Source organism: Anaerostipes amylophilus, from assembly GCF_025567365.1.
GTDB classification, from domain to species: Bacteria; Bacillota; Clostridia; order Lachnospirales; family Lachnospiraceae; genus Anaerostipes; species Anaerostipes amylophilus.
Map to the genome: position 1 here is coordinate 115,343 of NZ_JAOQJG010000002.1, position 57,671 is coordinate 173,013.

Annotated in this window: 60 protein-coding genes and 2 pseudogenes (1 of these 62 cut by a window edge); 50 read left to right on the forward strand and 12 right to left on the reverse strand. The window is 34.4% G+C overall.

All coding sequences use genetic code 11. The features are described 5' to 3' along the window. The 19 genes from OCV53_RS12240 to OCV53_RS03135 form a co-directional block, all read left to right on the forward strand. Positions 1–1,608, forward strand: the 3' portion of a protein-coding gene (locus tag OCV53_RS12240) for a sugar transferase (protein WP_055196535.1). Its footprint begins 636 nt before the window's first position; the window shows 1,608 of its 2,244 coding nt (coding positions 637–2,244); the start codon falls outside the window, past its left edge; its stop codon occupies positions 1,606–1,608. Continuing rightward, positions 1,601–2,269, forward strand: a complete 669-nt coding sequence (locus OCV53_RS03050) for an acetyltransferase (protein WP_226816200.1) — start codon at positions 1,601–1,603, stop codon at positions 2,267–2,269. Before OCV53_RS12240 ends, OCV53_RS03050 begins: the two co-directional genes overlap by 8 nt. Beyond that, on the forward strand, positions 2,259–3,368 hold the full coding sequence (locus OCV53_RS03055) for a glycosyltransferase family 4 protein (protein WP_055196536.1): 1,110 nt from the start codon (positions 2,259–2,261) through the stop codon (positions 3,366–3,368). The genes OCV53_RS03050 and OCV53_RS03055 overlap by 11 nt, the downstream gene beginning before the upstream one ends. 94 nt (positions 3,369–3,462) lie before the next feature. After that, complete coding sequence (locus tag OCV53_RS03060; protein ID WP_055196537.1) at positions 3,463–4,452, forward strand: glycosyltransferase family 2 protein; 990 nt, start codon at positions 3,463–3,465, stop codon at positions 4,450–4,452. Further along, a complete protein-coding gene (locus tag OCV53_RS03065) occupies positions 4,453–5,556 on the forward strand; it encodes a glycosyltransferase (RefSeq protein WP_055196538.1) in 1,104 nt (367 codons plus the stop codon). It abuts the gene before it with no gap. Next, a complete protein-coding gene (locus OCV53_RS03070; RefSeq protein ID WP_055196539.1) occupies positions 5,549–6,592 on the forward strand; it encodes a glycosyltransferase family 2 protein in 1,044 nt (347 codons plus the stop codon). Before OCV53_RS03065 ends, OCV53_RS03070 begins: the two co-directional genes overlap by 8 nt. A gap of 5 nt (positions 6,593–6,597) precedes the next feature. Continuing rightward, positions 6,598–7,707 carry a glycosyltransferase family 1 protein gene (locus tag OCV53_RS03075; protein ID WP_055196540.1) on the forward strand — a complete coding sequence of 370 codons (1,110 nt, stop codon included), beginning with the start codon at positions 6,598–6,600 and terminating at the stop codon, positions 7,705–7,707. Next, positions 7,691–8,581 carry a glycosyltransferase family 2 protein gene (locus OCV53_RS03080; protein ID WP_055196541.1) on the forward strand — a complete coding sequence of 297 codons (891 nt, stop codon included), beginning with the start codon at positions 7,691–7,693 and terminating at the stop codon, positions 8,579–8,581. Before OCV53_RS03075 ends, OCV53_RS03080 begins: the two co-directional genes overlap by 17 nt. 72 nt (positions 8,582–8,653) lie before the next feature. Next, positions 8,654–9,715: an EpsG family protein gene (locus OCV53_RS03085; protein ID WP_172674541.1), complete on the forward strand. Its 1,062-nt coding sequence runs from the start codon at positions 8,654–8,656 to the stop codon at positions 9,713–9,715. Positions 9,716–9,718: 3 nt separating this feature from the next. Continuing rightward, positions 9,719–10,918: a glycosyltransferase gene (locus tag OCV53_RS03090; protein ID WP_055196543.1), complete on the forward strand. Its 1,200-nt coding sequence runs from the start codon at positions 9,719–9,721 to the stop codon at positions 10,916–10,918. 4 nt (positions 10,919–10,922) lie between these two features. Continuing rightward, positions 10,923–11,648, forward strand: coding sequence for a glycosyltransferase family 32 protein (locus OCV53_RS03095; protein ID WP_055196544.1), 726 nt, complete (start codon positions 10,923–10,925; stop codon positions 11,646–11,648). Next, entirely contained in the window at positions 11,645–12,784 is a 1,140-nt protein-coding gene (locus tag OCV53_RS03100; RefSeq protein WP_055196545.1) for a glycosyltransferase, read from the forward strand. The genes OCV53_RS03095 and OCV53_RS03100 overlap by 4 nt, the downstream gene beginning before the upstream one ends. Further along, positions 12,777–13,919 (forward strand): glycosyltransferase, encoded by a 1,143-nt coding sequence (locus OCV53_RS03105; protein ID WP_055196546.1) that lies wholly within the window; start codon positions 12,777–12,779, stop codon positions 13,917–13,919. The genes OCV53_RS03100 and OCV53_RS03105 overlap by 8 nt, the downstream gene beginning before the upstream one ends. Positions 13,920–13,938: 19 nt before the next feature. Further along, a complete protein-coding gene (locus OCV53_RS03110) occupies positions 13,939–15,489 on the forward strand; it encodes a lipopolysaccharide biosynthesis protein (RefSeq protein WP_055196547.1) in 1,551 nt (516 codons plus the stop codon). Between the two features lie 24 nt (positions 15,490–15,513). Beyond that, complete coding sequence (locus OCV53_RS03115) at positions 15,514–16,515, forward strand: glycosyltransferase family 2 protein (protein WP_055196548.1); 1,002 nt, start codon at positions 15,514–15,516, stop codon at positions 16,513–16,515. Next, a complete protein-coding gene (locus OCV53_RS03120) occupies positions 16,515–17,597 on the forward strand; it encodes a polysaccharide pyruvyl transferase family protein (RefSeq protein ID WP_055196549.1) in 1,083 nt (360 codons plus the stop codon). Before OCV53_RS03115 ends, OCV53_RS03120 begins: the two co-directional genes overlap by 1 nt. Before the next feature lie 54 nt (positions 17,598–17,651). After that, positions 17,652–18,206: an acyltransferase gene (locus OCV53_RS03125; RefSeq protein ID WP_070097212.1), complete on the forward strand. Its 555-nt coding sequence runs from the start codon at positions 17,652–17,654 to the stop codon at positions 18,204–18,206. A 182-nt stretch (positions 18,207–18,388) separates the two neighbouring features. Beyond that, complete coding sequence (locus OCV53_RS03130; protein WP_055196550.1) at positions 18,389–19,417, forward strand: acyltransferase family protein; 1,029 nt, start codon at positions 18,389–18,391, stop codon at positions 19,415–19,417. An 88-nt stretch (positions 19,418–19,505) separates the two neighbouring features. Next, positions 19,506–19,835 carry a hypothetical protein gene (locus OCV53_RS03135; RefSeq protein ID WP_055196551.1) on the forward strand — a complete coding sequence of 110 codons (330 nt, stop codon included), beginning with the start codon at positions 19,506–19,508 and terminating at the stop codon, positions 19,833–19,835. A gap of 145 nt (positions 19,836–19,980) precedes the next feature. On the opposite strand, the gene OCV53_RS12505 is transcribed toward OCV53_RS03135, so the two are convergent. The 3 genes from OCV53_RS12505 to OCV53_RS03145 all read right to left on the reverse strand — a co-directional run bounded on the left by OCV53_RS12505 (position 19,981) and on the right by OCV53_RS03145 (position 21,674). Then, positions 19,981–20,274: an IS3 family transposase gene (locus OCV53_RS12505; RefSeq protein WP_148368912.1), complete on the reverse strand. Its 294-nt coding sequence runs from the start codon at positions 20,272–20,274 to the stop codon at positions 19,981–19,983. A 54-nt stretch (positions 20,275–20,328) separates the two neighbouring features. Next, a complete protein-coding gene (locus OCV53_RS03140) occupies positions 20,329–20,781 on the reverse strand; it encodes a helix-turn-helix domain-containing protein (protein WP_055196552.1) in 453 nt (150 codons plus the stop codon). 101 nt (positions 20,782–20,882) lie between these two features. Beyond that, on the reverse strand, positions 20,883–21,674 hold the full coding sequence (locus tag OCV53_RS03145) for a hypothetical protein (protein WP_022374192.1): 792 nt from the start codon (positions 21,672–21,674) through the stop codon (positions 20,883–20,885). Positions 21,675–21,887: 213 nt separating this feature from the next. Between OCV53_RS03145 and OCV53_RS03150 the strand changes: the two genes are divergently transcribed. From OCV53_RS03150 to OCV53_RS03220, 15 genes are all read left to right on the forward strand, one after another. Continuing rightward, positions 21,888–22,757 carry a metallophosphoesterase gene (locus OCV53_RS03150; RefSeq protein ID WP_022374191.1) on the forward strand — a complete coding sequence of 290 codons (870 nt, stop codon included), beginning with the start codon at positions 21,888–21,890 and terminating at the stop codon, positions 22,755–22,757. A gap of 26 nt (positions 22,758–22,783) precedes the next feature. After that, positions 22,784–24,022: a nucleotidyltransferase domain-containing protein gene (locus tag OCV53_RS03155; RefSeq protein ID WP_055196553.1), complete on the forward strand. Its 1,239-nt coding sequence runs from the start codon at positions 22,784–22,786 to the stop codon at positions 24,020–24,022. 29 nt (positions 24,023–24,051) lie between these two features. After that, on the forward strand, positions 24,052–24,927 hold the full coding sequence (locus OCV53_RS03160) for a RelA/SpoT domain-containing protein (protein ID WP_055196554.1): 876 nt from the start codon (positions 24,052–24,054) through the stop codon (positions 24,925–24,927). Between the two features lie 6 nt (positions 24,928–24,933). Next, complete coding sequence (locus OCV53_RS03165; protein WP_022374188.1) at positions 24,934–25,185, forward strand: hypothetical protein; 252 nt, start codon at positions 24,934–24,936, stop codon at positions 25,183–25,185. Continuing rightward, positions 25,182–25,712 (forward strand): hypothetical protein, encoded by a 531-nt coding sequence (locus OCV53_RS03170; RefSeq protein WP_022374187.1) that lies wholly within the window; start codon positions 25,182–25,184, stop codon positions 25,710–25,712. Before OCV53_RS03165 ends, OCV53_RS03170 begins: the two co-directional genes overlap by 4 nt. A 41-nt stretch (positions 25,713–25,753) precedes the next feature. Then, the gene (locus tag OCV53_RS03175; RefSeq protein WP_055196555.1) at positions 25,754–27,226 is read left to right on the forward strand and encodes an FGGY-family carbohydrate kinase; all 1,473 of its coding nucleotides are present in this window, start codon (positions 25,754–25,756) and stop codon (positions 27,224–27,226) included. Positions 27,227–27,521: 295 nt separating this feature from the next. Next, the gene (locus OCV53_RS03180) at positions 27,522–27,971 is read left to right on the forward strand and encodes a PTS sugar transporter subunit IIA (RefSeq protein ID WP_055196556.1); all 450 of its coding nucleotides are present in this window, start codon (positions 27,522–27,524) and stop codon (positions 27,969–27,971) included. A 16-nt stretch (positions 27,972–27,987) separates the two neighbouring features. Continuing rightward, positions 27,988–29,427, forward strand: coding sequence for a PTS ascorbate transporter subunit IIC (locus OCV53_RS03185; RefSeq protein ID WP_055196557.1), 1,440 nt, complete (start codon positions 27,988–27,990; stop codon positions 29,425–29,427). Between the two features lie 68 nt (positions 29,428–29,495). Next, a complete protein-coding gene (locus OCV53_RS03190; protein ID WP_055196558.1) occupies positions 29,496–29,789 on the forward strand; it encodes a PTS sugar transporter subunit IIB in 294 nt (97 codons plus the stop codon). Between the two features lie 15 nt (positions 29,790–29,804). Continuing rightward, positions 29,805–30,677: an L-ribulose-5-phosphate 3-epimerase gene (locus tag OCV53_RS03195; RefSeq protein ID WP_055196559.1), complete on the forward strand. Its 873-nt coding sequence runs from the start codon at positions 29,805–29,807 to the stop codon at positions 30,675–30,677. 10 nt (positions 30,678–30,687) lie between these two features. Then, entirely contained in the window at positions 30,688–31,515 is an 828-nt protein-coding gene (locus tag OCV53_RS03200) for a Cof-type HAD-IIB family hydrolase (protein WP_055196560.1), read from the forward strand. A 16-nt stretch (positions 31,516–31,531) separates the two neighbouring features. Next, positions 31,532–32,224, forward strand: a complete 693-nt coding sequence (locus OCV53_RS03205) for an L-ribulose-5-phosphate 4-epimerase (RefSeq protein ID WP_055196722.1) — start codon at positions 31,532–31,534, stop codon at positions 32,222–32,224. 44 nt (positions 32,225–32,268) lie between these two features. Continuing rightward, positions 32,269–33,372, forward strand: a complete 1,104-nt coding sequence (gene ulaG, locus OCV53_RS03210) for an L-ascorbate 6-phosphate lactonase (protein WP_055196561.1) — start codon at positions 32,269–32,271, stop codon at positions 33,370–33,372. A gap of 15 nt (positions 33,373–33,387) precedes the next feature. Continuing rightward, positions 33,388–34,437, forward strand: coding sequence for a hypothetical protein (locus OCV53_RS03215; RefSeq protein WP_055196562.1), 1,050 nt, complete (start codon positions 33,388–33,390; stop codon positions 34,435–34,437). A gap of 79 nt (positions 34,438–34,516) precedes the next feature. Beyond that, on the forward strand, positions 34,517–35,476 hold the full coding sequence (locus tag OCV53_RS03220) for a sugar-binding transcriptional regulator (RefSeq protein WP_070097213.1): 960 nt from the start codon (positions 34,517–34,519) through the stop codon (positions 35,474–35,476). Between the two features lie 135 nt (positions 35,477–35,611). On the opposite strand, the gene OCV53_RS03225 is transcribed toward OCV53_RS03220, so the two are convergent. Next, complete coding sequence (locus tag OCV53_RS03225; protein ID WP_055196564.1) at positions 35,612–36,982, reverse strand: N-acetylglucosaminidase; 1,371 nt, start codon at positions 36,980–36,982, stop codon at positions 35,612–35,614. 189 nt (positions 36,983–37,171) lie between these two features. On the opposite strand from OCV53_RS03225, the gene OCV53_RS03230 reads away from it, so the two are divergent. The 4 genes from OCV53_RS03230 to OCV53_RS03245 all read left to right on the forward strand — a co-directional run bounded on the left by OCV53_RS03230 (position 37,172) and on the right by OCV53_RS03245 (position 40,943). Then, complete coding sequence (locus OCV53_RS03230; RefSeq protein WP_055196565.1) at positions 37,172–37,978, forward strand: amino acid ABC transporter substrate-binding protein; 807 nt, start codon at positions 37,172–37,174, stop codon at positions 37,976–37,978. Between the two features lie 133 nt (positions 37,979–38,111). Beyond that, complete coding sequence (locus OCV53_RS03235) at positions 38,112–38,768, forward strand: amino acid ABC transporter permease (protein ID WP_022375369.1); 657 nt, start codon at positions 38,112–38,114, stop codon at positions 38,766–38,768. A gap of 11 nt (positions 38,769–38,779) precedes the next feature. Next, positions 38,780–39,541 (forward strand): amino acid ABC transporter ATP-binding protein, encoded by a 762-nt coding sequence (locus tag OCV53_RS03240; RefSeq protein WP_055196566.1) that lies wholly within the window; start codon positions 38,780–38,782, stop codon positions 39,539–39,541. Between the two features lie 34 nt (positions 39,542–39,575). Next, positions 39,576–40,943, forward strand: coding sequence for a citrate/2-methylcitrate synthase (locus OCV53_RS03245; RefSeq protein WP_055196567.1), 1,368 nt, complete (start codon positions 39,576–39,578; stop codon positions 40,941–40,943). Between the two features lie 349 nt (positions 40,944–41,292). On the opposite strand, the gene OCV53_RS03250 is transcribed toward OCV53_RS03245, so the two are convergent. Together OCV53_RS03250 and OCV53_RS03255 are read right to left on the reverse strand one after the other, a co-directional pair. Then, positions 41,293–41,493 (reverse strand): cold-shock protein, encoded by a 201-nt coding sequence (locus OCV53_RS03250; RefSeq protein ID WP_022374197.1) that lies wholly within the window; start codon positions 41,491–41,493, stop codon positions 41,293–41,295. A 206-nt stretch (positions 41,494–41,699) separates the two neighbouring features. After that, entirely contained in the window at positions 41,700–42,125 is a 426-nt protein-coding gene (locus OCV53_RS03255) for a hypothetical protein (RefSeq protein WP_022374198.1), read from the reverse strand. Positions 42,126–42,272: 147 nt separating this feature from the next. Between OCV53_RS03255 and OCV53_RS03260 the strand changes: the two genes are divergently transcribed. Next, on the forward strand, positions 42,273–42,728 hold the full coding sequence (locus tag OCV53_RS03260; protein ID WP_022374199.1) for a PaaI family thioesterase: 456 nt from the start codon (positions 42,273–42,275) through the stop codon (positions 42,726–42,728). Between the two features lie 65 nt (positions 42,729–42,793). Here OCV53_RS03260 and OCV53_RS03265 read toward each other — a convergent pair whose 3' ends face one another. After that, positions 42,794–43,867, reverse strand: coding sequence for an iron-containing alcohol dehydrogenase family protein (locus tag OCV53_RS03265; protein ID WP_022374200.1), 1,074 nt, complete (start codon positions 43,865–43,867; stop codon positions 42,794–42,796). A 226-nt stretch (positions 43,868–44,093) separates the two neighbouring features. Here OCV53_RS03265 and OCV53_RS03270 point away from each other — a divergent pair, with 226 nt between their 5' ends. From OCV53_RS03270 to spoIIID, 4 genes and pseudogenes are all read left to right on the forward strand, one after another. Continuing rightward, positions 44,094–45,194, forward strand: a complete 1,101-nt coding sequence (locus OCV53_RS03270) for a GTP-binding protein (protein ID WP_022374201.1) — start codon at positions 44,094–44,096, stop codon at positions 45,192–45,194. Between the two features lie 18 nt (positions 45,195–45,212). After that, entirely contained in the window at positions 45,213–46,166 is a 954-nt protein-coding gene (locus tag OCV53_RS03275) for a TIGR03943 family putative permease subunit (RefSeq protein ID WP_022374202.1), read from the forward strand. A 102-nt stretch (positions 46,167–46,268) separates the two neighbouring features. Further along, a pseudogene (locus OCV53_RS12510) lies at positions 46,269–46,451 on the forward strand (MATE family efflux transporter); the annotation flags it as partial. Positions 46,452–46,646: 195 nt separating this feature from the next. After that, the gene (gene spoIIID / locus OCV53_RS03285; protein WP_022374204.1) at positions 46,647–46,895 is read left to right on the forward strand and encodes a sporulation transcriptional regulator SpoIIID; all 249 of its coding nucleotides are present in this window, start codon (positions 46,647–46,649) and stop codon (positions 46,893–46,895) included. Between the two features lie 60 nt (positions 46,896–46,955). On the opposite strand, the pseudogene OCV53_RS03290 reads toward spoIIID, so the two are convergent. Then, a pseudogene (locus OCV53_RS03290) lies at positions 46,956–47,141 on the reverse strand (helix-turn-helix domain-containing protein); the annotation flags it as partial. A gap of 213 nt (positions 47,142–47,354) precedes the next feature. Between OCV53_RS03290 and OCV53_RS03295 the strand changes: the two are divergent. Further along, positions 47,355–47,489: a hypothetical protein gene (locus OCV53_RS03295; RefSeq protein ID WP_022374205.1), complete on the forward strand. Its 135-nt coding sequence runs from the start codon at positions 47,355–47,357 to the stop codon at positions 47,487–47,489. 994 nt (positions 47,490–48,483) lie between these two features. Here OCV53_RS03295 and OCV53_RS03300 read toward each other — a convergent pair. The 3 genes from OCV53_RS03300 to OCV53_RS03310 form a co-directional block, all read right to left on the reverse strand. Next, positions 48,484–49,590, reverse strand: coding sequence for a radical SAM/SPASM domain-containing protein (locus tag OCV53_RS03300; RefSeq protein ID WP_022374206.1), 1,107 nt, complete (start codon positions 49,588–49,590; stop codon positions 48,484–48,486). Positions 49,591–49,645: 55 nt separating this feature from the next. After that, the gene (locus OCV53_RS03305; RefSeq protein ID WP_055196568.1) at positions 49,646–50,062 is read right to left on the reverse strand and encodes a hypothetical protein; all 417 of its coding nucleotides are present in this window, start codon (positions 50,060–50,062) and stop codon (positions 49,646–49,648) included. Positions 50,063–50,162: 100 nt separating this feature from the next. Beyond that, a complete protein-coding gene (locus OCV53_RS03310; RefSeq protein ID WP_155492454.1) occupies positions 50,163–50,318 on the reverse strand; it encodes a hypothetical protein in 156 nt (51 codons plus the stop codon). Positions 50,319–50,577: 259 nt separating this feature from the next. Here OCV53_RS03310 and OCV53_RS03315 point away from each other — a divergent pair, with 259 nt between their 5' ends. The 5 genes from OCV53_RS03315 (at position 50,578) to OCV53_RS03335 (ending at position 55,529) form a co-directional block, all read left to right on the forward strand. Continuing rightward, a complete protein-coding gene (locus OCV53_RS03315) occupies positions 50,578–50,985 on the forward strand; it encodes a hypothetical protein (protein ID WP_055196569.1) in 408 nt (135 codons plus the stop codon). Positions 50,986–51,350: 365 nt separating this feature from the next. Next, on the forward strand, positions 51,351–51,638 hold the full coding sequence (locus OCV53_RS12400) for an Rpn family recombination-promoting nuclease/putative transposase (RefSeq protein ID WP_242852099.1): 288 nt from the start codon (positions 51,351–51,353) through the stop codon (positions 51,636–51,638). Positions 51,639–52,104: 466 nt separating this feature from the next. Then, positions 52,105–53,349 carry a helix-turn-helix transcriptional regulator gene (locus OCV53_RS03325; protein ID WP_022374652.1) on the forward strand — a complete coding sequence of 415 codons (1,245 nt, stop codon included), beginning with the start codon at positions 52,105–52,107 and terminating at the stop codon, positions 53,347–53,349. Beyond that, positions 53,346–54,293 (forward strand): WYL domain-containing protein, encoded by a 948-nt coding sequence (locus OCV53_RS03330; RefSeq protein WP_055196570.1) that lies wholly within the window; start codon positions 53,346–53,348, stop codon positions 54,291–54,293. The genes OCV53_RS03325 and OCV53_RS03330 overlap by 4 nt, the downstream gene beginning before the upstream one ends. A gap of 30 nt (positions 54,294–54,323) precedes the next feature. Then, a complete protein-coding gene (locus OCV53_RS03335) occupies positions 54,324–55,529 on the forward strand; it encodes an RtcB family protein (protein ID WP_055196571.1) in 1,206 nt (401 codons plus the stop codon). Positions 55,530–55,589: 60 nt separating this feature from the next. Here OCV53_RS03335 and OCV53_RS03340 read toward each other — a convergent pair whose 3' ends face one another. Then, positions 55,590–56,207 carry a hypothetical protein gene (locus tag OCV53_RS03340; RefSeq protein ID WP_022374649.1) on the reverse strand — a complete coding sequence of 206 codons (618 nt, stop codon included), beginning with the start codon at positions 56,205–56,207 and terminating at the stop codon, positions 55,590–55,592. Positions 56,208–56,353: 146 nt separating this feature from the next. Here OCV53_RS03340 and OCV53_RS03345 point away from each other — a divergent pair, with 146 nt between their 5' ends. After that, entirely contained in the window at positions 56,354–57,670 is a 1,317-nt protein-coding gene (locus tag OCV53_RS03345; RefSeq protein ID WP_055196572.1) for a replication-associated recombination protein A, read from the forward strand. Position 57,671 lies beyond the last annotated feature (1 nt).

Below are 57,671 nucleotides of genomic sequence, written 5' to 3' on the forward strand. Positions count from 1 at the left end.
CACTTAAAGATTTTATTTTCAAGCGTGGCAGATCAGGTCGAATTTATCGATACCTTCCGCTATGCTGCCGGCAGATTAGGGGTGAAAGTAACATTTGTCGGCTGTGATCATTCACTGGAAGCACCAGCATTATATCGCTGCCATAAGCACTATCAGATTCCACAGCCAGGGGAAGAAGGTTATGTCACAGAACTCTTACATATTTGTAAACAGGAGAAGATCGGTCTGCTCATTCCAAGAACAGAAGAAGATGTCTTTATCCTGTCACAAAGAACCAGTGAATTTGAAGCTGTTGGAACAGAAGTTCTCATTGCAAATGAAGAATTAGCTCTGCTGTGCAGCAACAAACGTTGGACAGCTCGTTTCTTTGAAGAATGTGGTCTTAACGCACCACAGGTCGTAAGCAGTGCCAATGACTATACACAAGGATTCCCAGCAATGTTTGCAGTATTGGATGAGATGGATAATCTGGAGAAAAGCATCATGATCCATGATGAACAAGAATTAAGTTTTCACGCATCAAAATACGAGAATTATATGATACGTCCATTTTTAAATGGGAAGATGTATGAGATCGATGTATTCTGCAATCTAGACGGAAGCCCGGTTTACATCACGCCAAGAGCAAAGGAAGAAGTCGAGGGAAAAGAAAGTGCAAGATACAGAGTTGTAAGAGATCACAAGATCGTAGAAGAAGCAAAGAAAGTGATAAAGAAATTAAGGCCATCCGGATGGATGACGATCTTTATGCTTCGTGAAGAACATACAGACAAAGATTATTTTATCCGAATGGAACCATGGTATCATCAGGCAAGCACCGTATCGATCAAGGCAGGAGCCGATGCACCATATGCAGCACTCTCCATGATGTTAGGTGAGCCAATGGAATACAAAGAGGATGCAGCCGATGACAATGTCATTTTCACAAGATTTGAAAAAAGCGTATGTTTAAATACAAGAGAAGAACCGATCGTAGAGATTCATGATTTTAAAGATCTGTATCATTTAGACGAAGGAATTGGTTCGGTGATTTTTGATCTGGATGACACATTATACTCAGAGAAAGATTATGTACGAAGTAGTTTCCGAGTGGTAGAACGAATGCTTCCAGAAGTGAACAATATCTTTAATAAGTTATGTGCAGTACTGGAAAAAGGGCAGCCGCCACTGGAAACGGTATTAAAAGATGCAGGAATGTATTCGGATGAATTATTATTAAAATGCAGAGAAGCCATCAGGGACCATAAACCAGAGATTTCATTGTATGAAGGAGTCAAAGAATTATTCTTTGAACTACACACGCAAAAGCGAAGTATCGGGATCTTGATCGATGGAACACCAAAAGTACAGCGAGCCAAGATAGAAGCCCTGGGGTTAGATAAAATGGCAGACGAGATACTGATCACAGACGAACTTGCAGGACATGGAAATGTCATGGAATTCAGGAAACCAAATGATCTTCCATTTCTGATCATGAGAAAACGATTAGAAATACCATGCAGGAACATGGCATTTGTCGGAGATGATATCGAGAAAGATTTTATTGCACCGAAAGCATTAGGAATGGAATGCTATTGGAAGAAGAATGAGGATGGGTTATATGAGTAAAGAACCAAAGATAAAACCAATCGTGATCGTTGGAGCCGGTGGTATGGGAAGAGATACTCAGTGGCTGATCGAACGGATCAACGAAGAAGAACCAACATATGAGATTCTTGGATACATAGACGATGGAATCCAGCAAGGCAGCATCATAGATGGCTATCCGATTCTTGGAGGAATGAAATACCTCGAAGAATACGACAAAGAACAAAAACTTGCCGTCGCCTTCGCTATAGGCAATGCAAAAGTCCGTGAAAAACTCGTTTTAAAATGTCTGCCAAATCCAAACTTATGGTATCCTAATCTGATCGATCCATCCGTGATCACATCACAAAGAGTGCATCTAGGACAAGGAAATATCATTTGTACATCCGTTATTATGACAACGAATATAGAGATTGGTAATTTTAACCTGATCTGCAACCGAAGTATTGTCGGGCATGATGATGAGATTGGAGATTATAATACCCTGTATCCGGGAGTTTTACTGTCAGGAGATGTCCATTTAAAGACTGAGACAGAGATCGGCACAGGAAGCCAGATCATACAAGGACTGCATATCACAGACGAAGTGATCATGGGAGCAGGAAGTACAGTGATCGAAGACATCAACGAAGCAGGAACTTATGTTGGAGTACCAGTGAGAAGAGTAAACGATGAAGAATAAGAAGATATTAATTTTAGCAAACCTAGACGTAGGATTATACAAATTCAGAAAAGCACTGATCAAAAAGCTCATAGATCAAGGAAATGAAGTCTATATATCCCTGCCAAAAGGAATGTTAGTACAGAATTTAAAAGAAATGGGATGTCATTTTATCGAAACACCGGTAGATCGAAGAGGGATCAATCCAGCAACAGATTTTAAACTGATGATGAGATACTTTAACATCTTAGGCAAGATAAAGCCAGACCTTGTGATCACTTACACGATCAAACCAAACATCTACGGAGGGATCGCAGCAAGATTCAAAAGAATTCCATATGCAGTCAATATCACAGGATTAGGAACTGCATTTCAGAATGAAAATATGATCAAGAAACTCGTCGTATTTTTATATAAACTATCCTGCAAAAAGGCAAAAACAATCTTCTTTGAAAATGAAGGAAATAAGCAGGTGTTTATAGAAAATAATATTATCAAAGAATCCAGATCATGCACCCTCCCAGGAGCAGGGATCGACCTTGATGAATACAAGATGACACCATACCCAGAAGAATCAAGAAATATCCGATTCTTGTTTATCGGACGTGTGATGAAAGAAAAAGGAGTCGAAGAACTGTTCAAAGCAGCAAAGAACATTAAGAAGATCTACCCAGAAGTATCGTTTGATATCGTAGGACCAATGGAAGATGATTACAAGGAACGAATCCAGTCATTGGTCAGAAATGGGATCATTTATTATTATGGCTATCAGGAAGACGTCAAACCATTCATTAAGAAATGTGACTGCTTTGTATTACCGTCGTATCATGAAGGCATGGCAAATACACTGCTAGAATGTGGAGCGATGGGAAGACCACTGATCACTAGCAGGATTCATGGGTGTATGGAAGCTGTAAGAGATGGCGAGAATGGGTATCTGGTGGATGTGAAGGATGTTAAGGGATTGGAAGAGAAGATGATGGAATTTATTGAACTTTCCTATGAAGAGAAGAAACAGATGGGAGAGAAGTCACGGAAGGTGATGGAGGAGAGGTTTGATAAAAGAGATGTTGTTGATAGGACGATTTTGACATTAGATCAAGCAAAAAACTTTAACTAGATAAAGTACTGAATTAGTTTAAGATGAGTTTAAAATAAGTCCAAGATTAGTTATAAATAAGTCTGAAATTAGCGTAATAAGGGAAATAAAGAGTATGGTAGAAGAAAAAAGGAAGCAAATTACATTGTCAGTTATTATGCCAGTGTATAATGGAGAACAATATTTAAATTATAGTATTCAAAGTGTATTAAATCAGACGTATAAGGATTATGAACTTATTTTAGTGGATGATGGAAGTACAGATCATAGTTTAGAAATCTGCGAAAAATATCAATCAAAAGATAAGAGGATTCGTGTGATCAGTCAAGAAAATAAAGGAATCAGTGGTGCTAGGAATGCAGGAATTGATATAGCAACTGGAGAATATATAACCTTTATGGACAGCGATGATGTTATTCAGTCTAAAATGTACGAAATCATGTTAAATCATATGGTATCAGATGGATTAGATTTAATTATGTGTGGGGCTGTTAGAACAGAAAATTATCATCTTGAAGAATTAGAAAAAGATTGTGAAGTATGTTGTTTGACAAAAAAAGATTTATATGAAGGAATGTTTTCAAACTCTGAAACAGACTGGAAGTATATGGTTGTATGGAATAAAATTTATAAAACAGATATTGTGAAAAGGATAAAGTTTGAATCATCAGGAACAGAAGATACGGTTTTTAATTGTCAATATTTTAAAGATGCGAAATATGCTAAATTAGTAAAACAGGATTTATACCATTGGATTCAAAGAAGTGATTCTGTAAGTCATTCAGAATATGGAACTCGTGATTATAATGTGTTAAAAGATTATTACTGGATGGAACAATATATTCAACAATATGAGGGACAATATGTTCAATATCCGTTGATAAAAATATATAAATTCATCTTTAATTCAAGGTATAGAGCAAGAAATACAGAATTTAAAAATCAAGTTACTTATCTCATCAAGGAAAATAATAAAAAACTAGAAGAAAGTTTTTATAAAAATGAGAAAATAGACAAAAAAATTAAAATTTTATTTACAATATTTTATCATATTCCAGCAACTTATAATATGTTTCGATGGATCAATGAAAAGAGGGTAAGATAGATGAAAAAGAAGATTGTGTATGTATTACATGGATTGGCAGCAGGAGGAACAGAAGCTTTTGTACTCAATGTTGTATCACATTTAGATCGAAAAAAATATGATATAACATTTATCTTAGCATTAGACAATAATGGGAAGACTCACCAGTTCCATGAAGATAAAGTGTTAGAGCAGGGAATCAAAATTTATAGAACCTGTGATCTGGATGGAATCAAAAAATGGAAATTACATTATGAAAAATTAAAAAAACTTTTAATAGAGAAAGGACCATTTGATGTGATTCATTGTAATATGGATTTGTTTAATGGGATAAATTTAATGGCAGCAAAGAAAGCAGGAATTCCTGTTAGAATCTGTCATTCACATAATTCAGAGAGTCAATATAGTACGTCATTTTTGAAGAAAATCATGTCTAGGACATATAGAATATTTATGAGAAAAATGATTTATAAATATTCAACAAACATGCTTGGATGTTCAGAATTAGCGAATGATTATTTATATGGGGAAAATTGGAAAAATGATGCTCGATGCAAAGTGTTATATAATGGAATAGATTTAAAAAAATTTAGATTTCATGATAAAATAAAAGAAACAGAACGAAAAAACATAATGACAATTGGACGTTTTGGTGAACAGAAGAACCCATTTTTTCTTTTAGAAATTTTAATAGAGTTGTTAAATATAAGAAAGGATATTAATTTTTCATGGGTTGGGGATGGAGAACTGAGAAAACCTATAGAAGAGAGGGTGAAGGAAGAACATTTAGAAAAACATATTCATTTTCTTGGCAGAAGAGAAGATATCCCAGAATTATTGCAACAAAATGACTTCTTTCTTTTTCCATCATTATTTGAAGGATTGCCAATAACATTGATAGAAGCTCAGGCAAGTGGATTAGAATGTTTTATTTCAGATACGATCACAAAAGAAGTAAATGTGGGATTATGCCAATATTTATCATTAGAAAAAACTGCAAAAGAATGGGCTGTGTATATATCAGAGCAGTTAGACAATAGAGATAAAAAAGGCTATGATGCTAAATTACTAGATCAGTTTGATATTAAAAATACAGTGAGAAGGTTAGAAGAAATATATGGTTAAAATATCAATTATCGTACCATGCTACAATACAAAATTATATATAGAACAATGTATGAGAAGCCTCATGCAACAAACATTAAAAGATATCGAAATTATTTGTATTGATGGATCTTCAAACGATGGGTCTTATGAAATATTAAAACAATTTGAAAGAGAAGATTCTAGGATCAAAATCTTTTCAAAAACAAATGAAGGGGTATCACTTAGTAGAAATTATGGAATAAGTAAAGCAAAAGGAAAATATCTGATGTTTGTAGATGCGGATGATTGGATTGACGTAGATACTTGTGAGATTACATATAATAAAGCAGAAGAACAACAAGCAGATCTTGTAATGTGGAGTTATATTCGTGAATTTAAAGAAAATTTTTTGCCAAAAGATATTTTTGAGGAAGAAGAAAAAATATTTCAAGGAGACTCGATTAAACAATTACACCGTCGATTTTTTGGACTGCTTGGAGAAGAACTTGCACAGGTGGAAAATGCAGATGCATTGTGTCCGGTATGGGGAAAATTATATCGAAGAGATGTCATTGAAGATAATGGAATAGCATTTACAGATATTCGAGAAATAGGTACATATGAAGATGGATTATTTAATTTAGAAGTATTTGAACATCTTCATAAAGTGGTATATATGCAAAAGTATTTTTATCATTATAGAAAATATAATGAGAATTCAATTACATCTCAATATAAAGAGAAATTATTTGATCAATGGAATCATATGTATGATCTGATGTTTAAATATATAAAAGACAAACATTTAGATAAAAGTTATGTGACAGCAGTAAACAATAGAATATGCCTTGGAATTTTAGGACAAGGATTGAATCTGATGGAAAGCGATAAAAAGCAGAAGAATCGAGAAATCAAGAAAATATTATCAACAAAAAGATATCGAGAAGCATATCAGCAGTTTGAACTAAAGTATTTTCCGATTCACTGGAAGATATTTTATTGGTTTGCGAAACATAATATGGCATGTGGAGTGTATGCAATGCTGATTTGTATTCAGAAGATGATAGGGAGATAGAAGTTATGGAACCAGTAAGGGTGTTAAATTTATTTACGATCATGAATCGTGGTGGAGCAGAAACCATGGTCATGAATTATTATCGAAAAATAAATAGAGCGAAAGTACAATTCGATTTTCTTGTTCATCGGGAAGAAGAAGGTGCGTATGAACAAGAAATAAAAGATCTAGGTGGAAGAATTTATCGTATGCCGCCAATGTATCCTCAAAACTTTTCTTTGTATAAAAAAAAGATTCGAGAATTTTTTGAAGAACATAAAGAATATAAGATTATTCATTCACATATGTCGGAATTGGGATATTTTGCACTAAGAGAAGCAACAAGACAAGAAATTCCAGTAAGAATCTGTCATGCACATAATGCACCACATGGTTTTGAGTGGAAAATGATCGTACGTAACTATTTTAAGAAGAGAATGATGCCATATCTTACACATATGTTTATGTGTGGGAAAGAATCTGGTGACTGGTTGTTTGGGAAAGAAAATGAAGATAAATTTATTCAGTTGAATAATGCGATAGATGCTGAAAGATTTCGATATGATAGCAAAAAAGAAGAAGCAATTCGAAAAGAATTGAATCTAGAAAATAAATTTGTAGTTGGACATGTAGGACGGTTTTTTAAACAAAAAAATCACCAATTTTTGATAGAAATTTTTAAAGAAATACAAACAAAAAAAGAAAATGCAATTTTATTATTAGTAGGAACAGGAGAATTAAAAGAAGAAATACAAAATCAAGTGAAAGAATTAGGATTAGAAGAACAAGTCAGATTTCTGGGTGTCAGATCTGATGTGGATCAGATCATGAAATGCTTTGATGTATTTTTATTTCCATCTTTGTTTGAAGGGTTACCAGTAACAATGGTAGAAGCTCAGGCAGCAGGTGATTTATGTATTATCTCAGATACGATTCCAAGAGAATGTTGTATTACAGAAAATGTAAGGATATATTCATTGGAAAAAGATGCAAAGGCATGGAGTGATTTTGTGATTTCAGAAAGTACAGATTACAAAAAGAAAGATATGTATGAAGAAATTGTAAAAGCAGGATTTGATATTAAACAAAATGCAAAGTGGTTGGAGGAATTTTACGTCAATGCAGCAAAAAGTTAAACTAACAGTATTCACACCGGCATACAATCGGGCACATACATTAGGGCGATGCTATGAAAGTATGTTAAAACAAAAATGTAAAGATTTTAAATGGCTAATTATAGATGATGGATCGACAGATAATACAAAAGAACTTGTAGATTCATGGTTGAATAAAGATAACGGATTTGAAATTATTTATAAATATAAAAAAAATGGAGGAATGCATACAGCACATAATCTGGCATACGAATTGATAGATACAGAATTAAATGTATGTATTGATTCAGATGATCGTCTTTCAGAGAATGCAATAGAGAAAATCATTGATTTTTGGAATGAAAATGGAAGTGAAAAATATGCAGGAATTATTGGCTTGGATGATGATTTGGATGGAAATATTATAGGAGAAAAATTTCTAGAAAATTTGAAAGAAACTACCTTGTCTGGTTACTACAGAAATGGAGGAAAAGGCGATAAAAAGCTTGTATATCGTACAAGTATAATGAAACAATACCCTCCATATCCAGTATTTGAAGGAGAAAGATATGTTTCATTAGGATATAAATATTTATTATGTGATCAAGATTATAAGTTATTGGTTTTAAACGATGTGCTTTGTGATGTAGAATATCAATTAGATGGATCAAGCTACAATATGCTACGTCAATATTATAATAATCCAAAAGGGTTTGCATTTATTCGTAAGATTGATATGAGATATAATAAAACATGGAAGGAAAATTTAAAAACATGTATTCATTATGTTTCAAGCAGTTTGATAGCACATAATAAGCATTTTATTAAGGAATCTCCGAAAAAGGGAATGACAATATTAGCAATTCCAGCAGGAATTTTGTTGACAGGATATATTAAACATAATGTGAGAAAATAGAAGTAGGTGATATAAATGACAGTATGGTGGATAACTTTGGCATCGTCTTATCTATTATGTCTGGTAGCAGGGATGAATGCAAAGACAGTATATTCAAATGGATATTATACAAAAAAATATAATAAATTCTTTTCTTTTATGTCAGTAGCAATATTAGTTCTTGTTGCAGGACTAAGAAGTGGAATAGGAGATACACCCACATATATACAAGGATATAAAACGGATGCTCCTTCAACAATAGCAGGATCGATTAAACTCCTGTTTAGTGGAAAAAAGGATGCAGGATTCTATTTTTATCAGGGAATATTAAAATCAATTGTAAATAATCCAAATGTTTTTATTTTTGTAACATCATTAATAACGATTGTATTAATTTTTATTACGTATTATAAATATTCACAACTGTTAGAACTATCAGTATTTTTATTTATTACAACAGGGTGCTACCTAGTTACTATGAATGGAATCAGACAGTATCTGGCATCTGCAATTTTATTTTTTTGTTTTCCATTAATACATGAAAGAAAATGGTACATATATATACCGGTTGTATTGATATGTTCGACGATTCATAAATCTGCATTGGTATTTATTATATTGTATTTTATTGTAGATCAGCCAGCTTGGGGACATACAACAAAATGGATATTATTTATAGGAATCGCATTGTTTGTGACATATCCAGTATCAGGACCAATGATGGCTAAATTGCTAGGAGAAACTCAATATGGTGAGTATAAGAATGTCTTAGTTTCAACAGGTGCAGGAGCGAATATGATCAGAGTTATGGTAATGGCTGTACCAATTGTTTTATCATATTTAGGAAGAGATTTTCTTAAGGGAAGAGAAAGATATTATAATATTATTGTTAATTTTTCGGTGATAAATCTGATTTTTATTTTATTAGCAACGAAATTTTGGATTTATGCACGATTTAATATGTACTTTTCGGTATATATGATTATTTTGATAACGTGGTGTGTGAGATATATGTTTGATGAGAGAAATACGAAACTTATGTATTTAATGTGTCTTGGGTTATATTTTGTATACTATTATTATGAAATGCATATTAGCTTAGGATTTGGAGCAGGATATCATCATTTTATACAAGCAGTAGGAATAGGATTATAAAAAATGAAGAAGATTTTTATTGCATCTCATTGTATGGAGCTAGGAGGTGCAGAACGGAGTTTATTAGGTATATTAAATTCAATTGATTATAAAAATTATGAGGTAGACTTATTTTTATATCGACATACTGGTGAATTATTGAAGTATATTCCAGAAGAAGTAAACTTGTTGCCAGAAGATAAACAAATGTCTATGTTGGCAATTCCTTTTTCTAATGTTATAAAAAAAGGACAATTTTCTATGGCATGGGGAAGATATAAAGGAAAGCGGAAAGCATTAGAATTTGACAAAGAGAATGTGAATGGACAAGAAAGCATGGTAATGTTGGAATATAGTCATAAATATACAATACCATGTGTGAAAAGAACAATTAATAAGACTTATGATCTTGCAATTAGTTTTTTAACACCTCATTATTATGTAGCAGAGAAAATAGATGCAAAAGTTAAATTAGCATGGATACATACGGATTATTCAAATTACCTTTTAGATGTAAAATCAGAATTACAGATGTGGAGTCGTTATGATTACATTGCGTCAATTTCTCCAAAGTGTACCGAAGGATTTTTAAAGGTATTTCCAGAATTGAAAGATAAGATTATTGAAATATCAAATATAAATGCAGAACATTTAATCAGAATGCAGTCTAAAGAAAAGATTACAGATGATATGCAAGTAAAATCAGGGGAAATCTGTTTGTGTTCTATTGGAAGATTTGCATATGCAAAGAATTTTGATCATATTCCAGCAATTGCAAAAAAAATAAAAGAAAAAAATATCAATTTTAAATGGTTTATTATTGGATATGGTGGAGATGAACAATTGATTCATGACAAAATCAAAGAGTCAGGAATGGAAGATGAAGTAATTATTCTTGGGAAAAAAGCAAATCCATATCCATATATCAAAAAATGTGATATTTACATACAGCCATCAAGATATGAGGGAAAGGCAGTAACAGTTCTAGAGGCACAAATGCTTGGAAAGCCTGTGGTGATTACAGATTTTCCATCTTCAGATAGCCAGCTAGAAGATGGAATAGATGGAGTGATTGTGCCATTAGATGATTCGGGATGTGCAGATGGAATTGTCGAAGTTATACAGGATAGAGAATTGAGAATAAAACTGGTAGAAAACTGTCAAAAAAGAGATTATAGCAGTAAAGATGAAGTGAAAAAGTTATATAAATTAATGGGGGACTGATAAAATGGCAATACCCAAAATTGTACATTATTGTTGGTTTGGAGGGAAAGAGAAACCAGACAGTGTAAAAAAATGTATTGAAAGTTGGAAAAAATTTCTTCCAGATTATCAATTGATGGAATGGAACGAAGACAATTTCAATATTGAAAAATTAAAATACACAAAAGAAGCATATGCAGAAGGAAAGTATGCATTTGTTAGTGATGTTGCAAGAATTGAAGCATTATATCAATATGGTGGTATTTATATGGATACGGATGTTGAAGTACTAAAATCATTTAATTCATTATTAAATACTAGATGCATACTTGGAATGGAAGAAAAAGAATATGTTGCGACAAGTTTTATGGCATTTGAGAAAGGTCATCCTTTAGTAAAAGAATTTTTAAAGTTATATGAGAATATTAGGTTTTTAGATGAAAATGGTCAGATAAATACAGGTACGAATGTAACAAAATTAACGAATATGTTAATGGAAAAAGGATTTGTGCAAGAAAATCATTACCAGGAGCTAGAAGAAGGAATTAAGATTTATCCAAAAGATTTTTTTTCACCATATGACTATATTAATTGTCATTATAACATTACAGAAAACAGTTATTGTGTTCATCATTTTGCAGTATCATGGATGTCAAAAAAAGAGCAGGTAAAAAAAAGAATTAAGAAACAGTTATCAAAAATTCTAGGTCCAAAGAAAATGAATAAGATTAGGGAGAAAATAAAAGGGTGAAAAAGAGAGTTTTATTTGTCATTGAAAGTCTATCAGGTGGTGGAGCTGAAAAAGTTCTTAGCACAATTGTAAAAAATATTGATAAAACAAAATTTGATATTACTGTTTTGACAGTGGTAAAAATAGGCGTTTATGTAGAAGAAGTAGAAAAATATTGTACACTTATTTCAATGCTTCCAGAATATGAAAAATTAACAAATCCAATTGATAAAATAAAGTATAAAGTGGATTATAGGAAGATTTATAAAGAAGATTGTGCAAAAATTTATAAAAAATATGTGAAGAATGTATATGACGTTGAAATAGCATTTGTAGAAGGTTTTGTAACAAAATTAGTAGCAAATTCAACAAATAAATATTCAAAAAAATATGCGTGGATTCATACAGATATGATTAAGAATAATCATGCAGATGACAATTATTCTAATTTTGAGGAGCATAAGAAAATTTATAGCAAATTTGATACAATTTTTGCTGTATCAGAATATGTAAAAGAAGTATTTGGTGAAAAGTTTGGAAATGAATTTAAGGAAAAGACAAAGATTCAATATAATCCAGTGGATTCACAGGAAATTGAAAAATTGGCACAGAAACCTATCAACGATCAATATGAAAAGCAAGTCAAATTTATTGCAATTGGAAGATTTGTGGAAGCAAAAGGGTTTGACAGATTAGTTTCTAGTGCCTATAAGCTTCATAAAGAAGGATATGAATTTGAAGTCTGGATTTTGGGACAAGGAGAAGGGAAAAACGATATCGGGCAATATATCAAAGAAAATCAAATGCAGGATTATTTTAAATTAAAAGGATTTCAAGAAAATCCATATCCATATATTCAAGCAGCAGATGCTTTAATATGTTCATCAAGAGCAGAAGGATTCAGCACAGTGGCAACAGAAGCTTTGATTTTAAATAAACCAATTTTTACAACAGATTGTTCAGGTATGAGAGAACTATTTGGAGAATATCAGTGCGGGATCATCTGTGAGAATTCAGAAGATGGAATTTATGATATGCTGCATAACGTATTAGAACAAGCAGATTTCAGCCCATATATAGATTACTGTAAGATCAGGGCAAAAGATTTTACAATCAGAAAGAGAATGTCAGAGATAGAAGGGATATTAAATGCATAAGAAAAAAGTTTTATTTATGATAAATAGTATGTACGGTGGCGGTGCAGAAAAAATATTTCAGACATTATTAAACAATTTGGAACCAAGTAAATATGATATTACAGTATATTCTGTAAATCAGTGTAAGATTGATCATAAGTATTATCCAGAAAATATAAAATATAAATATATTTTTGGTGGAATCGATGAGAGCACAGGACAAATTTCAAAGATTATTACGAAGATAAAAAATAAGATTAACTTAAGGCGATATGAAAAAGATAGTCCAGAAACTTTTTATAAGCGATTTATAAAAGAAAAATATGATGTAGAGGTGGCATTTATAGAAGGATACGCTACAAAGATCATATCAGGTTCAAATAATAAAGATAGTAAAAAGATAGCCTGGGTACATATTGATCTAATGGAAAATCCATGGACAGAGGTTGCTTATCATAGTCTAGAAGAAGAAAAAGAATGTTATCAAAAATATGATAATATCTTAGGTGTTTCAGAAGAAGTAGTAAAAGCATTTGAAAAGCGAATGGATATAAGTGATACAGTGAGTGTACAGTACAATCCAGTAGATGATATAGAAATCAACCAAAAAGCCACAATGGATGATATAGAATATCCATCAAATATCAAAAATTTTGTTACGATAGGTCGCTTGGTAGATCAGAAAGGGTATGACAGATTATTACATGTAGTAAATGAATTAAAAGACCACTTTAAATTTTGTATTAGAATTTTAGGAGAAGGAAGCGACAGAGAAAAATTAGAAGATTATATCAAGAAGAATCATCTGGAAAATTATGTAGAATTATTAGGATTTCAGAATAATCCATATCCATATATCAAAGCAGCAGATGCATTTATATGTTCATCCAGATCAGAAGGTTTTAGTACAGTTGCAACAGAAGCGATGATTTTACAAAAACCGATTTTCACTACAGATTGTGCAGGAATGAAGGAATTATTTGGAGAATATAATTGTGGAATGATCTGTAAAAATTCAGAGGATGGATTAAAAAGAATGTTGGAAGAAGTTTTTGCAAAAGAAAATTTTGACGAGTATCAGCAAGATATCAAGAAAAGATCAGAATTTTTTAAGCTAGAACGAAGAATGAAGGAAATAAGTGACATTATAGATTAAAAATCAGTGGGAGAAAAGAATGACAGAACGTTCAAGGACAGAATATTCAATTGTCAATATAGCGGCAAGTATGGGAGGATATGCATTAAATATCATCTTAAGTTTTATTTGTCGAATTGTATTTGCACATCAATTGAGTGCAGACTATTTAGGGGTGAATGGCTTATTTGGAAATATCCTTTCAATGTTATCATTGACAGAGTTAGGAATTGGAACTGCAATGATTTATGCATTGTACAGGCCAGTTGCACAGAAAGATGAAAAAAAGATTGCTTCATATATGAGAGTTTATGGTACGGCATATAAGGCAATTGGATGTGTTGTAGGAATTTTAGGTTTAGCATTAATTCCAGTATTAAAATTTATTATTAATGAACCGCCAAATATTCATGAAAACATATATTTTCTATATGTATTATTTTTGTTTAGTACAGCTAGCGGCTATTTTTTCAGTTATCGCTGTTCTATTTTTATGGCGAATCAAAGAAATTATATTGTTGTTGCGATGAATTATATGGTTGTGATCGTGCAGAATATTGCTCAGATTATAGCATTAGTTCTTACGCATAATTACATTGTTTATCTTGTATTGCAGGTAGTTTTTACATTTTTAAGTAATGCGTTGATCTCAAGAAAAGCAGCGAAAGATTATCCATATATCACAGATAAAGAAGCACCAAAACTTGAAAAAGCAGAGATTTGGGATTTGGTTAAAAATATAAAAGCATTAACAGTAACAAAGTTAAGTGGAATTCTGGTAAATAATACAGATAATATTGTAATCACTTATTTTAAAGGTTTGATCGCAACTGGATTAGTATCCAATTATACATTATTGATCAATATGCTGACATCTTTGGTAACGCAAGTCTTTACAAGTATTACAGCGAGTGTTGGAAATTTGAATGCAGTAGGGGATGAAGAACAGAAATACAGCATTTTTAATACTTTAAATTTAGCAAATTTCTGGATATATGGCTGGGTATTTGTAGGAATCATAGTACTTGCAAATGATGTGATCGCATTTTGCTTTGGAAAAAATTATATTATGCCTGAAACAATACCTATTATTTTAGCTATTAATTTTTATATGTTAGGGATGCAAAATATTGTAGGAATTTATAAGAGTACAATGGGGTTATTCAAATATGGTCAGTATATATTGCTTTCTACAGCAGTATTAAACTTAATAGGAGATGTTGTTTTAGGAAAACAATACGGAATTCTAGGAATCTTTGTGGCAACAGCGGTTGCAAGATTATTTACAAATACATGGTATGAACCATATGTTATTTATAAGCATGGATTTAAACGTAAGTTTAAAGAGTACATATTGAAATATGTTTGGTTTGCTATTTCTCTAATCATTGCAACGATTGCAACATATATGCTTTGTCAGTTGGTAAAAATGACTTTATTTGTGCAGATTATCATTAAGGGTATCATTTGTATCTTAGTACCAAACTTAATCTTTATTGTAATGATGCATCGAATGCCAGAGTTTAAAGCATTGTTGGAATTAGTACAGAGAGTTCTACAAAAAATCAAAGGACTATTACATATTGCTTAAATAGTGACGAGAGAGGAGATACCAATGAAATTTTCTATTATTGTACCCGTATATAATGTCGAGAAATATTTACCACGCTGTCTGGACTCAGTTTTAGATCAGGAGTTCGATGATTATGAGATCATCGCAGTAGATGATGAATCACCAGATAATTCGATTGATATTTTAAATGAGTATCAAAAGAAAACAGAAAAATTAAAAATAATCCGCCAGAAAAATAAAGGATTAGGCGGAGCAAGAAATACAGGAATCAAAGAGGCGGCAGGAGAATATCTTATTTTTCTGGATAGTGATGATTACATATCACCAAAAATGTTATCATCTTTAAATGAATATCTAAAGAAAGAAGATCTAGATATATTGGCATTTGATTGTGAACGTGTGACAGAATCCGGGCAGACAATTGAGAAAGTCAGTGTAAAAGATTATCAGGATCAATATACATCATTAAACGCAAAGCAATATCTTCTGTTTGAACCAACATCTTGTGTAAAAACATACAGAAGAACTTTATATACAGAGCATAGAATTGAATTTCCTGAAAAGTTATGGTATGAAGATTTAGCAACAACCTTAAAATTATCTGCATATGCGACAAAAATTGGTTATTTAAAAGAAGTTTTTTATTATTATGTGCAACAGCCAAACAGTATCACACATAGTACAAATACAGAAAGAATGATGGAGATTATTACAGCATATGATAGTGTGATTCAATTTTATAAACAGAATGATAAGTTTGAAGAATTTTACACAGAATTAGAATGGAATTGCGCATTGCATGTATTATATTATTCAGCATTTCGATTATTGATGGCTGGTATGAATTTAAAACAGATGAAACAGCTATATCAGTATAGTAAGCAAATATTTCCGAATTTAGAAAATAATCAATATGTGAAAATGAAAAAGGATCAATATCACATGATGAATTTGATTATTGATAAGCATTATTTTAGATTTTATTTAAAAACTGGATTTTGGACCAAATGTTATAATTTATTAAAAAGATTTAGGGGAAAATAATGAGTATAAAAGAGAAGATATATGCAGTATGTGTGGAAAATAAATTATTAAAAAAAATATACATATCCATATCATATATAAAATGGAAGATTTATTACAAGATAAACCTGGTTAATCCGATCAAGAAATATAAAAAGAGTACAAAAAATCCAGTTTTTTTAATCTTTACACCAGAACATGCAAATTTAGGGGATCATGCGATCGCTTATGCAGAAAGCATTCTGCTAAAGAAAGCAGGAATCAATTATTATGAGATTACAGGAAAGAAACTATATGAATTGGAACAATATGGATATTTGTCAATTTTGAATCATGCAACAATATTAATCAATGGTGGAGGAAATCTTGGAATTTTATGGCCATTGATCGAAAAAATGAATCGAGCGATTATCATACAGAATCCCGATTCTAAAATTTATGTATTTCCGAATAGTATTTTTTATGGAAATGATGACTATGCACGAAAAGAGTTTGAAACTTCAAAAAAAATATATAACAGCCATAGGAACTTACATTTATGTGCAAGAGAAAGAATTTCATACGATATTATGAAAGATGCATACAAAAGTGTTGAATTAGTTCCGGATATGGTATTTACATTAAATGAAAGCCATAACACTTTAGAAAGAAATGGGTGTCTATGGTGTATGAGAAATGATGTAGAGCGAACATTAACTGATGAGCAAGAAGGTAAGTTAAAACAGCAATTAGTAGATATCTATGGAGACAATATTAAAGAATCCAATACGGTTTTATCTTATGATGTATCCGTGGAGAAGAGAGAAGAAGAATTAAAACGCAAATTTAATGAATTCAAATCAGCTAAATTAGTAGTTACGGATAGACTTCACGGAATGGTATTCGCAGCAATTACAGGAACAAATTGTATCGTGATCAATAGCAAAAGTCCCAAAATGAAGGGATGTTATGAGTGGATTAAAGATTTGGATTATATTGCTTTTATTGATGATGTTGAAAATATTGATAAAATTATTGATAATTTTCCAGATTATCCACATGAGTATGATAATAAAGAGTTTGTGAAAGCAATCGATAAGATGATATCTCAAATTGTTGTTTAGAGGGGTTAATAGTTAAATAACCATAAGCGACGTTACTTGGAAAGGAAAAGAATTATGTTAATGAAAGTTTATTTATGGTTTAGAAAGAATATATTGAAAATTGATGATCGTTCTCAGTTAGAAATAGCAATTGAGAATGGACTTAAGATAGGGAAGAATCATAATATTCAGGATCAAGTTATATTAGATTGGAGTCATTGTTGGCTCATTGAGATTGGAGATAATGTTACAATTGCACCAAGAGTTTATATTTTATGTCATGATGCAAGTACTAAAAATACATTAGGTTATACAAAGATTGGAAGGGTAAGAATAGGAAATAATGTATTTATTGGTGCTAATACAACAATATTACCAGGAGTAACAATAGGCGATAACGTAATAATAGGGGCGAATGGTGTTGTTACAAAAGATATACCAGAGAATAGTGTAGCTATAGGAAATCCGTGTCGAGTTATTAAAGAATATAATAATTACATGTATGAAAATAAAAAAATAATGGATAATGTACCAGTGTTTGATGAAAAATATATTATAGGAAATATTGATGAAAAAAGAAAACGTGAAATGAGAGAAAAATTAGAAAAAACAATAGGATTTGTCAAATAATAAACAATAGAGATTAAAAATGAGTTTAAAAGATAAAAAAGAAACAAGTTCCATCAAGCTTAAGAAAATATAAGGTCCTAGGGAACTTAAGAATTTAGTAATCGAATGTTGCAATTGCCAAATATTATGGAGTGAAGAAAATTATTAGAGCAGATAAGGATTAAAATTTATTGGAGATAAATATGTTAACAAAAAAAGATGCAAAAATGGCACAAGGATTAGCAATTATAGGAATGGTGGCATTACATTTATTTTGTAGAATTGATAATCTTCCATATAATGTGCATATATTTTTAGGGGGAAGACCATTAATTTATTATATAGGATTATTTGGAGATTTTTGTGTTCCTATTTATTGTTTTTGCAGTGGGTATGCACAACAAATTATGTATGAAAAAGAACATAAAATTGGAGAAGGAATAAAACGACTTCCTAAATTTATTATGCATTTTTGGATGATTGTTATTCTTTTTTCAGTGATTGGAATTTGGTATCATAGTCCAGATATTCCTAAAACGATCAGTGATTTTATGGGGAATATGTTACTGTACAAGATGTCATATAATGGAGCATGGTGGTTTGTATTAACTTATATTTGGTTAGTTTTATTATATCCAATAATGAAGTGGTTTGCAGATAAATTGAATCCTGTAATATTGATTTGTATTAGTGGCATTTTATATATAATTTTTTATTATTTTGAGATTATTTGTACTTTAAATATTTCCAATTCCATTGTAGCATGGATTTGGAATCAGTTATGTTTGATTGGAAGATCACAATTTGCATTTATCTTGGGAATAATATGGTGTAAATATTTGGTTATAGATAAAATAAGAAATTTTTATATGAAAATCAAAATGAAAAATCTATGTTTGCTAATCTGTGTAGCAATAACTTTTATTTTTCATTGCTTTGTACAATCATTAATTGTTGCTCCAATTACAGGTATGATAGTATTAATGTGTTTTCATTTATGGGATAAACCAGAGTGGATGGAAAAATTATTTTTATTGTTAGGAAAACATTCAACAAATATATGGTTGATACATATGTTTTTTTATTTGGTACTATTTAAAAATTTTATTTTCAGATTAAAAGAACCAGCTTTAATATTTGTAGGAATGCTCGTTCTTTGTATAGTTATATCTATATTGATAAATCAGATAGAAAAGTTAATTGTAGATGGAGTAAAGTCCTGTAAATTTTAGAATCAGACGTAGGAGATATACACAGCTTAAGCCACAGGAGATAGGATAAAGATCTTGTATTGAATTGCTATGGAAAAATTAATCGAATATGTATATCAAAAAAATCGGTATGTATCTTTCAAATTTGCCAGATTCTGTGGAAAATAACTGGAAAAGTGTATTAAAAGAACAATTATGGCTTAGCAAGGAAGCAGAAGAGCTAGTTCAACATAATTTGAAAATTAATCGTTCGAGTCAAATATTTGGGTTGTATCATAAAGTGTTTTCACGCAAGAAAATTCCAAGAGAATTTACAGATATAAATTATGAAGAACTAGTGGATAAGATGATTTGTGTTACATTTGATTATGCTTATGATGATATACCATTAGGTGGAATGGATACAAATTGTTTTGATGGAAGGATTTGTGAAGATTGAACCGCTCCCCGTCAAGTAGACAATTGAAAAAATATAAATTTTTCCTGCCAGTAGAAATTTATCTGCTGGCAGTTTTTATGCAGCTTGCAAGTAAATTTCGTGTTTTTCCATTGGCGTTAAAATTCCGAGATTCCTTTGCAAGCGTTTACTGTCTTGTGCATCCGTTGTTAGAATACTTGATAGTTGATTTTATATTAAGTTTACGGCAAATGCGTAGCACACGTTTATCGTTTACATCAATACCATGATATCGTTCCAGATCATCTCTGATCCTTCGATAGCCTTTATCCGGTGAGTCTGTATGAATCTTTTCTATCTCGTCGGCAATAAACTTATTCTTTTGTTCACTTTTAGGAATTTCTCTGTGTAGCCATTTATAATAAGCTGCTCTAGAAACATTACCAAGTTTACAAAGTGCAGTGATTGGATGGATAATTATGTTCTTTGTGTTCTTCTTTGATTACCTGATATATATGTTCATGACGGACCAGGCTTAGCCTCGCCTCCTCTCTATTTCTTCGAGTTTTTTTAAAAAAGATGCCTCCATTTCAGCACGTTCTTCAAAGGTTGTTTTTCTTCCTTTGGTCATGATAATGCTTCCTCCTGTTCCAGAAGATTTTAATTCTTCATGACCATTATACTTCTTTATCCAAGTTTGTAACTTACCTTTTGAATGGATTCCATATTTTTTGCAGATATCATCTTGAGAACCATAGCCTGCTAAATAATCTAAGACTGCTTGATGTTTCAATTCTTTGGAATATTTTTTATTCCCTTTCAATGTAAATGCATTTGCTCCTATAGATTCATAGTTTCGAATCCATTGTTGGACAGATGCGAGACTTACATCAAACATATGGGCAATTCGTTGTTGGCTTTCTTTTCCATCCAGATATAGATTTACAGCATATATCTTATTCTCAACAGATACTTTTCTTTTAGACATAAAATATGCTCCCTCCTAAGTGACAAGTTTTTATTATTTCACTTGTCTACCTGGAAGGGAGCATATCAATCATTATGTGACAGCCTTGCTAAATTTTCGATTTAAACAAACAATTTCACGATTCGTGTCTTATTCAGCACAAAAATAGAAGCATCCATAAACAGATGAGCCAGCAAAGTACTGATGATTACGCCATTTGAAGTTAATAAGAAATCCGTATAGAATCCATACCAGCAGATAAATCCTGAATAAATTCCCATTAAAACTAATAAAGGGAAATTCTGCATGACACCAGATAAAGAATCCTTAATATCCTCAATGGTGGAATCAAAATAAACAAAACGTCCGATCGCAAGCATAACAAAATAAAAAATTAAAGAGTCATAATTTGAATCATTATAAATAAACTTAATATATAGCAGGATCAGAATGATATAAAATGCAGAGATTAATCTTACAGATGCTTTCTGCTTGGATGATATAACTTTCAGGTGGACAAAGATACGGTCAAACCAGAAAGTCAGGAATACAGAGCATACTAAAAATGCAAGCAGTAAAATGTCCTGATATTTATGCCAGTATAAGGCTGCCTGTGGAATCCTTTCATCAAGTACATAATATAGAGAAAGGAAGATAAGCACCGAAGTACTGGAAAATACCATCTCATAAAAACTTTCAATCCGGCTTAGAACTTTAGTTTTGTGGGTTTCATTAATTTGTGCCAGTTCTTGGGGCGTTGGATTTTTTGCATTGATCTTATAATGTTTTTGTAATTTGGCGGCAATTAAAACGATCGCAAGGACAATGATCAGTCCGATCAGTGATACGATCAGAAATCCGCCGGCATTTTGTGCGTTAAAATAGTGAGTAACGTAATATTTTGATTGTTCCATGTTATATACCTTCTTTTGATAAATCATTCATATTAAATCTAAGGATTTATTTTAGCACGATATTTTGATTTTTCAACTGATAAATGGTCTTAATCATAAAGAATTCACAAAATCATAAGAAAGACAAAAGAATTTTACTGATATACTTGTGAGCATAGATACGCCGATGGTATAATATAAAGAGTACATTTTTGAAAGCAGTGAAGACTTTAGATGAAAAAGATATTAAAGATAACGGGTATACTATTAATGATTTTTATTTTATTTATAGTGATAGAAGTCGTTATTTCATACAAATGTTTAACAGTTAAGAATTACAATATAGAATCAGACAAGATCAAGGAGAACGTAAAGGTTGTTCTGGTATCAGATCTTCATTATGGTACATTTGGAGAGAATAATAAACGTCTGGTCAGCAAGATCAAAGAATGCAAGCCGGATCTTATTCTTTTTGATGGAGATATGATCAATGAAGAGAGTAAGAATCTTCAAACAGTAATCACTCTTGTGAAGAGACTAAAGGAGACTGCACCGGTTTACTATGCTTTGGGCAATCATGAGATGGGATATCTTGATCGTAAGACTTCAGATTTATATGGAGAATTAAAGAAAGCTGGAGCAGTAGTTTTGGAGAAAAACTATGAAGATATCAAAGTGAAGAATCATACGATCCGTATCGGAGGTTTGTATGAATATGCTTTCGCAGTCGATGGACAAGGAAAGATGTCTAAGAAAGATATGAATTCTGGATTAAGAGATTTTCTGATGGATTTTGAAGACACGAAGGCATTTAAGATCATGATGTCACACAGACCAGATAGTTTTATCTTTGGACAGGCAGCAGACACATGGAAGATTGATCTTGTGGTAAGTGGACATGCACATGGAGGGCAGGTGATCCTTCCTGGCATGGGAGGTTTGTATGGTGCAGATCAGGGATGGTTTCCAAAGTATGTTGATGGAATTCATCATTTTAGGACAGTTAAGAATATGATCGTTACAAGAGGATTAGGAAGTGACAAAGAGAAACTCCCGAGATTCAATAATATACCAGAGATCGTAGTGATCGATCTTAAGAAATAACATATCAAAGGAAAGTGTGGCAGATTATGAATGCGACAAATGTATTTTTAGACATATTAAAAAGTGCAATAACACAGACAGAATGTGATAACCTCGACGGGCTTGATACGGATGTATGGATCCGGGTTTATGATATCAGTCAGAAACAGCAGCTTTCACCATTGATCTATCAGCAGATTTTTTCTAATCCGTCTTTTTTGGAAAGTGATCCGGAATTTCAGAATTTCTGGAAGATGGATACGATCGATCAGGCAGGTAATCAGGTTCGAAAGAGTATTTTATTTTTGATGTTATCTGATAAGATGCGTCAGAATGGTCTGACACCATTGGTAGTGAAAGGAATTGTCTGCAGGAATCTATATCCAAATCCTGACTTAAGAACGTCGAATGATGAAGATCTGTTTATACCGAGAGAACAGTTTCAGAAGATGGACGAGTTCTTGAGAAATGAAGGATTTATGAGAGATGAATTGATTGAAGGCAAAGACTATCAGGAAGTTCCATATAAGAATCTGTCCAATGGGTTATATCTGGAGCTGCATATGAATCTGTTTGCACAGGAGTCTGGTGCGTATGGACATTTTAATGAGTTGTTTGCAGATGCTTTTGATACATGCATAGAGACAGAGATTCAGGGAAGCAAGGTACTTACGCTCAATGTCAGAGAACATTTCCTGTATCTGGTATGCCACAGCCTCAAACATTTTCTTCACAGTGGATTTGGAATCAGACAGGCGTGTGATATGATTTATTTTGCAAAGAATTATCATGATCAGTTTGACTGGGAAGAGATAAGAAGTGTGATGCGGGAATATCATATGGAAGCATTTGCAATGAACGTGCTTGATATTGGTGTTTGTTATCTTGGAATCTCATGGGAAGAGATGGGACTTACGAAGCCGTCCGATATAGATATTGACTGTACAGCATTGCTTGATGATATGCTGGATGGTGGTATTTTTGGACAGAATGATATGAATCGCGTACATAGTGCGAATATTACACTGAATGCGGCAGAACATGAAAAGGCGAGTGCCGCTTCCGGTATTGCGGCATCCTTATTCCCTGATAAGGAATATATGAAGACAAACTATGATTATGCGAGAAAATATCCGTTTTTGTTACCAGTAGCATATATACAAAGAATTTTAAAATATCTGCTAAAACGTAAGAAATCAGGACAGAATACGGGAGAGAAAAGCAGTACACAGATTGGCATGGAGAGAGTGAAACTGCTTGAAAAATATAAGATTGTAGACAAATAAATATATATAATGAAAAGAGGTGATTCCTCATGCTGGATCAGGAGAAATTTTTTAACACATACAAAGTACAGGAAGCATTTGAGGATTCTGGACTTTCCTGGGATACGCTTGAGAAGATTTATGATGACTATAAGAGCCGCCTGCCAGAGATGAAAAAGATGGCAGATCATTTACAGGAAGAAATATCAAAAGAGATAGATTTTCATGTACATTCAATTCATAACAGATGTAAGAATCCTGAACATCTCATTGAGAAGATTATAAGGAAAGTTGGAGTTGAGAAACGTCAAAAATATAAAAGTATTAATGAAAAGAATTATTTAAGGATCGTACGTGATCTGATGGGAGTCAGGATTTTGATCTTATCCAAAGAAGAATGGCGTACAGTGCATGATTTTTTATTAAAGGTTGACGAAGATCCCCGATATGATATCTGTATGGCAGAGATGCCAAGAGCTTATATTCGTTATGGGGACCGTGATATTTTTAATTATACGATCCATAAAGAGTATACAGATAAGGGATACCGTTCCCAACATTATATTTTTAAGTATAAAGAATATTATTTTGAAGTACAGGTTCGTACGATCGCAGAAGAAGTTTATGCGGAGTTTGACCATTATGTAAAATACCCATATCGAGAGAATAATCATTTTCTTAAACGCTATACAAGCGTAGTGGCAGAATTGTTAAATTCTGTGGATGAGATTATTTCCACATGTTTTCAGTTTGGAGAAGAAGGCTGGTTCGATATGGAGAAATATTTTGCACAGGACAGTTACAATGATCTTGAGCGAATGTCAAAAGAACCACATAAGAGAGAACAAGAGCAGATTCCAAGAGCCAAAGATGGTGTAATTGATGCTGGGAGCTATATGAACCGGATGATCTTAAGAAAGGGATAAAACCAGATGGAGAGATATGATGACGGATTCGCAGAGGAAAGACAGCGGATCGAACGATTGGTGGAAGAAATCATTGCCGGAGAACACAAAATCGATAAACTGCCAAACTCATCAGCCGGATTTACCGGTGCGGCACAGGCAGAGTATTTTTCAAAGGCAAGATATCATTTAGAATCGGATGTAAATAATCTGATCGTAAATCATAAACAGCAACTGGATGAACTACAACTGTTAAAGATGATAAAGGAGCCCAAATGATAGAACATAATTTATTTGAGATGGAGAATTACAGAGAGCTGATTGATGAGGTTGGAGTGGACAAGTTCCGGGAACGATTTGAGGAATTACAGAAAACAGCAATGGAATTTATTGAGATTGCTGGATTTTCTGACGTAGCTTACTGTAATGAACGAATTTTAATGCAGGTGATCCTTGATTATTTTATGGATGTGATGCGTTTAAAAGAATTTCACAGTATTGAGCGTATCCGCACAGAGAAATTGTTTGCATATACAATCTCATGGATCGTTAAGAGAAAACCAATCCAGTTTCGGGAATACTCTGATCAGGAAAGGGATATTTTTGTAAATGAACGATTTGCAGCATATCTGTTGATCAATGAATGCCTGATGTGTGGCAGCAAGCATTTTGTGAAGGAAGCTTACGCGGAGAAGTTGGTGGAATATACAGAGATGCTGTTATATTATTTCAAATACCGACAGTGTGATCCAAAGACATTAGAACTTTTGATCGAGTCGTTTAAGATGGGCGGATTAGTACATTAAGAAGATTAACAGATAACAAAAGCAGTAAAATGAGGTCTTTGATGGGAATCCTTGTTTTTGATGTGGGAACTTCAAGCATGCGGGGTGTATTGATGAATGAGCAGGCAGATATTCTATGCCAGTTTCAGGAAAAATACCACCCTGATTTTCATTTATCGATTTATGTGACACAGAATCCTGAGATATGGAGAAGTGTATTATATGATATTGCGAAGAACATTCAGATATGGTGTGAGGAACATGGACACAAAGTTGAGATGATTTCATTGACGGCACAGAGAACATCAATGATACCAGTAGATCGGGATGGAAATGCATTATGTGATGCTGTGATGTGGCAGGATAAGAGGAATATCAAGACATGTATGAGACTTGCTGGGTACGATGGAGACATTATACGAAGAAGTGGAACGATGGTAAATCCTGTTTTTGCAGGGAGCAAGATGGCATGGCTTCATGAAAATGAACCAGAAATATATGACAGATCCTATAAGCTTTTTGTGGTAGCTGATTATCTGTTTTATCATATGACAGGACAGATGAAGACAGACAGAACATATGCCAGCCGTTTCCATCTGATGAATCTGAGAACCGGACAGTGGGATAAACAATTGCTTGATATATTTGATGTGGAAGAGAGCAAGCTTTGTGAACTTATTGATCCTGGAGAACTTCATGGGTATACGAATGAGGCATTTTCAAAAGCATCCGGCATACCGACAGGAGTTCCCGTATATTCTGCTGGCGGTGACCAGCAGTGTAGCGCGCTTGGAATGGAAATTTACAAAGAAGGGGATCTTGAGGTGACAAGTGGAACCGGTGCATTTATCATCGGAATCACAGAAAAACTGCCACCGGTTATTTTAGGAAATCCGATCATTAATTATTCTGCGGTAAAAGGAAAATATATCGTAGAAGCAAGTATTCTTACATGTAGTGCTGCGTTTGACTGGTTTCGCAGGAATTTTTATAAAGAAGTTCAAGGGGATATTTATAAAAAGATTGATGAAGAAATCAATGAATCCCCGCCGGGAGCAAATGGTTGTATGCTGCTTCCGTTTTTTCAGGGAAGAGCAACGCCACAGTGGAATCCGCAGGCAACGGCATCATTTACCAATGTAACACTCAGTACGACAAGAGGAGATATGGCAAGAGCCTTGCTAGAAGGAATTGTCTATGAGATCCGCAATAATTTAGATATTGTGGAGGGACAGATTGGAAAGGCAGAGAAGATTCAGATAGGCGGCGGATTAAGTAAGAGTCAGGCATTCAATCAGATTCAGGCAGATGTCTATGGTAGAGAACTTGTACATTATGAGAAACGTGAATCAGGGATCATCGGTGCATGGGTGAATACAATGGTTGAAAGCGGAAAGGCATCTGGTTATGAGGAAGCCCTGAAATTGGCTGGACAAAAGGACGCATTAAAGATCTATGATCCAGTCATGGAGAATACAAAAAAATATCAGGACATTCGTGGAAAGATGAATCGTTTGTACCAGAAAATGTATTAAAATTTAATAATAATAATTATCAAAGAGAAGCAACTGATAGAGTGAATCTATGAGTTGCTTCTCTTTTTGTGCATTATGAACAAAATATACAATCTTGCACATATGTGCAGATGGATTGTATTTATGTAAGAACAATATATTTATGGATGTCAATGAAAAATACCCACTTTGCACATATGTGCAAAACATGAGAATTTGTTGCACAGATGTGCAGCGAATGATAAGATGTAAACAACTTAAGGAGATACACATAAAGCAGCATAGAAAATATGGAGAGTTAATTAGGAGGAAACAAATGAGTGAAGTAATCGAAGCAAGAAACATCAAATTGAATGTTGAAGCATCTGACTGGAGAGATTCCATGATCAAATCAGGACAGCTTTTAGTAGACAGTGAATACATCACAAAAGATTACATTGATCTGACGATCAAATGTGTGGAAGAAAACGGACCATACATTGTTATCATTCCAGGACTTGCACTATCACATTCAAGACCAGATGTCAGTGTTAAGAAAACAGGATTAAGCTTGATCACATTAAGCAAGCCAGTCTGTTTTGACTGTGACAATGATCCAGTAGACATTGTTCTTACTCTGGCAGCAACAGATGACACATTTCATCTTGAAAAACTTCAGTCCATGGCTGAATTTATCTCAGATGAAGATAACATCGAATTCATTAAGAATGCAAAGACAACTGAAGAAGTTGCCAAAGCGATCAATGAATTTGAACCTGAAGAGTAAGAAGGGAGAATAGAGGATGGAAATATTAAACACAGTATTTACTTTTGTATCCAATAACATTTTAACAAAAGCGGAGTTCTTCGTAGGACTGATCGTCTTAGTTGGATACATTTTATTAGGAAGAAAATGGTATGAAACATTAGCAGGTTTCTTAAAAGCAGTTGTAGGTTACATGATCTTAAACGTAGGTTCTGCCGGACTGATCAACACATTCCGACCAATCCTTGCAGGATTGAACCAGAAGTTCCATTTGAATGCGGTAGTAATTGACCCGTATTTTGGATTAAACGCAGTTAACGCAGCACTTGAAAACATTGGATTATCCGCAGCATGGACAATGACATCATTGTTAATGGCATTTATCTGGAACATCATCTTATTGATCTTCCGTAAAGCTACAAAACTTCGTACATTACTGTTAACTGGACATATCATGGTACAGCAGGCAACAACAGTAACATGGATCATATTCTTATTCATTCCAGGACTTCGTAGTATCTGGGGAGCCGTAGCAGTCGGAATCTTAGTCGGTACATACCAGGCAGTATTCTCTAACTTAACTGTTGAACCAACAGATCGTTTAACAGATGGTGAAGGTGGATTCGCAATCGGACATCAGCAGATGTTTGCAATTTGGTTAGCTGATAAGATCGCACCAAAGATCGGTAAAAAAGAGGATTCTATCGAGAATATCAAACTTCCAGGATTCTTACAGATGTTCAGTGACAACGTAGTATCCACATCAGTATTAATGTTCGTATTCTTCGGAATCATCATGTTAGTACTTGGTGAAGACTTCATGAGAAGCTTAGATGAGACATTCTCACAGACAACAGCATTTGGATTCTATATCTTCTCTAAAGCATTAAGCTTTACCGTTTACTTAAATGTATTACAGGCAGGTGTTCGTATGTTCGTAGCAGAACTTACAGAATCATTCAAAGGTATTTCAGACAAGCTGCTTCCAGGAGCAATCCCAGCAGTAGACTGTGCCGTAGCTTATGGATTCGCACCAGCAAACGCAGTAACAGTTGGTTTCTTCTGTGGAGCACTTGGACAGTTCTTAGCAATCGCAGGACTATTGATATTCCACTCACCAGTAATGATCATCGCAGGATTCGTACCACTGTTCTTTGATAACGCAAGTATCGCAGTATACGCAAACCACAGAGGTGGAGTTAAAGCAGCTATGATCTTACCATTTATCAGTGGAATCATTCAGGTATTAGGCGGAGCCGTTTGTGCATATGTCTTACAGTTAGTAGCATTCGGAGGATGGCATGGAAACTTCGACTTCTCAACAATTTTCCTTGTAATCTCTTATGTTGTGAAGTACTTAAAGGTACCTGGAGTTATCATTTGTGTATTAGCAATGTTAGTCATTCCTCAGATTCAGTATGCAAAATCTGATAAAGAGAAATATTTCACAGTAGGTCAGGAAGACGAAGACTACTAGAAATCAAAATTAGATAACAAAATATATTTAAACAACAAACAATCAGCCAAATTCAGGAGGTATTTATTATGAAAATCAAAGCAATCGCAGCATGTGGAAATGGAATGGGATCAAGCCAGATGATCAAAATGAAAATCAATAAAGTGTTCAAAAGATTAGGAATCGACGCAGAAATCGGACATATGAGTGTTGGAGAAGCAAAAGGTGTAGCAAATAACTACGATATGATCTTCGTATCTGAAACATTTACATCACAGTTCAGAGTAGGAAAAGATACAAAAGTTATAGGACTTAAGAACCTATTATCAGAAAAAGAAATCGAAGCAAAGATCAGAGAAGCATTAGATATGCCTGCAGAATAAACCGGGGTGAGATAGATGTACGATATCAAAAAAAGGCCATTAGGAATTTATGAAAAAGCTCTTCCAAATGATTTTACATGGCTTGAAAAAATGCAGGCTGCAAAGCAGGCAGGATTTGATTATATCGAGATTTCCATCGATGAATCTGATGAGAGATTAGCAAGACTTGACTGGAGTGATGAGCAGATCGAAGAAATTCGTTCTTATATGAAAGAGACAGGAATCATCATTCCAAGCATGTGCTTAAGCGGTCACAGAAGATTCCCGTTTGGAAGCAAGAACAAAGAAACAAGAGACAAGGCATTTGAGATCATGGAGAAAGCAATTCTTCTGTCACAGAAATTAGGAATCAGAGTGATTCAGCTTGCAACCTATGATGTGTATTATGAAGAATCCGATGATGAAACAAAAGCATTATTCTTAGAAGGAATGAAAAAGTCAGTAGAAATGGCAAGCCATGCAGGAGAGATCCTTGCAATGGAGATCATGGACACACCATTTGTTGGAACAATTCTTCGTGCAATGCACTATATCAAAGAAATTCGTTCTCCATACTTCAAGATTTATCCAGATATGGGAAATCTGACACAGTTCTCTGCGGATGTTGAAAGCGAATTTGAGCTTGGAATTGGTGAAACAGTAGCGATCCACGTCAAAGAGACAAATCCTGGAGTATTCAAATGTGTACCATTTGGAGAAGGAACGGTAAGATTCACAGATATCTTTAAGAAATTAAAGGATCTGAATTATACAGGAATGTTCCTGATTGAAATGTGGGCAGATAATTCTAAGAAACAAACAATGGAAGAAGCTGTAGAAGTTATCAAACAGGCTCGTCTGTTTGTAGAAGATAAGATGGAACAGGCAGGGCTCAAAGTTCCTGCATAAGGAGGAAATTATGTATCGAATGGTGGTAACGGATCTTGATGGGACACTGCTAAACAGCAAAAAACAGGTTTCTGACGGAAATGCGAAAGCAATTATGAAACTTAGTAATCATGATGTAGAGTTTGTTATGGCAACAGGAAGATCTGATGTTATGACAAAAGCATATACAAAACAACTGAAGAATACCAACATCGTGATCGGATGTGACGGAGCTGCCATTCGAAACATCAGAACAGGAGAGACACTGTATGAAAATTATTTAAGCAGTGAAATCTGTCACAAGGCATTTAAAATCTGTGAAAAATATGGTTTACAGTATTATGTCTTTGCAAAAGATGAACTAGTTTCTGACGATCCTCAAAATGAAAGATTTCTGATACATCAGAAGTTTAATAAGACAGTAGAGGGAGATGAACAGATACCAATGCAGATCGTTGATGACTTAAATGAATATGTAAATAATCATATTGTTTACAAGATCGTTGCAAGTCATAATGATACAAAATATTTAGATGAAGTAGCCGAAGTGGTCAAAAAAGAAACGGATGCAGATGCCATCCGTTCTGGGAAAAGGGTTCTTGCAATTAAGGCAAGAGGTGTTTCTAAAGCAGAGGCAATCAAAGAGCTTGCACGGATATTAGATATTTCTACCGAAGATATCATCGCATTTGGTGATGAAGTCAATGATATGGAAATGCTAAAACTGGTTGGACTAGGAATCGCAATGGAAAATGCAGATGATGTTGTGAAAGAAGCAGCAGACAGAGCTGCAGGAAACAATGATCAGGACGGTGTTGGAAAAGAATTACAAAAAATATTTGGAAATGCAGGAAAGTAAGGAAGGAGTTAAGAAGATGCTTGATGAATTAAAACAGCAAGTATATGAAGCAAATATGGAATTACCGGCAAAAGGACTGGTAACTTATACATGGGGAAATGTCAGTGGAATCGATAGAGAACGTGGTTTGTTTGTCATTAAGCCAAGTGGTGTAGACTATGAAAAACTAACACCAGATATGTTAGTTGTCGTAGATTTAAATGGAGAAAAAGTTGAGGGTGACTTAAATCCTTCTTCAGATACACCAACTCACGTTAAACTTTACAAAGCGTTTCCAGAAGTTGGGGGAATCGTTCATACACATTCTCCATGGGCAACATCCTGGGCACAGGCAGGAAGAAGCATTCCATGTTATGGAACAACACATGCAGATTATTTCTTCGGAGATATTCCATGTGCAAGAGCTTTAACAGCCGATGAGATCAATGGAGAATATGAAAAGAATACAGGGATTGTGATCGCAGAAACATTTAAAGATAAGAATCCAGTATATGTACCAGGTGTTTTATGCACAAACCATGGACCATTTTCATGGGGAGCTGATGCAGCAGAAGCAGTTCACAATGCAGTTGTTATGGAAGAAGTAGCTAAAATGGCATATCGCTGTGAACATCTGAAAAAAGATATTGAAGAAGCACCACAGGTATTACAGGACAAACATTTCTTCAGAAAACATGGAGAAAACGCTTATTACGGAAATGACTTATAGGATATAGAGATAGAGCATTTTGGATAGAAAAGGAGATCAAAGTTATGAGTAAAATTAGTGAAATGACAAGAGAAAGCTGGATCGAAAGTACATTCCCAGAGTGGGGAACATGGTTAGTTGAAGATATTGAAAATGAAGTTGTAGCACCAGGAAATGTAGCAATGTGGTGGCTTGGATGTACAGGTGTATGGTTTAAAACACCAGCTGACACAAACATTACCATCGACTTATGGTGTGGAAATGGTAAACGTACACATGGTGATGGAAAAATGAAAGTCGGACATCAGATGGCAAATATGTGTGGTGGACGTGCAATGCAGCCGAACCTTCGTAATGTGCCATTTGTAATTGATCCATTTGCATTTAAGAAAGTTGATGCAGTATTAGCAACACATTATCATCAGGATCATATGTCTGCAGAATGGGCAGCACACGTGATCAACAGTGGAATGACAACAACTGATGAAAATGGAAAAGAGATTCCAGTACCATTCATCGGACCTAAAAAATCCGTAGAATTATGGCAGAAATGGGGAGTTCCAGCAGATCGTTGCATCACAGTAAAACCTGGAGATTCCATTAAGATCAAAGATATCGAGATCATCGCGTTAGATTCCTTTGATAGAACATGTATCGTAACAACAGACTCTACAGGTCCAGACAGAGAAGAATTAACAGGTGTATGCCCAACAGACATGGATGACAAAGCAGTTAACTACTTAGTTAAGACACCAGGTGGAAATATCTATCATTCTGGAGATTCTCACTTCTCTATCTACTTTGCAAAACATGGAAAAGATTACGATGTAGACGTAGCATTTGGATCTTTCGGAGAAAACCCAATCGGTATGCAGGATAAGATGACATCTGTAGATATTCTTCGTATGGCAGAAAACTTACAGTGCAAAGTTGTTGTACCTATTCACTGGGATGTATGGACAAACTTCCAGGCTGACTGTGCTGAGATCAAAGTATTATACAACTTCAAGAAAGATCGTAACGAATATAAATTCCATCCATTCTTCTGGCAAGTTGGAGGAAAATACACATATCCAGCAGACAAAGACAAAATTTACTATCATCACAGAAGAGGATTCGAAGATTGCTTTGAAGCACCACAGAATATCCCATTCCGTTCTTGCTTATAGGAAGAAGGTGGCATAATGAAAGTATCAAAGAAAGTTATCGGAAACTTGGAAAAATGCTATTCTGTTGCACCTTTAACTTACAAAGGAAAGAAACATATGCTCGTAGCAGCAGAAAAAGTAAATCAGTGCCGTTTATATGACCTTGAGGGAAATCAGGAAGAAGTCATCTGGGAAGGACCGGGAGGAACCATGTCAATGGTTCAGGTCCCTGGTTCCGACGGACAGTTTTTAGCAACACATAAATTTTACTCTCCAAATGATTCCAAAGAAGCAAAGATCATCTTAGCTTACCCAGAAGATGGAGAATGGAAAGTAAGAACACTGGCAGAACTTCCATTTGTACATCGTTTTGACATTATTTCAAGAAATGGAGTAAACTATGTGATCGCAGGTACCCTAAAATCTGGACATGAATACAAAGAAGACTGGAGAAGTCCAGGAAAGATTCAGGTATGTGTTCTTCCAGAAGATTTAAGTACCGTTGATGAAGAACATCCATTACAATTTGAAGTATTAAAAGAAGGTTTATTAAAGAATCATGGATACTGCAAAGCAGAAGTTGATGGTGTTTTAAGATCTTATGTTGCAGCAAATGAAGGTGTCTTTGAATGCACACCACCAGAATCTGCAGAAGGAACATGGGAGATTAAACAGGTCTTAGATGAAGCAAGCAGTGATATGGCATTTGCAGACTTCGACAACGATGGTGAGTTAGAAATGTTAACAATCTCACCATTCCACGGAGAAAAGATCAGCATTTTCAAGAAAACAGATGATGAATTTAAGAAAATTTATACTTATGAAAAAGAAGCTGAATTCGCTCATGGAATCTGGGGTGGAGAGATCAATGGTGTGAACGGAGTTTTGATTGGACACAGAAAAGGTGAGAGAAATCTCTTATTCTTCAGATGCACAGATGCTGAAAAATTAATATTTACAGCTGACCTTTTAGACAGTGATGTAGGACCAGCAAACGTACTTCATTACACAAACAATGGAGAAGATTATATTTTGTCTGCAAACAGAGAAATTGATGAAATTGCATTGTATAAAGTAGAAAAATAGAGATATTGTATACTGGACGCAAATTAACCAATGCGGTATAATAAAAATGCTTTGGATAAAGAATGGGAGGTGGAAAACAATGAAGGAATATGATTCACTTAGTGATAACGAAAAGCGCAACATGCTTGCCAGTGTTGCAAACCTCTATTATAATGCGGAAATGACTCAGAATCAGATTGCGGAACGTTTTTTTACCTCACGTTCTAAGATTTCAAGAATGTTAAAAGAGGCAAGACAACTTGGAATCGTAGAAATCAAGATTTTAGAGCCATGGGATCGTAATATAGAGCTGGAACAGGAATTTATGAGAAGATTCGCACTCAAAGATGTACGAGTGATCTCAACAAAAGAAAGCAATGACACGATGGTTCTGCAGAAACTTGGAGAAGTAGCGGCTTATTATCTTGATAATCTGTTAAATGACAATATGATTCTTGGAATTTCATGGGGAAATACTATGTATCATACAGTCAAAGCAGTAAAGACCAGCAAGAATATTCCAATCACAGTTGTACCGATCATGGGAGCAGCGAATGTAAGAACACCAGAGAGAGATTCCTTGGATCTTTCCAAAGAACTTGCTTATGCATATGGTGGAACATATCATTATATTTACGCACCATTGTTCGTAAACTCAGAAGAAGTCAGAGATAGTCTTGAACAAGAACCAAACATCAAAGGATGTCTTGAATTAGCAAAGAATGCAGATATCATTCTTACAAGTGTTGGTTCCATTGTTTATAAGAGTTGGAAATCATATTTAAGTACAAGAGATTTATATAATCTTGAGAAGAAAGGTGCGATCGGACATATCGGAGGACATTTCTATGATATGGAAGGTAATGAAGTCGTAACCCCATTTGTCAATAAGATGATCGGACTTGGAATCGAAGATATTAAAAACACAGAGAATGTCATCTGTGTCGCAGGACTTGAGATGAAAGCCGAAGCAATTCTTGGAGCTGTGAGAGGCGGATATATTAACACACTGATCACAGACGAAGAGGCAGCGAAGGCAGTACTTGAATTATGTAAGTAAAATACTGATTTGACGCGATGCATTGGAATTTTGCCATATTTTGAACAAAATTCCAATGCATCGCGTTCAGTTGCTTATTTATTTTTTATCATATACTCGAAATTTACAGTTGGCCAACCACCACACAATTAAAATTTATTTAAATTTCGGTTTATCATATGTAAACGTAGCATTAGAAGCATAAACAGATCTAAATTGACTATACATGATATATCCGATCTGTTTCGCATAAGCAGGGTCGGTTGCATATTCATGCCACAGATTTGAACTATTTGGATGATAGCGGAATTTGTATAAAGTGTTCTGGTTATGTGCCTTATTATGAATATACTGTTCACTTACATACTGAGCGGCACCATAAATGGCTTTGTCTACACTTGTCCATTTATGGTAGTAAGCATAACTGAATCCGCAAAGCTGAGGAGCACTGTCATAGGCTTTGATACCATATAAGTTATACACTTTCTGTTTGGAAATTTTTGAAGTAATGTATTTTCCATTGACAGTTTTAAATCCAGTAACTTTTCCAGTGCTGTCTTTTACGACCGACTTTCCAGAAACAACAGAGGTTACTGATTTACCTTGTGATAAAACACTCTGTCCATAACCTGTTTCAAGAATTGTCTGACACAGCAGATATACAGGATCAATGTTGTATTTCTTTGCAGCTGCAATCAGTACATTTCCTTTATTCTTTAATACACTGCCTGATTTTAATTTTTTGTTTAATAAGTTGTTATAAGCTGTAGCATTTACTGGGCGGTATGTATTTAGACGAAGAAACTGATAATTGTGTGTAGCATCTTTCGCCGGATTGATATAAGTTGTATAAGTAGATGTAGAAATACTCTTGCCGCCATAAGCTGGATGCTGTTTCTTTTCAGCTGTTACATATGCGGATAACGTTTTCGCATAATTTGTATATACAGTTGTAGTTTTTGCGGCAGAGCCTGTTGCCGCAGGTTTTGATTGAGCAGTAGTTGCCGCACTTGAGCTGTTTGTCAAATAGCTCATAGAGACTCTGTGGGAAGAAGATGTATATCGGTAGGTCATTCCCAGTCCCTGAACGGTTTCTTTTGCAGGCATTAAGATAATTGTGCTTCCAGTAGAGTAATATTTTACCTTTGTAGGTGCAACACTAAATGTCTTTTTTGCCCCATTTAAATAGTAAGTACGTTTTCCAGAATAAGCAGTCAGTGTTTTCTTACCATATTTCAGAACGATCTTACCAGTCTTTGATGAATAAGAACGTTTTACTTTTGGCCCCTGTTTTACAAGATAGTAATAATAAGGTACCATATTAGTATTGCTGATCTGTATTCCGGCATATTTGCTGGAAAGTTTCTTGTTTTTATAGTCAAATGTTAATTGAGTTCCAGTATAGTAACGGGTTTTACCGTTATAACCAATCTTCATGGTTGCTGCATTTGCATTATGGATAGGAATAGTAGTTGCTGTACATCCAATTGTCAAGGCAGCAGCAAGAAGTTTCTTGTAATTTACCATAATATCCTCCTTTTATATACTTTCTAAGAATACCACAAATTTCATGGAAGCTCAATAAAAATGTAATAAAATTGTAATAAAAACAAAATGATACAGATTGACAAAAGAAAAGAACTTTGATATTATGAAACAAACACTTTAGCATGGTAGCGTGCTGATTGAATAAAATGTATGAAGGAGCGATAAATTATGAAAAAGTTTTTAGTCGGGTTATTAACAGTCGCACTTGCAGCATCTATGCTCGTAGGATGCGGAAAGAAAGAAGAGAAAACAAAGACAGATAACTCATTGAAAGATGTCCAGTCTAAGAAAGAATTAGTTCTTGGACTTGATTCATCCTTTCCACCAATGGGATTTACAGATAAGAAAGATAATATTGTAGGATTTGATATCGACCTTGCAAAAGAAGTAACAAAGAGAATGGGAATCAAATTAAAATTACAGCCAATCAACTGGAATTCCAAAGAACAGGAACTTAATACAGAGAAAGTTGACTGTTTATGGAATGGTGTTACATACAGCAAAGCCAGAGCAAAAGAAATGTTATGTTCAGAATCTTACATGGATAACCATCAGGTACTGATCGTACCAGCAAACAGTAAGATCAAATCTTTAAAAGACATTACAAAAGATACAGAAGTTGGAATTCAGTCAGGATCTACAGCAGCTGATGCAGCAGATAGTGTAAAAGAATTAAAGAATTCAAAGATCAAACTGTTACCAGACAATGTTCAGATTTTAAATGATTTAGGACACGGATTAGATGCGGCTGTTATGGATGAAGTTGTTGCAAAATACTACACAAAGAAAGATGCTGGTAAATATAAAGTATTAGAAGACAGTGTAGCAAAAGAAAAATATGTCATTGGATTCAGAAAAGATGACAAAGCACTTTGCAACGAAGTTGTAAAACAGTTAAAAGCAATGGCAAAAGATGGTACATTAAAGAAGATAAGCGAAAAATGGTTTGATGATGACATCACAACAATCAAATAATTAAAGAAATAAATTTTAAGGAAGAAAGGGCTTTCGTGCTAAAGCCCTTTTTCCATTTGTAAAAGCGTTATAAAGGAAATAACCCGTCCCTTATAAATATAGATAAAAATAAGTAACATAGGAGTAGAAGATTATGGATGGAACACAAAGTTTTCCAGAAATTGTAAAGTTATTAATTGAAAATGGTCTGCAATCTACATTGATCTTATTCTTTCTGACTTTGATTTTTGGACTGATTCTTGGTATGATAATTGCTAAAGGAAGAATGTCAAAGCTTCTGATCATTCAGATGCCAATTCGATTTTTCCTATTGATCATGAGAGGAACACCACTGATCCTGCAGTTATATGGATTCTATTTTGGACTATATTATATCGCAGGATTAAGCCTTGATCGTATGACAGCGGCGGTTATCGGTTTTTCTTTAAATTACGCAGCATATTTTGCTGAGATTTATCGAAGTGGTATTCAGGCAATTCCAAAAGGTCAGTATGAAGCAGCGAAAGTATTAGGATTTAATAAGACACAGACATTCTTTAAGATCATTTTGCCGCAGGTTGTAAAGATCATCACACCATCGCTTGGAAGTGAGTGTATGACACTGGTTAAGGATACATCCTTAGCTCATGTTATCGGTGTTATGGAGATTTATGTTGTGGCAACCAACCAGATGGCACGAAGCCGTGGAATGATCTACCTTGTTGTAGCAGGTATTTTCTACCTGATCATGAATGCCATTGTATCGAAAGTATTCTCAGTTATTGAGAAAAGAATGAACTATTATCGTTAGGGGGAAAGAAGATGAGTATTTTATCCGTTAAAAACTTAGAGAAGAAATTCGGAGATCTTACCGTATTGAAAGATATTTCCTTCGACATCAATGACGGCGAGATCATTTCGATCATTGGATCATCAGGATCAGGAAAATCAACATTACTGCGTTGTATGAATCAGTTAGAGACGATCACATCTGGAACGATCACAATCGATGGAAAGACATTGGTTGAGACCAAGAATGGGACACCAGTTTACGCAGGCAAAGATGTGTTGAAAGAAATTTTAATGGAAACAGGATTTGTATTCCAGAACTTTAATCTGTTTCCACATTATAGTGTTTTAAGAAATGTAATGGAGGCCCCTGTATGTGTTGCAGGAGTTCCTAAGAAACAGGCAGAAGAAAAGGCAATGGAGCTGTTAAAGAAATTAGGTCTTGAGACAAAGGCAGATGCTTATCCATGTGAATTGTCTGGTGGACAGTCACAGCGAGTATCGATCGCAAGAGCATTAGCCTTAGAGCCAAAGATCTTATTCTTTGATGAGCCGACATCTGCACTCGATCCGGAGTTAACTGGAGAAGTATTAAAAGTTATCAAATCGCTGACAGATCTTCATATTACAATGGTGATCGTCACACATGAGATGGCTTTTGCAAAAGAAATTTCAGACAGGATCATTTTTATGGATAAAGGAGTCATCATTGAAGATGCATCTCCAGATGAGGTATTTAGTTCTGATAATGAAAGAACACGAGAATTCCTTGGAAAATACCATGATGTAAACTAGAAACGATAGCAATTGCTAGAAGGGAGAAAAAACGATGGTTAAAGATATGCCGAACAAGTTTTCAGAGGTAACCCCTGAGATTAAAGAACTGGCTAAGAAATGTAATAAGAAGATCGACGAAGAATTATTTGCAAAATATGACGTCAAAAGAGGTCTTCGTAAACGTAACGGTGAAGGTGTCCTTGCAGGATTAACTGACATTTCCATGATCAATGCTTATACAATGATCGACCGTGAAGTTGTACCGTGTGAAGGTAAATTATATTATCGGGGAATTGACATCGAAGATATCGTAAAGGGATTTATTGAAGAAGACCGTTTTGGATTCGAAGAGACAGCATATTTACTGTTGTTTGGAGAACTCCCTAATAAAGATGAGCTTAAACAGTTTGAAGGAATGCTTGGAGAATACAGACAGCTTCCTACAAACTTCGTAAGAGATATCATCATGAAAGCACCAAGCCGTGACATGATGAATACATTAGCACGAAGTGTCTTAACACTATTTTCATATGATGATAATGCAAGCGATATCTCACTGCCAAATGTACTGCGCCAGTGCATCCAGTTGATCGCACTATTCCCAGTACTTTCTGTGTACGCATATCAGGCATATAATCATTATGAAAGAGGAGAAAGTTTATTCATCCATCTTCCAGCCCCAGAATTGTCTACAGCAGAGAATATCCTGCATTTATTAAGACCAGACAGCAAATACACAAAACTGGAAGCAAAATTATTAGATATGGCGTTAGTACTTCACGCAGAGCATGGTGGAGGTAACAACTCTACATTTACAACACACGTTGTATCATCATCAGGAACCGATACATACTCAGCGATCGCAGCGGCTCTTTGCTCATTAAAAGGACCAAAACATGGTGGTGCAAACATCAAAGTTGTACAGATGTTTGACGACCTGAAAGCTAATGTAAAAGATTGGTCAAATGAAGATGAAATTCGTGAGTATTTGTTAAAACTGCTGAATAAAGAAGCATTTGATAAAGCAGGATTGATCTATGGTATGGGACACGCAGTTTACTCACTGTCTGACCCACGTTCCAAGATTTTATCACGCTTTGTAAAACAGCTTTCAGAAGAAAAAGGAAGAGAAGAAGAATATCATTTATATACAACTGTAGAACGTCTCGCAAAACAGGTCATCGGCGAGAAGAGAAAGATCTACAAAGGAGTCAGTGCAAACATCGACTTCTATAGTGGGTTTATCTACAGCATGTTAGGATTACCACATCAGTTATATACACCATTATTTGCAATCGCACGTATCGTTGGATGGTCTGCACATCGAATGGAAGAATTGACGAATGGTAATCGTATTATTCGTCCAGCTTATAAGGCTGTGGCACCACGGAAAGAATATACACCAATCAATGATCGTTAATTTCTGTCACATAAAACTGAAGTCTATCGAAATCACTATACAGAGTGTATGTTATAGGGTATTGGCTGATAAGTTTTGTATTCGTTAACGGAAGATTAAAGAGACTTATGAACACCGATTTGATGGGATGTTTGAAATACATTCTAACTTCATATATATCTTCTGTCTGAGAAAACCTCAGTTTAAAGCCAGTAACATTTTCCATACACACCCACTAGTGGTTTCGATTACGTAAATTATTTGAATATTATAAAAAGGGTTATCTGTCTGAGACGCACTCTCGCTCGACTCAGACAGATAACCCTTTTTATAATATTCCACCAATAACTTCCGTCATCAAACCAGCAAATTAAAATTTCACAACATTACATGCCTGTTTTCCGCGTGGTCCTTCTTCAATATCAAAACTTACCTGCTGTCCTTCTTCTAAAGTCTTAAATCCTTCACCCTGGATTGCAGAAAAATGTACAAACACATCATCTCCAGATTCCTGTGAAATAAATCCATAACCTTTTTCTGCATTAAACCATTTTACTGTACCATTACTCATCTGGGTACCTCTACTTTCTTATTAATAAAAAATACATGTAACTGTTAATGACAGCCATTTTAATAAAAATTCTTTATAAAAAAGAAAAAGTCCACGAACCATTACTTGTTTTATGCATTCATAGAAATAAATAAATGCATCCGTATCGGTCGTGAACATTAAAATCTATCAATAACAAAATTAATCATAGCACAATGATTTGACGATTACAAATATTTTTTTAAATCATTGATACTTTTTTCATGAAGGGAAATAAGCTTCTCACCAAAGTGTTTTGCTTCTTTTGAAGCGTCACAGTAGAGATGACTTTTTTGGATTGCCTTCACCATTCCCATCGTATATCCCTGAATGCACATTTCAGCAAGATGGCTGACATTTTTATCACTCATGGCTTTTAATTTTGTCATCCATTCAGAATAGGTTTTTAATAGATCATTTAATTCTTCAGTAGAATCTCCATTTGAAGTAATAGCGTCTTTTACAGAGTCTGATAAATTTTGATATGATTCCTCCTGCCCAACGATCAGAGCTTTAAAATCACAATCTGTTGTGATCTTACGAATTTCTGGGATTGTTTCTAAAACCATTGCAATGTTTTGATAAATACTGTTTAATAAATTTTCATTGTCCATAATTAAAACTCCTTTTTCTTATAGGATACCGAATATCGTAATTTCTATACATCAAGAGAATAAAATATGATAAAATGTCAGACAGAAAATGAAACATATATATCGTTTATATACAAAATATAAAGTACGATACAGGAGAAAAATAAGATGAGTAAAGAAAATTTTGAAAAGCAGATCAGAAAACGAATGAATGAATTAGAAAAGATAAATGCATATGGAGTGTTTAAGGAACTAAAAGGAAAGATCACGGGATTTGATTATGATACGAAAAGTCTTACAATGACCTATGAGGCAACAAAATTTCATGAAAATGCATTTGGTATTATGTTTGGTGGATCAATTGTAGGAATGTTTGATATTACATTTGGAACATTAACCGCAGGTTTAGGAGATTATAGTGTAGCACCGACTGTACAACTGTCTACAACATTTTTAAAAGGAATTCCAACAGGAGCAATTGTAAGAATTGAGGCAGAAGCAGTGTCTGCTGGTAAAACGATCATGAATTTTGTTGGAAAAGCATATGTAGAACAAGAGCTCATGGCAACTGCTAGTGGAACATTTATGACACCAAAGCCCTTTAAAAAATTTATAGAAGAATGATAAAAGTAACTGTAAAATAATTTTAATAGTGCCTGTTCACAAACAGTGAGCAGGCACTAAATTTTTTAGAAAGAAACTTCTTCAATTTTTTTTACAGCATCAAGGATCATATCAGGAGTTACTTCATAAGGCCATTTACGAACATCAATTCCAGACAAAGCCTTTGTGATCACAGCATCCATATCATCAAGCGTTGCATGAATATCTGCAAGCTTTACAGGGAATCCCATATTTTTAGAAAATTCATAGATCTTTTTAAATTCATCTTCCTGATGATCGACCTTTAATAAGATCAGGATACAATAAGCAACGATCTCGCCATGCAGATGTCCATGTTCTTCGGTAGATCTGCAAACGGTAAATCCATTATAGCATGCATGTGCAAGGCCCGTATTTAGATCAATACCTACAAGGTTTGATACAAAGCCAGTAGAAACAATAATTCCAAGAATAACTTCTTCTAAAGCTTTTCCTGGTCTGTGATTTTTACATTCTTCCAAAGCTTCTACACCATATTTTACTAATGGCTTTGCACACAGGTTACTGATCTGTACTCCCATAGAAGTACTGTGGTCTAATTCATCACCATCACCACGTGCACTTGTCGTACATTCATAAAATTTCGCCATTGTATCACCAATTCCAGCCCACAGATATTTTACAGGCGCATTGGCAATTACTTGTGTATTGATAAAGATCCATTCAGAAGGTTTTTCCTGAAAAGAATATTCACGAAGGGAACCATCTGGGTGATAGATGATACCAAGGGATGTGCAGGAAGCACAAGTAGAAGCAATCGTTGGAAATGTAAAGAATGGGCGTTTACTTTCCTGCGCTAATACTTTACAAGTATCAATCGCTTTTCCACCACCACAGGCAAAGATCATATCAGCATCAACGACTTCTTGATGAGAATTTAATTCATCAATATGCTCACGGCTTGCTTCACCACCATATTCGAAGACGCCTGTAATCGTAATCTTGCTGTCTTTGACGGCCTCTTTGATCAGATCAGCGGCAGCGGCTAAAGCACGCTTTCCACCGATGATCACAGCTTTTGTTCCGTATTTTTCACATACCATAGGGATGTCGGAATATGCGTCGGTTCCAATGGAGTAATTTGGGTAATATTTTCTCATAAGTGTTATAACTCCTTCTATTTTAATTGTTTTTATTATACTCCGGAAAGAATGTTTTGACAAATTTGATGGAAGTAGTAAAATAGCTTTATATGGGGTATTTTACATGGTACCTGAAAACTTAAGGTGGCAAGTAACATACTGAGCGTAAGTACTTTAACTAATAAGAACTTAAGATAATAGGGAACTTACGGAACGAACTAATACAAAAGGAAGGTAATATAAAATGGCAAAGATTGATATTATATCAGGATTTTTAGGGGCAGGTAAAACAACACTGATCCAGAAATTATTAAAAGAAGCATTAAAAGGAGAGAAAGTCGTACTGATCGAGAATGAATTTGGTGAGATCGGTATTGATGGTGGATTCTTAAAAGATGCAGGAATCGAAGTAACAGAGATGAATTCAGGATGTATCTGTTGTTCCTTAGTTGGAGACTTTGGAAGTGCATTAAAAGAAGTTGTAACACAGTATGATCCAGACCGTATCATCATTGAACCATCAGGAGTTGGTAAATTATCTGATGTGATCAAAGCGGTACAGGGTGTTGCAGAAGATGTTGATTTAGACTTAAACAGTTTTGTAACAGTTGCAGATGCAAAGAAATGCAAGATGTATATCAAAAACTTCGGTGAGTTCTACAATAATCAGGTAGAATATGCAGGATCTATCATTTTAAGCCGTACAGGAGATGTAGCAGAAGATAAGTTAAATGAAAGCGTAGCACTTCTTCGTGAACATAATGAAAAAGCAGCGATCATCACAACACCATGGGATGAACTTTCAGGAGAACAGATCTTAAAAGTTATGGAAGACGGAAATGATATGGCCAAAGAATTATTAGAAGAAGAGGAAATCTGCCCTGTATGCGGTGGACATCATGACCATGAACACGAACATGAGCATCATCATCATGATCATGACGAAGAATGCGGATGCGGATGCGGACACGATCATGAACACGAACATCATCATCACGATCATGACGAAGAATGCGGATGTGGATGCGGACATGACCATGATCATGATCATCATCACCACCATCATCATGCAGATGAAGTATTTACAAGCTGGGGTAAAGAAACACCTAAGAAATATAAGAAAGAAGAACTGGAAGAAATCTTACAGAAATTATCTAAAGATGACAGTTATGGCATGATCTTAAGGTCCAAAGGTATCTTACAGACAGAAGACGGATCATGGGTTCAGTTTGACCTTGTTCCAGGGGAATATGAAATCCGTGAAGGAAGTGCGGATTACACAGGAAGAATCTGTGTCATTGGATCTAAATTAAAAGAAGATGAATTAGAAGGTTTATTCTTTTAAATAACAGGAGGAAAAAAGATGTACGAAATACCGGCATACCTGGTATGGGGATTTTTAGAGAGTGGAAAATCCACATTGATTAAAGAAACATTAAGCCAGGATTATTTTAATGACGGCGAGAAAACAATGATCCTTACATTTGAAGAAGGAGAAGTCGAATATGACAAAGAAATGCTGGAGAAGACAAATTCTTTCGTGATCAATATTGAAAAAATAGAAGATTTTACAAAAGAATTTGTCAGAGCATGTCAGAGAAATTATTATCCAGATCGTGTTATGATCGAATACAATGGAATGTATTCCATTGATGATCTGATGGATGTGATCGATGAGACAGATCTTGAATTATATCAGGCGATCGTAACGGTTGATGCATCCACAGCTGATATGTATCTAAAGAACATGAAATCTTTATTTATGGAAATGTTTAAGATGGCAGATCTTGTCATTTTCAACCGCTGTGATGATAACACGAATATGGGAAGTTTCCGAAGAAGTATCAAAGCAGTTAATCCAAGAGCACAGGTAGGGTTCGAACGTGCCGATGGAAAAGAAATGGAACAGGATGAACTTCTTCCATATGATGTGAACGCAGAAGTGATCAAAGTCGAAGATGAAGATTATGGAATCTGGTATATTGATGCTATGGAACGTCCACAGGTTTATGAAGGAAAGACAGTGGAAATGCGAGTTCAGGTTCAGAGAAGTCCTAAGATGCCTCCAGGAATGATCATCCCTGGACGTAAAGCAATGACTTGCTGTGAAGATGATATGACATTTATCGGATATCTGTGTAGATTAAATCATACAAAATCTAAGACATTAAAGAGAATTCTCAATAATGAATGGGTTACATTAACAGCACAGATTCATTCAGAATACAACGAAGCATATGATAAGACAATGCCAATCCTGACAGCGATCCGTATTGAAAAATCAGAACCACCAAAAGAACAACTGGTATATTTCTAGATTTTAAAGTTAGGATAGGAAATAAAAATGCAGCGAAATTTAACAAAAGGACCGATTACGGTCAATTTATTACTTTTCGCCCTGCCATTAATGTTTGGAAATCTATTACAACAGCTGTACAATGTAGCAGACACCTGGGTTGTCGGAAGATACCTAGGTGCCAATGCATTTGCCGCCGCAGTGAAGATAGACTCCTTCGCATACATGCCAGTACAAGACTTCGGAAATGCATTTTCAACCTACGTGGCACAAAACTACGGGGCAAAGGAAGAAAAACGAATTAAAGGGAATCTGGATGTCAGTGCCGATAGGGTGGTTTTTGGCGGACATTATTGGAATTTTCTACTATTTTAAATCAAAATAATAGAAAAAGAAATTCCTTTTATTTTCCGCTAGCGAATATTCAACCAATAATTAACGTTATCAAACTCTAGAAACCTGCATAAACTGTAAAAACAACATTTACAGGGGGCTTTTCCATTGAAGAAATACATGGAAGAACGGGTTATTGAAAGTGCAACTTACATTATCGAGCACAATGCAACCGTCCGCCAGACAGCTAAGCAGTTTGGAGTCAGCAAAAGCACAGTACATAAGGATGTGACAGAACGATTAGAGATGATCAACAAAACACTTGCAAGACAAGCAAGGAAAGTGCTTGATATCAACAAATCGGAACGTCATATCCGGGGTGGGATGGCAACAAAGGAGAAATATCTTCATAAGTAATAAAAATAATACCATTCAACAAAAAATGTGAATGGTATTATTTTTATGCAAAACATATTGTTATTCATCTTCAGTAGAAGCTGTATATTTTTCATAAATCTGCATCAGATCACGTCTACGTTTTATATCAACTTTTGCAAATATATTATGAATATGAGCTTTTGTAGTACCAACGGAAATACATAAAGTTTCAATGATCTCTGTATTGTTCATATCATCAAGGAGTAGTTTTAAGATATCCTGTTCTCTTGTGGTTAATTAATATTTTTTACAGAACAGATAAAATTTAGAATAATCTGTTTCTTCATCTTCTTGTGTTGATAGAGCTGCATTAACCTCTGGTAAATAGATTCTGCAGGATTCTTTCACATCATAGGAAGAATGCACCATTAATTCAGCTATAATCTTAGTTAGCATACGGATACAGATCAAAGCAAGAAAGATGATCAAAGGATTACAATGGCAGAAATATTAAAAGAAGGAATGCTGGCCGAAGTGATCGTGTTAGATAGAAATCTGTTCGAGGTTAAGCCAAAAGAAATATTAGATACGAAAGTATTGGTTACGATCATGGACGGAGAGATTATCTATTAGAGGAAGTAAAAGGTGTGAAGTGGCGGAAGCTAAATTGAAAAGGAAGTAATCAGAAAGTGCAACTTATATATTTGATTAATTATTCAGTTAAAGGGATAAAATCATTAGATGAAGATGTGAAACTATCATTTTATAAAAAACAATTTCTAAAAATCCAGATATGAATGGATATAATATCAAAGGAATTTACGGAATGAATGGATCGGGAAAATCGGGAATAGTGACTTCAGTTAAGATTTTAAAGAGTATTCTTACAGATTCAGGTTATTTAAACAATCCAATTATCCATTGAAAGCGATTTTATGGTGAAAATTCTTGATTCTCTTGTTGTATGTCGTTATAAGTTAATTTTATCAAAAGATGTTACAGGAAGATACTATTGTATATAAGCGATTATCTACAAAAAAAGCTACTTCAAGAAGTGATAATATGAAAATTATTTTTGAAGTTATTAATGGAAATATAAAAATATAGAAATATAGAAATATTAGAGATTGATGATGGCGAATTATTGAAGGATGTAATTGAAAAAACAAGAAATTTACTGACGATGGAATCAATGAGTAGTTTATTTTATGAAAAATTTTTAATTCCAGAGGCAAAGAAAAAAACATTACAAAATATAATGGAAAAGAGTATATATATGGTTACTTTTTTTCTTTGGAAGAAAACTACATGTTTATTTAGATCAATCATTAGAGGAAAAAGGTCGCCAGGAAGGACGATTAGAAGGCAGATTACAAGGACAAACCGAAAATAAGCTTAAGTTAATCGTGAAAAAAATCCATAAAAATAAATCTTTTGACCAAATTGTAGATGAGTTAGAAGAAGGTGCGGATGTTGTGCAGCCTTTGTATGATTTTGTATTGAAGCATATAGATTTGAACGAGGATGAAATGGTTCAGAAGTATCTTGAGAATATTGAATAACTTATTATCTATAAAATATGGAGAAGGAAGTCCTTTATGCAACTTCTTTCTCCATATTTTGCTTCTTAGTAAAACTCTTTTAAATTACTAACTGTTTCCTTCGTATATTCACATAAATATTTTGAAACGCCCTCAGAATCTCCACATTCTGCAATCGCTGCCGCTGCACATGTATTACATACATGTCTTAATTTACATTGATTACATTCCATGCTTGTTTTGATCTCTTCTGTTTCTTTCACGATCTTATTCCACAATGTCATAAAATCATCCGTTGTGTCAAAGGCATCATAACTTGGCTGATCTAACACGACACATGAACGTATCATACCTTGCCAATTAATAACAAACGAACTCTGCCCAGCCCGGCATGTCATATGCCCAGGACAGGCATCTCCTTCTTCTGTATGTTCTGCCAGATAAATGGTCTGCTTCGCATATTGCTCAAAAAGTTCATCCCCCATTTCCCGGTGTAAGATTTCAACCCTTGCCTTTGCAGCATCCTCTGGGTTTAATCTCTCATGAAAATTAAAAGGAGTTGTCCGCTCACGCACGGATGGATACATATAAGTATCGATCCGAACTGGGATATCATACTTTTCTCCGATATCTATGATTTCCATCCTGTCATGAAAATTCTTCTTCACAAGGCTTCCATTGATCTTGACATCAATCTTATATTTTTTTAATAATTCAATCCCTCTGATCGTTTTGTCAAATCCATCCTTCATATGGCATAGCTTCTCGTATGTCTCATTCTTTGATCCATATAAAGTTATATTTATCCTTCTTGGCTTATTCTTCGCAAAAAATTCCGCCCATTCCTCATTGATCAACGTCCCATTGGTATTGAGCGTAAGGATCATACCCATATCTTTTAATGCACAGTATAATTCTTTAAATTGAGGGAATAATAAAGGCTCTCCACCCGTTAACAACAAGAACAATGTCCCTGCATCTTTCATTTGCTTTGCAAGGGAAATCCATTCATCCAAACTTCGCAATCTTCCTTGGGACTGCATTTCTTGTTTGGATAAATGGACGTAGCACATGTCACAGTTTAAGTTGCAGAGAGGCAATAACTCCAGTACTCCATAAAGCGGAATACGGTTCCTTGCTGCCTTTGCGAAAAGTTGGCGTTCGAAGGTAGTGTTAGTGTCAAATAGGTCCATGATCACTCTCCCTGTAATAAAAAAGAACCGGTAGGTCGGTTCTTTTTTGTATTTTTTATGATTTCGCTGTTGACCATTCATTTATATTTAAATTAGTTGTACAATGCACGTTATTTCCATCCTCCCCTCTCCAAACAATAACATTTAAAAGAGTATCTCCTCTCAAATAATATCCATCCCTAAATTCATCCTTTGAATTAGCTTTATGTGTCGTGTCACATGCATGATATAAACTAGTTAAATATTTGTCTGCCGAATATTTCTTTGGCTTTCCATTAACCCAGTCTCTTCCCCCTTCTGTTTGTAACCCTGCTTTTCCATTTGTCTCCAAATAAACTGTACCATAACGATCATTCCTTCCTGCATTACATTGAAAATTATAAACCTTTCCACTCTCTCCACAAGCCGCCACATACTCATTCGGTGTAAATTCTTCTATATAAGCACTTGGTCTTTCATATCTTTTTTTCATAATCTTTTCCCCTTTCCTTCTATACAAATTCTATCTTCATCTTATATTGCACATTCTGCAATATCTTTTTTCATGACTATATTATACTAGAATCTTCCATTTAATGCAATAAACCATCTGTAAAAGGCATCTTTTTTTCGTAATCTGCTATTTCAATATACATATCCTGAATGACACCTGTAATACAAGCAGCTATGTATTCGTTTGCCTTGAATACTTCTTCATAAGCCATTGGCTTTTCATACATTCTCTTCATAACAACTTCCCCTTTCATAATCTTATATTTCAACAAACCGTCATCTTTTGATTTAATATTTTAACTTTATTATAGTCTGAAATCCTGGATTTTTCAATCATTTGTAAAAAAATACTTATTTTTTCGCAATCTACCAGTAAATAATCTTAAGTTCACATGTAATCTCTTCTCATATCATAATTTCCTTATATAATGATGTTGTATATTTTAAGGGGAAGTATACTTATTACGACTAAATTAATACATTAGGGGGAATTTTATGAAACGAAAATACGAACGTCCTATGGCTTTTGAAGAAACATTTATGACCAATGAGTATGTAGCCGCTTGCTGGGGTGTTGCCTGCTCAATAGATTCTGCCAATAAAGTGGATAAAGGTCATTATGGAGTAGATCATGTTGCTAAACATTGTGGACTTGATACAAATCAGCATATTTACACAAATTCAAAAGGTGTTGCAGTTTCTATGATCGAAGAAGGAACTGATGGTTTAGGAAATTTACCTTGTAATTTATACACTGATTCCAGTTATCGATATTCAAAATCCTACTCTTCTGTTAAACAAGGAGACTACATTTATTGGACAACTACGAGTAGTGATGGTCGAACTTGGCATCATCAAGGACGTGTAAAATCTACATACAAAAACAGACCAAATCATTCTTAATTTTATACTGATAATAACAAAAGAGATAGGTTTTTATTCAATGTCATTAAGTTAAGATGACATTGGTTCGTCCCTAACTCTTTTTCATTATCTTTAAAATTTTATTTCTCACTTTACCATTCATATAATATTCGTTTAATTTGTTCTTAAGATATTGAAATTTTGTTTTGGATGTTTCCTCTACTACTTTTCCAATGATTTAGAACTTATCAGACGAATTCTGTGTTAACACTCAATAATTATCTGTTAAGAAATAATCTGCTATCGCTCTCGGCAGCTCATATCTTCTTTTTTGTTTCATTATTTATGCTTATCTTATTTTACATATATTGACATTTATTCTTGCTTTTGCTAGTATGATCACAATGAAGAAAACGGATCGATTACACAGCGTTCTTACAATATGTATTTACTATGGGGAAAATCCATGGGACGGTCCTCATTCCCTAATTGATATGCTAGAAATCCCAGATACTTTTAAACCTTTAATTTCGGATTATAAATTTAACTTAATTGAACTTCGTAAAAGCGAATATTTAAAATTTCACAACGACGATGTCAACACAATATTCAATATTAGCAGATTTATTTTTGATGAAAAATATGATAAAATCACTGATATATACAAAGAAAAAATATATCATCCGAATTAGCCATGGTAATTGGTTGCATTACTGAATCACAAAAATTAATTAACGATGCTATAAAATCTGAGCAAAAAGAAGAATAAGCAAAAGATAAACTGGATCAGACTTGCAAAAAAGAATCGGATACCTACGGATTGTAACTATAGTAATCCCCGTATTAGATATGATGGAATCAACTGGTGGATCACAGTAGGCATTGAATACGAAGACTCTGTTAGTGTTTCCTCCAATGATGGGATAGGGATTGATTTAGGGATTAAAGATTTAGCGATATGTACTGATACGTTAGTCAGGAATTAACGCCTATGGAGAGTACAGGAACTTGTGAGTAGTACATGAATTGATTCGTTACAAAAGCATACTCGTTGAAGTAGGAATGAAACATAAAGGTTTATAACTTTTTATAAGTTTTCAGTAACGGTACTTGACAGCTATGAAGAGTTGAACAGAAAAGTGTAAACGAGGTGAAACCATGGCATACAAAGAATTGATCAAAAACTTCAACCGTATCCGTAGCTATATGCGGGAATTCTATGTCTATGGTTTCAAAAAACGAGAAGAATACACAAGAAAAAGCCCAAGATCTTATGATAATGAACGCCGCCGCATAGAAAGTATCCTAGGAAATTATATACAATTTCACCAAACAGAAAATGGGAAAAATGTCTTTTTATCCATCGACAGTCGGATCACAGAACATAATCCATTGTATCAGGCATGGAAGATAAAGAGTTTTACTGATGGTGATATCACGTTCCATTTTATCATAATGGATATTTTAGAATCAGCAAAAGAAAGTCTTTCCATTCATGAGATTACAAAGCAAGTAGATCAATATCTTTCTGTATTTGAAAGTCCAAAAGTATTTGATGAGTCAACAATCCGCAAGAAATTAAGAGAATATGTGAACGAGGGAATCATAGAAACTGAAAAATGTGGAAAAACATTATATTATAAGAAATCAGATCAAATTTATAAAGGGAATATAGATATTTTAGATTATTTCTCAGAAATAGTACCATGCGGGGTGATAGGTTCATTTTTGCTGGACCAGCAGCTAAAACATAAAGGAAAATTTGCATTTAAACATCACTACATCACAGGAACGATGGATAGTGATGTGATGTGTCAGTTATTCGAAGCAATGCAGAAGAAAAGCAGTGTGACAATTCAAATGCTTCAAAAAAGGACAGGCAATAAGACAAAAATGAAAGTAATTCCATTACAAATTTTCATCAGCGTACAAAGTGGCAGACAGTACTTGATGGCGTACAGCCAACAGTTTAAACGAATTTCATCTTTCAGACTAGATCGTATAATATCAGTAAAAATAGAAAAAGAAGATAAAGATTTTCAAGAATTAAGAAAAAAATTGAAACACATGAAGAAACACATATGGGGTGTCAGCACAACTTCAAGGTCAGGAGAGAGGATGGAGACTGTAGAGTTTACAGTTCATTATGAAGAAAATGAACCATATATCCATCAAAGACTGGAACGGGAAAAGAGATGCGGAAAAGTCAAAAAGATTGATGATCATACAAGCCGTTTTTATGCAGAAGTATACGATGCAAGTGAACTAGTGCCATGGATCAGGACTTTTCTATGCAGGATCACAGAAATTCATTTTTCAAACAAGATTTTGGAAACCCAGTTTAAAAGAGATATTCAAAAAATGTATGAACTATATGATCTGGAAGGTGGTGAAGTACAATGATATTTCATGAAATTTACAGTGTGTATTATCAGACAGTTGCCAAAATTCTGGAGGTAGCATTAGATCATCCATTAAAGAAAGATGAGATATGTAAGATTATAGAGAAATATGCATTTTCAGAAAGTGTACTAAGCATAGAACCAGCACTAAGAGAACAAAAATGGCAGTTGATTAGGTCAGATGGAACAACGGTTCTAAAGGATCATCCATCCATGCCACTTACAACAATTCAAAAACGATGGTTAAAATCCATCTGCCAAGATCCAAGAATTCATTTATTTCAAGATGATCTGAAAGAAATAGACTTTCCAGAGATAGAACCATTATTTACTCTAGATGATTTCTATATCTTTGACCAATATCAAGATGGAGATGATTATACAGATAAAGTTTATATTAGAAATTTCAGAATGATCCTTGACGCGATTAAGAATCAATACCCGTTAGAAATTACTACATATAATCATAAAGGCCAAAAAGTATCAATGAAGATTTTGCCGAAATATCTTGAATATTCCGAAAAAGATGATAAATTCCGTGTCGCAGGATTTGGAAGCAGATTAGGTGGAACAGTGAATCTTGGAAGGATTATAAGCTGTGAACGTGCAGAAATAAGTGAAAATGCAGAGTTGATACATAGAATTCCACCAAGGAAAAGAAGAGTCATCTTTGAACTTAAAGATGAAAGAAATGCTTTAGAAAGAGCCCTGTTACACTTTGCACATTTTCCAAAGAAAGCAGAAAGAATTGAGAGAAACCAATATCAGATTACCATTGATTATGATAAAGATGATGAGACAGAGATGGTAATTCGTATTTTATCTTTTGGTCCCATGTTCAAAGTTGTACAGCCAGATCATTTTGTAAATTTAATCAAGGAACGTTTAAGAAAACAAAAAAGTTCGCAACTTTTTTTCCATGATAAGAAACATATTTCCAGATAGAATAAAGAAAAAAAGAAAGGAATGAGAAATATGTTAGAAATCAAAGGAAAAGTAAATACAGCAATCTGTTACGCAAAAGTAATTGAAGAAGAAGCTATCGAGCAGATTAGGACGATGTGCGACTATGAACTGACAAGAAACAGCAAAATCCGTATTATGCCGGATGTCCATGCAGGAGCTGGATGTACGATTGGAACAACAATGACTGTCATTGATAAAGCATGTCCAAATGTTGTCGGAGTTGATATTGGATGTGGAATGTATACAGTGAAATTAAAAGAGAAAGAATTAGATTTCGAAAAAATAGATGAAGCATGTCATTATATTCCTTCTGGAAAGAATGTATGGGAAGGCAGAGAAGAACGACTTAATCTTGAACAATTACGATGCAGAAGAAATCTAAACAATACAAAAAGATTGGAACGATCCCTTGGAACACTTGGCGGTGGAAATCATTTTATTGAGATCGATCAGGCATCAGATGGAACATATTATTTAGTTATCCATTCAGGCAGCCGTAATTTGGGAAAACAGGTGGCAGAATATTATCAGCAGCTGGCAGTAGATCTTCACATGGGAAAAGAGGAATATTTTGCCAAAAGAGATGAAATCATAAAAACTTATAAGGCATCAGGGCGAAGAAAAGAGATACAAGAAGCATTAAAGGAATTAAAGAAAAGCTATAAAACAAAAGTTTTAAGCATTCCAGAAGATCTCTGCTGGTTATATGGAGAATTTTTAGAAGATTATTTACATGATGTAGAAATCTGTCAGTCATTTGCAAAAAGGAACAGAGAAAAAATGGCAGAGATCATTTTAGAAAGAACAGGAATGACAGCGGAAGAATCCTTCCACACAATTCACAATTACATCGACACAGAAGAGATGATTTTGAGAAAAGGCGCAATTGCAGCACATAAAGGGGAAAAATTACTGATTCCAGTCAATATGAGAGATGGTTCCATTCTGGCAATCGGAAAAGGAAACAAAGAATGGAATGATTCAGCACCACATGGTGCAGGCAGATTAATGTCAAGAACGAAGGCAAAAGATCAGTTAGATATGCAAGCATATAAAGAATCCATGAAAGGAATTTACACAACATCAGTTAATGAACAGACACTAGATGAAGCACCGATGGCTTATAAATCTTTGGAAGATATTATTGATGTGGTCAGAGAGTCAGTAAATGTGGTGGAAGTGATGAAGCCTGTATTTAATTTTAAGGCTTCATAATAAAAAATAATATCATTCGAGGAAATATAAATTCTGAGAATGATATTATTTTTATAAATATTATACTAATGAATTCTGATAATTCAACAAATCTGCCATAGGTTTTGACATATTCAAATACTGTCTCGTATTTCTCCTAAGATTATTCTTAGTTCCACCTTTAAGCATCTTATCATGTGTAGCAAAGAAGTCTTTATCTTCTTCAAAAGGTGTTCGAACAATATGAATATCCACAATCTCATCTAAGAACCGATTCTGATGAAAAATCTTTCTTGTGCACTCTTTCTTATATAAAGGATGCAGCTGATTTACCGTAAACTGGAAATAAAGAGAATTAAGTAACGGTTCATCACTGTCTAATAAAAACTGATAATCGCCATCCAAAATCTTCTGTCCCTGTTCCTTTGTCAGAGGAATTTTTGTCTTATCAACGACTGATCCGTTTCGTTTTCTCTGCATCAGATAAAGATCCTCGTCATTTTCCATATAAAAATAATATGTAAATGGGGAACTGTCCTCTGCTCCTTCAAACATTAATACCTTGACCGGAAGACTGATCATATATTTATCAGGAGATTTGGACAGGATGTATTCTTCCTGTGTCTGGTCATATTCAGCCTGGCTGATATTCTTCGTAACTTCGGTATAAGAAAGTTTTTCAATTGCTGTATTTTTCATGATAACTCCTAACCCGTGCTTTGTTATTAACTTCTCTTATTATATCAGAGGAATATGATAAAATCATGACCTATTTATAAAAAAACTATTAACAATTGATAGATTTTCTAAATACCCTGTGCTAAGATAAAATCTGGAGGAAAACTATGGATTTATTTGAATATGCAAGAGAATTAAATAAAGATAAAGAATCCCCATTAGCAGGGAGAATGAGACCGACAACTCTTGATGAAGTGGTTGGACAGGAACATATCATTGGAAAAGATAAATTATTATATAGAGCCATCAAAGCAGACAAGATTAGTTCCATTATTTTCTATGGACCACCGGGCACAGGAAAGACAACTTTAGCTAAAGTCATTGCCAATACAACAAAGGCCAATTTTGTGCAGATGAATGCAACAACATCTGGAAAGAAAGATATGCAGGAAGCAGTGAAAAATGCGAAAGAATCACTTGGAATGTATCAGAAGAAGACAATTCTGTTTATCGATGAGATCCACAGATTTAATAAAGCACAGCAAGATTATCTGCTGCCATTTGTTGAAGATGGAACGATCATTTTGATCGGAGCAACGACAGAGAATCCGTATTTTGAAGTCAATCAGGCGTTGATCTCAAGATCGAATGTATTTGAACTGCATTCACTAGATAAAGAAGATATTAAGAAATTAATTTTAAGAGCCATCACCGATGATGAAAAAGGAATGGGAATTTACGGTGCAACGATCACGGATGATGCACTGGATTTTCTTTCTGATATGGCAGAAGGAGATGCAAGAAGTGCCTTGAATGCGATCGAACTTGGAATCTTAACAACAGAGCCAGCTGAAGATGGAAAGATTCACATTGATATCGATGTCGCACAGGAATGTATCCAGCGGAGAGTGACAAAATATGATAAAGACGGAGACAATCACTACGATGTGATTTCTGCATTTATCAAAAGTATGCGAGGATCAGATCCAGACGCAGCAGTTTACTATCTGGCAAGAATGATCGATGCTGGAGAAAGTGTGACATTTATTGCAAGACGAGTGATGATCTGTGCATCCGAGGATGTTGGAAATGCGGATCCACAGGCACTGCAGGTAGCAGTTGCAGCCTCACAGGCAGTCGAACGGATCGGAATGCCAGAAGCAAGGATCATTCTTGCACAGGCAGTGACCTATGTAGCCAGTGCACCAAAGAGTAATGCAGCCTATATGGCAGTTGATCATGCCTTAGAATCTGTCAGAAATCACAAGATTGGAGCAGTTCCAAATCATTTACGAGATGCCCACTATAAAGGAGCAGCAAAGCTAGGACATGGAATCGGATATAAATATGCACACGATTACCCAGATCATTATGTAAAACAACAGTATCTTCCAGATGAACTTCTAGGAACCACATTTTATGAACCAACCGAAAATGGATATGAAAAGAATATCAAAGAATATTTAGAAAGAATTAGAAAATAAA

Coding starts and splice junctions, on each gene's coding strand:
- OCV53_RS03050 (WP_226816200.1), top strand. CDS start 1,601: ATGAGTAAAGAACCAAAGATAAAACCAATCGTGATCGTTGGAGCCGGT.
- OCV53_RS03055 (WP_055196536.1), top strand. CDS start 2,259: ATGAAGAATAAGAAGATATTAATTTTAGCAAACCTAGACGTAGGATTA.
- OCV53_RS03060 (WP_055196537.1), top strand. CDS start 3,463: ATGGTAGAAGAAAAAAGGAAGCAAATTACATTGTCAGTTATTATGCCA.
- OCV53_RS03065 (WP_055196538.1), top strand. CDS start 4,453: ATGAAAAAGAAGATTGTGTATGTATTACATGGATTGGCAGCAGGAGGA.
- OCV53_RS03070 (WP_055196539.1), top strand. CDS start 5,549: ATGGTTAAAATATCAATTATCGTACCATGCTACAATACAAAATTATAT.
- OCV53_RS03075 (WP_055196540.1), top strand. CDS start 6,598: ATGGAACCAGTAAGGGTGTTAAATTTATTTACGATCATGAATCGTGGT.
- OCV53_RS03080 (WP_055196541.1), top strand. CDS start 7,691: ATGCAGCAAAAAGTTAAACTAACAGTATTCACACCGGCATACAATCGG.
- OCV53_RS03085 (WP_172674541.1), top strand. CDS start 8,654: ATGAATGCAAAGACAGTATATTCAAATGGATATTATACAAAAAAATAT.
- OCV53_RS03090 (WP_055196543.1), top strand. CDS start 9,719: ATGAAGAAGATTTTTATTGCATCTCATTGTATGGAGCTAGGAGGTGCA.
- OCV53_RS03095 (WP_055196544.1), top strand. CDS start 10,923: ATGGCAATACCCAAAATTGTACATTATTGTTGGTTTGGAGGGAAAGAG.
- OCV53_RS03105 (WP_055196546.1), top strand. CDS start 12,777: ATGCATAAGAAAAAAGTTTTATTTATGATAAATAGTATGTACGGTGGC.
- OCV53_RS03110 (WP_055196547.1), top strand. CDS start 13,939: ATGACAGAACGTTCAAGGACAGAATATTCAATTGTCAATATAGCGGCA.
- OCV53_RS03115 (WP_055196548.1), top strand. CDS start 15,514: ATGAAATTTTCTATTATTGTACCCGTATATAATGTCGAGAAATATTTA.
- OCV53_RS03120 (WP_055196549.1), top strand. CDS start 16,515: ATGAGTATAAAAGAGAAGATATATGCAGTATGTGTGGAAAATAAATTA.
- OCV53_RS03125 (WP_070097212.1), top strand. CDS start 17,652: ATGTTAATGAAAGTTTATTTATGGTTTAGAAAGAATATATTGAAAATT.
- OCV53_RS03130 (WP_055196550.1), top strand. CDS start 18,389: ATGTTAACAAAAAAAGATGCAAAAATGGCACAAGGATTAGCAATTATA.
- OCV53_RS03135 (WP_055196551.1), top strand. CDS start 19,506: ATGTATATCAAAAAAATCGGTATGTATCTTTCAAATTTGCCAGATTCT.
- OCV53_RS03140 (WP_055196552.1), bottom strand. CDS start 20,781: ATGTCTAAAAGAAAAGTATCTGTTGAGAATAAGATATATGCTGTAAAT.
- OCV53_RS03145 (WP_022374192.1), bottom strand. CDS start 21,674: ATGGAACAATCAAAATATTACGTTACTCACTATTTTAACGCACAAAAT.
- OCV53_RS03150 (WP_022374191.1), top strand. CDS start 21,888: ATGAAAAAGATATTAAAGATAACGGGTATACTATTAATGATTTTTATT.
- OCV53_RS03155 (WP_055196553.1), top strand. CDS start 22,784: ATGAATGCGACAAATGTATTTTTAGACATATTAAAAAGTGCAATAACA.
- OCV53_RS03160 (WP_055196554.1), top strand. CDS start 24,052: ATGCTGGATCAGGAGAAATTTTTTAACACATACAAAGTACAGGAAGCA.
- OCV53_RS03165 (WP_022374188.1), top strand. CDS start 24,934: ATGGAGAGATATGATGACGGATTCGCAGAGGAAAGACAGCGGATCGAA.
- OCV53_RS03170 (WP_022374187.1), top strand. CDS start 25,182: ATGATAGAACATAATTTATTTGAGATGGAGAATTACAGAGAGCTGATT.
- OCV53_RS03175 (WP_055196555.1), top strand. CDS start 25,754: ATGGGAATCCTTGTTTTTGATGTGGGAACTTCAAGCATGCGGGGTGTA.
- OCV53_RS03180 (WP_055196556.1), top strand. CDS start 27,522: ATGAGTGAAGTAATCGAAGCAAGAAACATCAAATTGAATGTTGAAGCA.
- OCV53_RS03185 (WP_055196557.1), top strand. CDS start 27,988: ATGGAAATATTAAACACAGTATTTACTTTTGTATCCAATAACATTTTA.
- OCV53_RS03190 (WP_055196558.1), top strand. CDS start 29,496: ATGAAAATCAAAGCAATCGCAGCATGTGGAAATGGAATGGGATCAAGC.
- OCV53_RS03195 (WP_055196559.1), top strand. CDS start 29,805: ATGTACGATATCAAAAAAAGGCCATTAGGAATTTATGAAAAAGCTCTT.
- OCV53_RS03200 (WP_055196560.1), top strand. CDS start 30,688: ATGTATCGAATGGTGGTAACGGATCTTGATGGGACACTGCTAAACAGC.
- OCV53_RS03205 (WP_055196722.1), top strand. CDS start 31,532: ATGCTTGATGAATTAAAACAGCAAGTATATGAAGCAAATATGGAATTA.
- ulaG (WP_055196561.1), top strand. CDS start 32,269: ATGAGTAAAATTAGTGAAATGACAAGAGAAAGCTGGATCGAAAGTACA.
- OCV53_RS03215 (WP_055196562.1), top strand. CDS start 33,388: ATGAAAGTATCAAAGAAAGTTATCGGAAACTTGGAAAAATGCTATTCT.
- OCV53_RS03220 (WP_070097213.1), top strand. CDS start 34,517: ATGAAGGAATATGATTCACTTAGTGATAACGAAAAGCGCAACATGCTT.
- OCV53_RS03225 (WP_055196564.1), bottom strand. CDS start 36,982: ATGGTAAATTACAAGAAACTTCTTGCTGCTGCCTTGACAATTGGATGT.
- OCV53_RS03230 (WP_055196565.1), top strand. CDS start 37,172: ATGAAAAAGTTTTTAGTCGGGTTATTAACAGTCGCACTTGCAGCATCT.
- OCV53_RS03235 (WP_022375369.1), top strand. CDS start 38,112: ATGGATGGAACACAAAGTTTTCCAGAAATTGTAAAGTTATTAATTGAA.
- OCV53_RS03240 (WP_055196566.1), top strand. CDS start 38,780: ATGAGTATTTTATCCGTTAAAAACTTAGAGAAGAAATTCGGAGATCTT.
- OCV53_RS03245 (WP_055196567.1), top strand. CDS start 39,576: ATGGTTAAAGATATGCCGAACAAGTTTTCAGAGGTAACCCCTGAGATT.
- OCV53_RS03250 (WP_022374197.1), bottom strand. CDS start 41,493: ATGAGTAATGGTACAGTAAAATGGTTTAATGCAGAAAAAGGTTATGGA.
- OCV53_RS03255 (WP_022374198.1), bottom strand. CDS start 42,125: ATGGACAATGAAAATTTATTAAACAGTATTTATCAAAACATTGCAATG.
- OCV53_RS03260 (WP_022374199.1), top strand. CDS start 42,273: ATGAGTAAAGAAAATTTTGAAAAGCAGATCAGAAAACGAATGAATGAA.
- OCV53_RS03265 (WP_022374200.1), bottom strand. CDS start 43,867: ATGAGAAAATATTACCCAAATTACTCCATTGGAACCGACGCATATTCC.
- OCV53_RS03270 (WP_022374201.1), top strand. CDS start 44,094: ATGGCAAAGATTGATATTATATCAGGATTTTTAGGGGCAGGTAAAACA.
- OCV53_RS03275 (WP_022374202.1), top strand. CDS start 45,213: ATGTACGAAATACCGGCATACCTGGTATGGGGATTTTTAGAGAGTGGA.
- OCV53_RS03295 (WP_022374205.1), top strand. CDS start 47,355: ATGGCAGAAATATTAAAAGAAGGAATGCTGGCCGAAGTGATCGTGTTA.
- OCV53_RS03300 (WP_022374206.1), bottom strand. CDS start 49,590: ATGGACCTATTTGACACTAACACTACCTTCGAACGCCAACTTTTCGCA.
- OCV53_RS03305 (WP_055196568.1), bottom strand. CDS start 50,062: ATGAAAAAAAGATATGAAAGACCAAGTGCTTATATAGAAGAATTTACA.
- OCV53_RS03310 (WP_155492454.1), bottom strand. CDS start 50,318: ATGAAGAGAATGTATGAAAAGCCAATGGCTTATGAAGAAGTATTCAAG.
- OCV53_RS03315 (WP_055196569.1), top strand. CDS start 50,578: ATGAAACGAAAATACGAACGTCCTATGGCTTTTGAAGAAACATTTATG.
- OCV53_RS12400 (WP_242852099.1), top strand. CDS start 51,351: ATGAAGAAAACGGATCGATTACACAGCGTTCTTACAATATGTATTTAC.
- OCV53_RS03325 (WP_022374652.1), top strand. CDS start 52,105: ATGGCATACAAAGAATTGATCAAAAACTTCAACCGTATCCGTAGCTAT.
- OCV53_RS03330 (WP_055196570.1), top strand. CDS start 53,346: ATGATATTTCATGAAATTTACAGTGTGTATTATCAGACAGTTGCCAAA.
- OCV53_RS03335 (WP_055196571.1), top strand. CDS start 54,324: ATGTTAGAAATCAAAGGAAAAGTAAATACAGCAATCTGTTACGCAAAA.
- OCV53_RS03340 (WP_022374649.1), bottom strand. CDS start 56,207: ATGAAAAATACAGCAATTGAAAAACTTTCTTATACCGAAGTTACGAAG.
- OCV53_RS03345 (WP_055196572.1), top strand. CDS start 56,354: ATGGATTTATTTGAATATGCAAGAGAATTAAATAAAGATAAAGAATCC.